Genomic DNA, 57671 nt, shown 5'->3' with positions numbered 1-57671 from the left:
TTATTAATTGCATTTTCATTAATTTTAATATCTTCCTTTTTAGCAACTAAATCTATTAATTCCTGTAATTCGCTATTGTTTAAACGATTAAAGTCATAACGTTGGCAACGGCTAATAATTGTTAAAGGAATTTTTTGATACTCTGTTGTTGCAAAAATAAAAATAACGTGTTGTGGCGGTTCTTCAACAGTTTTTAATAAAGCGTTTCAAGCTGATGTAGATAACATGTGAGCTTCATCAATAATATAAACTTTATATTTAAAAAGTGTTGGTAAATAATTAATGTTATCAGTAATATTACGCATTTGATCAACACCATTATTGCTAGCAGCATCTAATTCGATCAAGTCAACACTTTGTTCATTAATAATGCTTTGGCAAACACTACATTCCCCGCAACAATCGCCATTATTGGGCTTTAAACAATTAATGCTAGCTGCAAAAATTCTAGCAATTGATGTTTTTCCAATTCCACGTGGACCACTAAAAATATATGCATGTGTTGTTTTGTCGTTTAGATTAGCATTAATTAATGCTTGTTTAATTAAATTTTGACCTATAACATCTTTAAACTTGTGCGGTCGATATTTACGATATAATGTTAACTCGCTCATTTGTTGTCCTCTAAAATTTCTAGTTTTAATTATAAATTAGAATTACCACAAAAACTTAATTATTATCTAATATAAATACCATAAAATTAATATTTTTTAATAACAAAAAAAATATTTTTTTAATTTTATTTTTTCGTTTTTTTGCTTGTATAATCTAAAACATGAACTAATAAAAAATATTTATTAAAGGGTTAAATATGTCAGATAAAAAATTGGATTTTTTAACGCCATCTTTTAAGAAAAATAGAATTTCTAACTCTATTGCTATAGGTGGTATGATCGCTTTTGGTAAATCTACTTTAGCACAAGCTTTACATGAGAAATATCAACCATCAAATGTGGTTTATGAAATGGTTGAGGGCGATAAGCTAATGGATTTATTGTTAGCAAAAATGTATGAACGTGAAAATAATGTTCTTTTTGGATCATTATTTCAACTATATTTTGTTTTAAATCGTTTTGCAAACTATAAAAATAATTGCAATCGTGAAAATTTAACAATTTTTGATCGTAGTATTTTCGAAGACTGATTGTTTGCACATGCAAATATTGATAAACCTTCAGTATTTTCATACTATGATGGACTATGACAAGGAGTTTGTAAAGAATTAATCTATGAACATGGAGTTCCAAAACTTTATGTTATCTTAGATGGTGATTGAGAATTATTCAAAGAAAGAATTTTTAAAAGAAACCGTAAAGTTGAAATTGATAACTTCTCAATTAACGAAACATATTTTAAACGTTTACTAGAAATGTATAAAAACTACATGGTTAACGTTTGTAAAGATTTTGGAATCGACTACATTGTTTTAGATGCACGTAATTCCGTTGAACATAATGTCAATGAAGTTACAAAAAGATTACAAGAATTAAAAAATGAACAAAACAAATAATAATAAATCTAAAATTTGATTAATTGTTGGTATCATTTTTGCTATTGGTTTATCATTTGGTATTTGAGGAATTTCAAAAGCAGTGCGTGATAACAAACAAACAGAACAAAAATGTTCAAATAAAAATTCTGATAATACTAAATGTATAAAAGAAGATGATAGAAAAGAAGGGAAGTAAATTTTCTTCTTTTTTTATTGAATTTTTAAGTTATAGCTAAATAAAATTGTATATAAAAAACGGATGATAATTTTAAAATGCTAGTAAAATCAAGCGTTTTCAAATTATTTTATTTTTAATTCAAAAATATATGAAAGATATAATTTACACAAAAATACGTTCCAAATATTGCATTCAAATCAAAAAACGTTCTAAATTGTTTTTATTTTGTGTAAATATAAAATTAAAGTATATCGTTCGATTTATTGATTTTATTGTCTTAAAAATTATGAAATTTAAAAATAAAAATCTTTATTGCGTTGAGCAATTACTTCGCTAACAATGATGCCAACTGCTAGCTTACTTTTTTCGTGTTCACAAAATAAAATAAAGTATAAACTTGAAGTTTTAAAACATTTTTTTAAAACGAAAAATGATGATTATTATGTTTGTTATCAATTTGATGATTTAAGTATTGATGATAAAACAAAATTAGAAAAAGTCCTTTTTTTCAACAAGTATTATTAATGATTTAAATCAAAGAGTTGGCTTTAATGTTAATTTAAAACCAATTATTAAAATAATCATATTTATATTCGTTTACCACGACAACCACAAGTTAATCAAACAATTATCATTAACTCAAATCATGAGTTTGTACCAGTGAAAATTATTAAAACAAACGAAATGTTAATTGAATTTGCACATTTAGAACTCGATGAGCCAAAACCAAATCCAATTCCACCAACTCCTGTGCCAATCCCAAAACCACAGCCTAAACCTCCAGTTAAAAAAGATGAAGCTATTGTAAAAAGTGTTGCTTTTAAAAAAGATCCAACTAAATAAAATGAAGTAAAGGTTTCATTAATTTTTGTCAAAGTAGAATTAGCTTACGTTAATAAAAAAGTCTTTAGTTTAGAAGTGATTAAAAAAGGTGCAACAACACTTATTTTAGTGAGTTAATTAAAATATGATGAAGCATTTAATACATTAAATGGTAAGTTATCTAATCTAGAAGAAGGTAATTATAGCATATCTAAATTAACACTAAATAATAATGAAATTACTTTAAATGATGTAATTAAAATACTGAATTAGAAATTAAAAAACCACGTCAAGATGAAGCAATTAAAATTGTTGAAAAAAGTGTGCAATTTAGTTTGATTAAAAACATGAAGCCCAAGTTGAAATTAAACTTTTAAACGTACCTAATACTAATGCTTTTAATTTAGAAAATGTTGATGTTCAAATTGAACTTACTAATAAAAAAACTAATAAAATTTTCAAATTTCAACCATTAAAAGATCGATTTAATTGATTTGATAGTAATCAAAATAAGAAAACAATTATCAAAATCGTAGGCCAGTTTAAAGCTGGTGCACTTAATCAATTAGATGACGATGAATATTTCATTTCAAAATTAATAATAAATGATAAAAATTTTGAAATTAATGAAAAAGTTTATAAACCGAGTGGTTTGCAATTAGATGTCTCAATTGATAATCAAAAACCAACACACTTATTAATTCCAACAACTTTTTCATTATTAACAAGTGCTAACATTGTAGATGCACAAATTATTAGTGATGATGGTGTACCAAAGCAATTAAAACTTAAATATGATGGTTTTGTTAATGAATATAATTTTAAAGAAAACGAATTAATTGCTAATATTGAACTTATATCAACTAAAACTAAGCAATCAATTTCATTACCATCAGTTAAATTTGATGTTAATAATAAAGAAATTATTTTTGATGTAGTTAATAACAAACAATTACAAGATCTAATTTTATCAGATCCAGTTTTTAAAATTAAATCATTAACTATTAATAATGATTTACAAGTTTTAAAAGAAAATATTAAACAAAAAGAACTAGATTTAGCTAATAAACACATTCTTAAAATTAAAAAATTTACATATGATGATAGCAATATACAAAATCGATTAATGAAGTTTGAATTAGATTCTACTGCACCAATTGTTAAGAATGTTCAATCGACAATAGGAATTCCTATTGATATTAATTATATTTTTGATAAAAATTTCGTTTTTAATTCCCTAAATACAAATCCATTGATGATGTTAATCCTAGTGATGTTGTTCCACAATTATGTTTAAATATTAACCACTTGATAAAAATCAATATATTTAATATTAATAAAGTTAAATTAACTTTATCAGATAATCGATAATTGATTTTTATTTTAATCCTTATGATCAAAAAATTAAATTTGGTAAAAATCGATTACTTTTAGCTATTGATGAAAAGACTTTTCCTAGATTTTTAAGAGAACATAAATATATTATTAAAAAAATTACTATAGTTAGTAATGATCAATCAGCAGTTGAATTATTTTTAAAAGAAGATCATAAAGCTATTTTTAAAATTCCTTCAGGTACTAGAACCATTGAGGATGTTTATGATCCAGTTTATAATAAATTAATAATTAGAGTGGGATTTTATGATTCAAATGTAGCTAAAAATGAAAATCCATTATCATATAAAATAAATTTACACAATGATAATATAAGTGGAATTGATGAAAATATTTTTTCATTAAATCCGACATAAGTTATTTATCCTAATCCAAATATTTCTAATGAAATAGATTTAGTTTTTGATATAGATCAAATTAAAATTAATTATGATAAACAAGGTTTAGATCTTAATGAATATAATAATAAAATTTTATATCCCAAAAATAGTTATTATGTTGACTCATGAATGATTAATAATAAAATAATTAGTCGTGAAACAGTTGATGATTATGATGACATTTATGGATAATCAATAAAAATAGGTGAGCCTACACCTAAAATAACAGGTATTTCGCTAATTTATGATAATCCTAAACAGCCAAAAGTAAATATGACTTTTAGTAATAATTGACCATTTTATAGTTTAAATAAAGGTTTTGGGTTTATATTGTTTTTTAAACCTAATAAAAATTTGAATGCTAATTATTATGTTATCTTAACTTATGTGTTTAATAAGAAAAAAAATGAAGATGATGTACTTAAATTAAATGAGGAAACTAAAACTTATTCTTTTAGACCTCGTATTGAATTTAAATGTATTCCAGATGGTGATAATAACCAAGGGGGCTTGCTGTCCCTTATGGCGAAGAAATTAAACTTATTAAAACAAAAGAAATTCGTGTTGATTTAGTGCATGATGAAATGGAACCTATTGCTGAAAATCCACAAAATCTAATTACTAAATTGCCTTCAGTAGAGTAATTTTTATAAAAATTTAACTGTTTATAAAAATAAAAAAAGAAGCAAGGTTATTTTGCTTCTTTTTGTATTTTCATACTATCCAATAATATTTGTTTCGATTGAAATCCTTTTTTCTTTAATTAAGACAATTTTGATTTTATAGTTTGCTAATAAATCACTTTCTTCAATTGCAGTTTTAATCTCATGACTTAATAAATCTAATTGTTCATCACTTACTAAATTAGAGTCAACAATTACACGTAATTGTCGCCCAGATTTAATAACGTAAGCACTTTTAACACCATCAAAACGCATACATATGGCTTCAAGTTCTTTTACACGATTGTAATATTCATCATAAGAATTAACACGTGCACCTGGTCTAGCCGCTGATAATGTATCAACTATTTTAACCAATGCACCATAAATTGTTGTTGGAATTACTTTATTATGATGTGATTCAATTGCATTATAAATATAGTCATCTAAATTAAATTTTTTAGCAATCAATAAACCTGCTTCTACATGATCTAAATTACTTTCAAAATCAATTGTTTTCCCAATATCATGAAAAAAGGCGGCTTTTTTAGCCTTTATAGGATCAATATTAATTAATTTTGCGATTCGTTCAGCATACTCAGCAGCTTCTAATGAGTGTGATAATATATTTTGACCATATGAATTGCGAAATTTCATTCTTCCTATGTAAGGATAAATTCCTTCTGGTAAATCAAAAAAACCAAGTGTTTGTTCAGCAACATTTTTACCAATTTCAAATGCTTTTTTTTCAAACTTTTCACGTTCTTCTTTAAAAAGCAATTCAATACGATTAATATCAATATTTTTTGAATCAATCAATTTTTGCATAACAATTCGTGCGATTTCTCGTCGAATTGGGTTTGGAGTTGAGATTCCCACAATTGGTTGTTGACGATCAACAATTAAATCTACTCCACCTTCATTTTCAAAAACTGCTTTATTACGGCCGTCACGACCAATGATTTTTCCTTTTAGGTTTTCATCAACAATATCAATGTTAAATAAAGACCTTTCAACAATTAAAGGTTCAGCAATTTGTTCCATTGTTTCAACTAAAATATTTTGGGCATAAATTTCTTGAGCTTCATTAAATTCGTGCTTAATTTTGGCATAGTCTTGTGCGAGTTCTTTTTTAAATTTTATTTTCAACAAATTAAAAAGTTCTTTTTTAGCTTGTTCAGCTGTTAAACTTGTTGCGTTTAATAAAAAATTTTCATTACTTTTTTTAAGTAAATCAATTTGTAAATTTTGATCGCTAATTGTTTTTTTTAATTCATTATTTTTATTATTTAAATCTTCGCACTCTTCTTCTAAATCTTTGCTTTTTTGAATAGCTTTTTTAAAAGAAGTTTGACTTTTAGGAACAAGTGCTAATTTCAGTTGTTTTTTCTTAAGATAAACTACCATTACAACTGGAACAATGGTAATCAACAATACAAATAATATTAGTAATATAATAAATGCTATTAAATAACCCATCTTTATATCACCAATAATAATTATATTACAAGTTATTATTGATTAATTTTTTCATTGTTAACAAATGCTAAAGTTTTTTCTGAAACTTGTGTAAAAAGTTCATTATTTTTTAATAATGTGTTTTTTAATTGTTCACGCCCTTGACCTATTTTATTATCATCAAAATAAAACCAAGAACCATTCTTTTTAAGAATGCCATATTGAATTGCAAAATCAATAATTTCATTATCATAATCAAAACCATGACCAAAAAATACATCAATAAAACATGTTTGTAATGGTGGTGCTAATTTATTTTTAACAGTTGTTACTTTAGTTTTAATTCCAATTTTATTAATACCTTCTTTAATTAAATCGGCTTTTCTTGTTTCAATTCTTAAACTAGCATAAAACTTTAAAGCTTTACCACCTGTTGTCATTTCAGGATTACCAAAAAAAGCATTAATTTTTTCACGTAATTGATTGATAAAAATAATTGCTGTTTGACTTTTATTCATTAATGGTTGAATTTTTCGCAAGCCTTTTGACATTAAACGAGCATGGGCTCCCATTAATGCTTCGCTCATATTTGCTTGATATTCGCTTTCTGGAATCATCGCAGCAACTGAGTCAACAACTATTAAATCAATTGAATTTGTTTTAATTAAAGTTTCAATCATATCAAAAGCTTGTTCGCCTGTTTGTGGTTGCGTAATAATTAATTTTGTTAAATCAACTTTTAAACTCTTAGCATAATTAAGATCAAACGAACCTTCAAGATCTAATAAAACTGCTGTACCACCTTTTTTTTGACACTCAGCAATTGTTTGTAAAGCAATGGTAGTTTTTCCAGATGATTCATTACCATAAATCTCTGTAATTTTTCCAACTGGAATACCATTAATTCCTGTTATTTGGTCAATATGAATTGATCCTGTTGATATTGCGCTAACTTTTTCATTCTTAATTTCATCAGCAATAAAATAAGTTGATTTGGCAAACTTTGCTTCAAGTGTTGCAATTGGATCTAACTTCTCAAGCTTATCGTTTTCTTTCATAAATTTATTCACCTATCCTATTTAAAGAATTAGTAAAAATTTATTTTTTTATTAACTCAATTAAATAACTAATAGCTTCTCAAGCAATTGAAAAACGATTAAAAGTGCGTTCACTTGAATTTAAAATTACTTTTTTTACAATTGCAAAATCCTTAATTGCAATTCCTATATAGAATAAACCAACTTCTTTGTTTTCGCTTCCTTGCGGACCAGCATTACCTGTAATTGAAATCGCAATATCAGTATTAAATTTTTGATTTGTTTGCAAACACATCTCTTTAGCAGTTTGTTCAGAAACAGCACCATACTTTAAAATAGTTTTTTCACTAACACCAACAATTTGGATTTTTACTTCATTACTATAACTAATAAAACCACCTACAAAAACACTTGAAGCTCCTGGAACCTCACCAATTGATGATGATAAAGCACCACAGCTCGCTGATTCACAAACACTTAATTTCAAACGTTTTTCTTTTAACAAATTAATTAATTCTAAAGCCACATTCATTGTTTTTATATCCTTTCAAACAAACAATTAGGATTAACATAGACAATAAAAACCACTTTAACAAAAGCAAAGTATAACTTCATTTTTTAAAAGTAGTTTTTATTGTATTTTATTCTAAATTATGCTCATTTCCATGTGATGTTTGTTGTTCATCATCATTATCATCAATTTCTTCTTTTTTAAAGATAGCAATTGATTTCACTTCTTCTTTATTTTCTAATGAAATTAATTTAACGCCTGATGTGTTTCTTCCAATAACACTAATATCTTGAATTGATAAACGAATAACTTTTCCACTAGTTGTAATAATTAAAGCTTCTTCATCACGATTAACAACTTTAATACTTACTAAATTACCTGTTCTATCATTTACTTTTAAAGTATTAACACCTTTTGCTCCACGTTTAGTTAAACGATAATCATTAATATCTGTTAATTTACCTAAACCTTTAGAGCCAACAGCTAGAACGTATTCACCATGGCTTGATAAACCTGTTCCTACAACATATTCATCATCTTCTAAATTAATTCCTTTAACACCGGTTGCTATTCGTCCCATTTCTCGTGCATCATTTTCATTGAAACGAATTACATTACCATTTGATGCTCCAATAAAGACTTCATCATTACCAAGTGTTTGCATTACTGAGAATAGTTTATCCCCTTCTTTTAAAGTAATTGCAATTTTTCCATTTGCACGAATTGATTCGAAATCACTTAGATTTGCTCGTTTAATAATTCCTTTACTTGTAGTAAAGAATAATGAACCTTGTTCGTAATTATCAATTGGTAAAATAGTTAAAATGCTTTCACTTTTTTCAATTGGTAAGAAATTAATTGCCGGAATTCCTTTTGATTGACGTGAACCTAATGGAACTTCATGACCTCTTAATCGATAAACACGACCTAAATCAGAAAAGAATAGTAAGTCAGTGTGGGTATTAGCAACCAAGATTTTTTCAACATCATCATCTTCGTATGTTTTTAATCCTTGAACACCAACACCGCCACGACGTTGATTTTTGTATGTATCAATTGGTAAACGTTTGAAATAACCACGTTTTGACATTGTTACAACAATATCTTCAACTGGTATTAAATCTTCATCGTCAATATGTGAACTAACACCATACATAATTTCTGTACGGCGTTCATCACCAAATTTTTCAATTAAATAATCTAGGTTTTCACAAATAATATTAACTTGACGATCATAGTTTTCTAAAATATCTTCTAAGTCTTTAATTATTAGCAATAAATCCTCATATTCTTTTTTTAGTTTATCAATATTTAATCCTGTTAATGCACGTAAACGCATCTCTAGAATTGCTTTTGTTTGTAATTCTGTTAAACCAAAACGTGCAATTAAAGCTTTTGAAGCAATATCATCATCACCTGATGCTTTAATAATCTTAATTACTTCATCGATATTATTAACAGCAATTACTAAACCTTCAACAATGTGAATTCGCTCTTTTGCTTTTCGTAAATCAAATTTTGTTCTTCTTACTAAAACTTCAATTTGGTGTTCAAAATAGTATTTAATCATTTCTTTAATGTTTAATACCATTGGCACACCATTCACTAAAGCTAAATTATTTACGCTAAAGTTTGTTTGTAAAGCTGTTGTTTTAAATAATTTATTTAATAATACTTCAGGAATAACATCACGTTTAACTTCAATTACAATTCGAATTCCATCACGACTTGATTCATCACGTAGATCAGAAATTCCTTCAATTTGTTTATTTGTTACTAATTCAACAATTTTTTCAATTAGATTAACCTTATTAACCATATAAGGAATTTCTGTTACAACAATCGCTACACGCCCTTGTCCAATATCTTCAATTTCATATTTTGAACGAATTGTTACTGAACCACGACCTGTGTTAAAGTAGTTAATAATACCACTATCACCATAAATTTCAGCACCTGTTGGGAAATCGGGTCCTTTTAGATGTTCCATAATTTCAGGAATGCTAATATCATGGTTTTTAGCATAAGCTTTAATTGCTTGACAAACTTCAGTTAGATTGTGTGGAGGAATGTTTGTTGCCATCCCAACAGCAATCCCTGTTGTTCCATTTGTTAATAAATTTGGAAAACCTGATGGCAAAACACTTGGTTCTTGTTCTGACGCATCATAGTTAGGTACAAAATCAACTGTTTCTTTATCAATGTATTTTAATAACTCATAAGAAATTTTTGACAATCGCGCTTCTGTATAACGCATCGCAGCTGCACTATCACCATCAATTGACCCAAAGTTACCATGACCATCAACTAGTAAATAACGCATTGAAAATTCTTGCGCCATTCTTACAATCGTTTGATAAACGGCTTGATCCCCATGAGGGTGGTACTTTCCAATTACATCCCCTACTCAACGCGCAGATTTTTTATAGGGTTTATCGTGTGTCATTCCATTTTCGAAAGCAGCAAATAATGCTCTTCGATGCACAGGTTTAAATCCATCACGTACATCAGGTAAAGCACGTGCAACAATTACAGACATCGAGTAATCTAAGAATGATGTTTCAACTTCTTTTGTAATTGATTGTTCTTTAATCGTTGAACCTTCTAATTGTTGCTTAATTTCTTCGGTTGTTAAACGACTTTTTTTTGGTTTTTTTAACGCCATAATTTATCCACCTCAATTTTAAGCATCAATATTCTTTACATATTTTGCATTTTTTTCAATAAATTCTTTTCGTGGTGTTACATCATCACCCATTAATAAAGAAAATGTTTTATCAGCGATTGCCGCATCTTCAATATTAACTTTTAATAAAAGACGATTTTTAGGATCCATTGTTGTTTCTCATAATTGATCAGGATTCATCTCCCCTAACCCTTTATAACGTTGAATGTTATATTTTGTATTCAACAATGTTGATTTAATTTTTTCTAATTCTTGATCAGAATATGCATATTTAATTGTTTTACCATAACTCACTTTATAAAGTGGTGGTTGAGCAATATAAACATTACCATTTTGAATCAATGGTAACATGTATCGATAAAAGAATGTTAATAACAAGATTCGAATATGGCTACCATCGACATCGGCATCGGTCATAATAATAATTTTTGAATATCTTAATTTTTCAATATTAAATTCAGGCCCTATTCCTGCTCCAAAAGCAGTAATCATGTTTTGAATTTCTTCATTAGCGAAAATCTTGTCAATTTTTGCTTTTTCAACATTAATAATTTTTCCACGCAATGGTAAAATTGCTTGGAATTCACGTTCACGACCAGTTTTTGCTGATCCACCAGCTGAATCCCCTTCGACAATATAAATTTCTGTAACACTTGAATCACGATTTGAACAATCAGCTAATTTACCTGGTAATGAATTTGATTCAAATGGTGATTTTCGTCTTGTAGCTTCACGCGCTTCATGAGAACGACGACGTGCCTCAGCGGCTTGCATAACTTTAGCAACAATTTTTTTTGATTCTTCTGGATTTTCATTTAAGAATTTTTCGAAAATTATAGAAGTAATTTCATTAACATAAGGACGAACTTCACTATTTCCTAATTTTTTCTTTGTTTGACCTTCATATTGAGGGTTAGGGTGCTTAATAGAAATAATCGCTGTTAACCCTTCGCTCACGTCTTCTTTAGTGATTTTATCATCAGTGTCTTTTAAATACTTTTTATCGATTGCATATTTGTTTAATAAACGTGTAATCGCTAATTTAAAACCTTCTTCGTGTGTTCCACCTTCTGTAGTATTAATGTTATTACAGAATGAGTGTGTTGAATTGTTGTACGAATTATTGTATTGAAATGCTACTTCACATTTAATGTTATAAGTTTGATCATTGTGACCTGGAACTTTAACTTCTTTTTCTTCTTCACCGTAAACAATAGCATCAAATAATGGTTCTTTTTCAGCGTTTAAATCAGCTATATACTCTTTTAAACCACCTTCGTAATGTCATTTTTCTTTACGATTAGTCATTTCTGATTCAAATTCGATATTAACACCTTTATTAAGGTAAGCTAATTGTTTTAAACGAGCCATTATTTTTAGCTCATCTCATTCATTTTCTTCCATGATTTCAAAGTCAGGAATAAACTCAATTGTTGTTCCTTTTTCTTTGATATCTTTGTCGTTAATTATTTTTAATGGTTCAATAGCATGTCCACCATTAATAAATTCAACGTAATGTTGAACATAATTTTTATTAACTCAAACTTTAAAGTTTTTACTTAAAGCATTAACAACAGATGCACCAACACCATGTAATCCACCAGAGACTTTGTAACTATCATTATCAAATTTACCTCCAGCATGCAACACAGTTAATACAGTTTCAACACCTGATAAACCAGTTTTTTCATGAATTCCAACTGGAATTCCACGTCCATCATCTTCAACTCGTATTACTCCATCTTTTTTTATAATAACTTTAACAACTGTTGCAAAACCACCCATTGCTTCATCGATTGAGTTATCAACAATTTCTCAAATCATATGGTGCAAACCTTCTGATTGAGTTGAACCAATATACATACCAGGACGTTTTCGTACCGCTTCTAATCCTTCAAGTACTTTAATACTTTCAGCGGTGTATTTATTTTCTTTATTAGAATCGTTCATAAAACTCCTATCTACTCTCATCGGTTTTAACTATTTGATACAATTGATTTCCTATTTTAACAATCATTTGATCATATAATTTGCGACCACGACGATCTTCTTTTTTTTTATCAACTATAACTTCATTCTCTAATAATCAAAATTTAGCTTGACCACCATTATTGATTAGCCCAGCCATTTTTAAAAATTGGTTTAAAGTTATATACTCAGTCGATATAAAAATTTTCTTCATAAACCTTTAATATTTTGTAATAATTACATATTTATTATAACATATATAAAATATTAAAAATTGACACAAAAACACTTGTAAATACAAGCATTATTTTAATTTTATTGTTAGTTTAATTTTACAAAAAATTAAATGTTTTTCTAATTTTTTATTCTTGATAAAATTTGCTTAAATCCAAGATCTTTTGCATCGATAAAAATAATAGGACGCAAAATTTCATCTTTAACCTTAAAAGTAACATCATTGTTTTCAAAGTTTTTTAAAACATGAGCTAATAAACTAGGATTAACAATAAATTCAACATTTGCATTGCTTAAATTAATAATTGGCATTTTTTCTTTCATATTGCCAATTTCAAAAGTTGTTAAACTAATTTCTGCTTCGTTATTTTCAATTTTAATGCTAATTTTAGGATTTTGCTCTTGCATAACAATATTCATACCACGTTCAATAATCTCTATTAGTAAACGACGATCAAAAACATAGTTTTTTTCTTCATTTGTTTCATTAAAAATTGAATAAACATTTGGATAAACACCATCAATCATTCGCGTTTGTAAAATTGCATCATTAACTTTAAAAACAAGACTTTTGTTACGAACATAAAAATCAACAATCTGATTATTACTATATTCAACATTTCTTAAAACTTCCATAATTAATTTCATTGTTGAATAAGAAATGATAAATTTAAACTTTTCACCTAAATAAGGTTTAGTTAAACATGAAGCTTTAATCTTATCTGTACCAATGGCAATTAATTGATTATCTAGTGTTTCAGTATCAATTAGCACACCTGAAATTGGTTGGATCTTTTCGATTCCTTGGCTATTTAAAACATTAGGTAAAACCTTTGCATTAATTTCTTGCATGATTTGGTGTGGCAAACTAATTTTTACATAATCTTCTAAACTAAAATTTAAACTTGGAAAACTTTCAATATTCATGGTATTAATTTGTGTTTCAAAGTTTTCAGTTTTAATCAATAAAATATTTGTATCAACTTGTTTTAATAAAACTGATTTATCTTTAAGTTTAGAAATCAATCCTAAAAGGATTTTAGCTGTAACTAAAATTTTTCCACTACTAAAGTATTCAAATCCATCACTAATTTCTTTATAACCACTAACTTGATTGTTTGTTGTTTTAAAAGTAATCTTATTTTCATTAACTTCAATTAAAACACCTAATAATAAAGCATTTGCATTATTTGTATTCGCAATGGTTGTGCTAAATTTCATTGCTTCAATTAACTTTTTTATAGAGACAAAAACTTCCATTGTTGATTTATAACCTTTGTATTTTCATTATTAATATTATAAAAGATATAAAATTAAAAAAAAATCTTGTGCTTTTCAAAAATATATTTTAATTTTTATTTGTTTTATTTTAATTATAAATATTATTATTAGGTGTTTAAATGTGCATAACTTAAAATTTATCTATAATATAATATGCTATTGAAGAAAATTATGAACATTAAGTGTTTATATTGTGGGTATTAAATGTGGAAAAATATTTAATTGTTGGATTAGGCAATCCAGGTTCAAATTATGCAAAAACAAGACATAATGCTGGTTTTATGGTAGTTAATGAAATTTGCAATAAACTTAATCTTTTTTTAGATAATTCAAAATTTAATGGAATGTTCGCTAAAACAATTTATAACAATTGTGTTGTATTTTTTTGTCAACCAACAACTTATATGAATCTAAGTGGTGAATTTGTTAGTAAAATGTTAAAGTTTTATGACATTCCTATTAAGAACTTAATTGTTATTTATGATGATGTTGACACAAAACTAGGTGTAATAAAATTACGAAAAAAAGGTTCATCTGGTGGGCAAAATGGAATTAAAAATATCATAAATCTTTTAAAAACTGAAGAGATTAAACGAATACGTGTAGGAATTGGAAAAGATCCACACGCAAAATTAGATCAATACGTCTTATCAAATTTTAAGATCGATGAATTGGTTATAATTAAACCAGCTATTATAAAAGGCGCTTTAGCTGCATTAGAAGCGATTGGTGAAGATTTTGACAAAGTTATGAACAAATTTAATTAATAAAATTACTAATAAAAAATATTTAGCTGCTGTTTCAGGCGGACCTGATTCTATGGCTATGCTAAATATGTATAAAAGAAATATTAGTGTTGTTTGTCATGTAAATTATCATAAACGTGAATCTGCTGATCGAGATCAAGAAATTGTAGTTGATTTTTGTAAAAAAAATAATTTACCAATTGAAATTTTAGATGTTGATGAAAAAGTTTATGAGAAATATGCTCATATTGATAATTTTCAAGCTAAAGCTCGTTTAATTCGTTATGATTTCTTTAAAGAAATTGGTAAAAAATACAACATACAACACTTATATATAGCTCACAATTTTGATGATTTTTTAGAAACAGCGTATATGCAACGCGCTCGTCAATCAAAAGCTTTATTTTATGGTATTAAAGAAAGTAATGTTGTTAATGGAATGATTGTTAAACGTCCAGTATTATTTATACGTAAACAAACATTACAACGCTATTGTGATGAAAATAAAATTAAATATGGAATTGATGAAACTAATGAATTAGACATATACGAACGTAATCGTGTACGCAAAACCATTAGTAATTGAAGTTTAAACGAAGTTTATGATTTTAAAAAAGCAGTTCTTAAATATAATAAAGAACATAGTTCTTTTGCTAATTTTGTAGAATTATCATATATTGAATTTAAAAAGAACAAATATAGATATGATTATTTTGTTCGTCAAGATGATGGAGTTCAATACTATTTAATCTATTATTTCTTAATTGATCAAAAAATTAGCAATCCAAATGAAAATAAAATTATTTCATTAATTAAGTTCTTTGGTAAACAAATCAATAAAGAAAAAGCTTATCGTGTTCAAGAAAATCTTTATATTCATGTTAATGAAGATGATTTAATTAGTTTAATATCATATGATAAAAATGATGTTATTGATGATCCAAATATTATAGAAAAACAAGCAGGTAATTAATGGAAATTCGTGGTAAATTATTTGTTAGTCAAGTTGTTAGAAAATTTAATTTAAATGTTGTTGCAAACTCTGATTATATTGATCGTGAAATTTCAACAACAGGAATTACACGAGTTGGTTTTGAATTAGCTGGCGAAATTTTATTTAAAGAGATTTGAAACATTGTTTATTTTGGTTCTAAAGAAAGTAATTATTTTAGTAAGTTTTCAGAAACAATTATTTCGAAAAAATTAGGAAAAATCTTAGATCTAAATCCACCTCTAATTATTTTTGGCAAAAATTTTAAACACGCTGGAATTTTGTTAAAATTAGCAGAGCGTTATAAGATACCGATTGTAGAGGTTAAATATAGTTTTTATGAATTAAATTTTACAATCAACACTTATATTAGCCAAAAACTTTCGCACCAATCATTAGTTCATGGAACTTTATTATCTATTTATGGAATTGGTGTTATTTTAATGGGAGAGTCAGGAGTAGGTAAATCTGAGTTAGCGATTGAATTAGTTAAAAAAGGTCATATTTTTGTTGGCGATGATGCTATTTTAGTAAATAGAATTGGTGGTAACCTATACGGAAGAGCTGAAGATTCAACTAAAGACTTTATTGAAATTCGTGGTTTAGGTATTATGAATTTTTCACGTTCTTTTGGAATTGAACGAATGATCGAATCAACAAAAATTGAAATTGTTATAGAACTAATTAAAGCTGCTAAACATGAAAAAATTAAGTTTGAACGTTTTGGACGAGAAATTCAACATAAAGAATTTTTAGAAACAAAAATCGCTTATTACTATATTCCAGTTATTGAAGGTAGAAGTATTTCAGATATTATTGAAACTGCTATCACTGATTATAAATTAAAAACATCAGGTTATAATTCAGCAGAAGAGTTCATTTTACAAATTGACAAAAAGGGGAATTAGATGCAATTAGAAATTATTAATCCAGAAAGCACGCTAATTAATGATGTTGTTGCACATCGAATTGCTTTTAGTATAGGAAGCAACTTTAATATATATTGATATGGAATCATTTTTGTTTGTGGTTTTTTGCTTGCTATATTAACTTATAGTTTACGTCTAAAATTTCACTATAAAGTACCTTATGACCCAGGTTTTTATTACATTTTTTTAGCAATTCCAATGACAATTATTGGTGCTCGTTTATGATCGTTAGCAATTGGTGATGCTAAAGATTTTTTTGATTTTAGAAATGGGGGATTAGCGATTCAAGGTGGGGTTATTGCTGGTGTACTAAGTGCTGCGATTTATTTTCCACTAATATTGCGGATGCCTAAATATCATGTTCGTGATCTTGATGCTGATGGTAATGTTATTATTCGTCAACCTAGCATGTGAATTTATGCTGATGCGATTATTCCTACAATTTTAATTGGTCAAGCCTTAGGTCGTTGGGGTAATTTTATTAATGGTGAAATCTTTGGTGCTGAAAGCACTGTTAATGATTTGCAATGATTAAAAAAAGCAATGCCTGCTGTTTTTGAGGGTATGAAACATTACTTTATTGAAGGTGATAAAACTTTATTTACAATTTATCAACCATTATTCTTATATGAATCATTCTTCAATGTAATTGTTTTTGTCTTTATCTACTTTGGACTATCATACATTAAGCAATTAAAAATTGGTTTTGTTTCAATGTCGTATTTCTTCTTTTATGGTGTAATTCGTTTTAGTACAGAATCAGCACGGGCACCACAATTTAGTTTTGCAGGAACATATGTAATTAACTCATTATTATTAATTTTTGGCGTGCTTGGAGCATTATATGTACAATTTATAGCACCAATTTTAAGAAAAAGATTTTTATTGGATGCAATCATTGAACTATTTTACAAAAAGAAACAACAAGCTCACAAGTTTGGTCAATTAAGAAATCCTGAGGAATTTTTATATTATTGCCACAAATAAAAGAAAGTAGGTGTTAAATGAATCAACAAATTTATGATTTAGTGATTATTGGTGCAGGTCCAGCAGGATTAGCTGCTGCTGTTTATGCTAAACGTTCAGGTTTAAATGTCATTATTGTTGAAAAGCAATTTCCAGGTGGCAAAGTAGCACTAACAGCAAATGTGGAAAACTATTTAGGAATTAATAGTATTTCAGGACCTGAATTAGCTTATAAAATGTACGAACAAGTTTTAAATTTAGATATTCTTGTAATTTATGAATTAGCTGATGAAATCACTTTAAAAGAAAAATATAAAGAAGTTAAATTAGCTACACAAACACTAATTGCTAAAACTGTAATTATTGCAACAGGAACAGAAAATAGACGTTTAAACATTCCTGGTGAATTAACATTTGAAAACAAAGGGATTAGTTATTGTGCAATTTGTGATGGACCACTTTATAAAAATAAAGTTGTTTCTGTTATAGGTTCTGGTAATTCAGCAGTTGAAGAAGCAATTTATTTAGCAACCATTGCTAAAGAAGTTCATTTAATTGCTAATAAACCAGAATTTAAAGCTGAACGACAAATGGTTGAAATTGTTAAGAACACTTCTAATATAAAGATTCATTACAATAAGCAAACATTCGAATTTTTTGGCGAAGAGTTTTTGCAAGGTTTAAGATTTAAAGATTTAGTTACCAATGAAATAACAACATTAAATGTTGAAGCCAATTTCACTTTTATTGGTTTATTACCATCAAGAATTAATGCAAGTAACTTAAATATTTTTAATGAAACAAACGGTTTTATTACAACTAATAAGAATATGGAAACCAATGTTCATGGAATTTTTGCAGCTGGAGATATTGTTGATAAAAGTGTTCGACAAATCGCTACAGCTATAAATGATGGAGTAATTGCTGCACTTTATGCAAAAGAGTACATTACAAGAAATAATTGATAAAGATCTTAACAAATTTACTTTTAGTGAATTTGTTAAAGAAGATATTTATACGAATACTGATTATTCTTCAACAGATTACAAAGTTATTTTATATTCTTTTTTTCGTAATAATTTAACCATTAAAATTGGTCAAAAACTAACTTGAATTCTTAAATCACAAAATCTTCAAATTATTGAATTTATTTTAAATGGACTAGAACATTTTAATAATTTAAATCTTGAATATGAAATTATTGTCGAACCAGATCATTTAAATAAAACACGTACTAATTATTCGTTAGCACTTTGAGGCGATTTAGATAAATTAGATGAAATACTAAAGCTATTTGATAATGAAAATGATGAGAATTTTCATAAAGATCGTTATTGCTCAAATTTTTTAATTGGTGCTATGTTATCGGGCGGATCAATTGCTCACCCACTTGAAAATTACCATCTAGAAATTCGTTGTGATTCAAATAATTATATTCCATTACTAACAAAAGCTTTATCACGTTATGGATTAGAGTATAAAATTGTTTATCGTAATAAAAAAACCATTATTTATTTTAAAAAATCAGAAACAATTAGTGATTTTTTAAAAGCGATTCGTACACAAAATTCTTTATTTGAGTTTGAAAATATTCGTATTCAACGTGATTTTAATAATCAACAACAACGTTTAAATAATTTGGATATTTCTAATCTTTCTAAAAGTTCTAAAGCAGGGGTTTTAGCTAAAGAAATGATTTTAGAAATTAAAAAAAACCATGAAGATTTTAGCAAACAAAGCGATAAATTTTTAAAGTATTGTGAACTACGAATTCAAAATCCAGATTGCTCATTAAATGAATTAGCTTATTTATTAAAACAAACATTTAATATTGAAATTTCTAAAAGTGGTTTAAATCACTTTAACTCACGCATTAAGCAAATGTATGAAGAATTAATATTAAAAAATGAAAGAAAAAACTAGTTTGGTCAAAACTAGTTTTTTAATTCTTATAATTTATTAATTTTCTTCTCAATTAAAAAAGCAAATTGATTAGTTCTTACATCTTTAAAGGTTTCAATATACATATTAGGTGTATTAATTAATTGACGGTTTTTAAAAGCACGATTTTTATTAATTTTAGCAATGTATTTGCCCATATTAATATCATCATCAACTTCAATATTTTTATCAATATATTGATGTAAAAATAATTTAGCATTAGTTTTAGCATTAACACGTCATGTTGTTTCATTAACAACTTGAATTTCTTTAATTTCATTTTCGTTGTCTGTTTCATCATAAACATTACCTGTTAATTCTTCAGTAATGTTTTCTAATGTAATAATTCCTATTGGATTTTTTTCAGTGATATTATCAACAACAATACCTAAATGAATTCTTTGAAATTGCATTGTTCTTAAACCATCATATAAAGTGTCTTTTTGATTCATTAATAAAGGTGTTTCCATAATGTCTTTGATGATTGTATTAGGTTCGTTAAGAAGATATTTAATAATCTTTTTTAAATGAATAATACCAACTACTTCATCATCTTTATTAATGACCACCAAACGTGAAAAACCACTTGAATTAAAAATTTCAAAACTTTCAAGCACTGTTTTATTTTCGCTAATTTTAACAACTTGATTTCAAGGAACCATTTTTTGATTAATTAAAATGTCATCAAATAAAATTGCTTTGTTAATAATTAAAGCTTCTTGACTATCTAATGTTCCTTCGTGACGAATAACTTCAACTAAAGATTTTAATTCTTCTTCAGTGGCTGTAATTACACTTTGTGATTTCTTATTAAACATTCTATTTAAAAGTCATGTTAATGGCCAAAAAAGTACATAAAAACAATTTAGTGGATAAGCAACTAATTTAAGAATTTTAATTGGATTTTTCTTAGCAAAATTTTTTGGTATAAACTCACCAAATAATAAAACAATTAAAGTCATAATTCCAGTTGCAATCCCTGTTCCAATAGCTTCAGCATTACTCGCTGTACTAAAAGATTTAACAATACCTGCAAAAAATAAACCAGCAATTGTTGATGATGCAGTATTTACTAGTGTATTACCAATTAAAATAGTGGCTAATGTAATAGTATAGTTATTAATCATTTTATAAATTACATTAATAATTGTTTTTGACTTAATTTTATTACTTTCAGTTTTTCATTTCACAGTTGTCACACTTGTAACAGCTGTTTCAGTTGCTGAAAAAAATGCTGAAAAGCAAATTAAAATAATAGTAATAATTGCTAATATTATTAAAACACCAACACTAAAAGTTGTTTGATTATCAATAATTTGTTGGGAATCTTCAATCATAAGTTTCCTTTTATATAAAAAATGTTATTGAGCCAATTCTAGGCTACTATCCTTTTATTATATATAAAATTGATTAAAGAAAAAAAGTTTATTAGTCAAAAATTCTCTTATTAATTCCATTTTTTATTACTTAAATTTAATTAAGCATACATTTAAGTAATTTATTTTTATTTATAATAATCCTTTTATTTATAATTGATAAGAATTTAAAAAAAGCGAAAATTAAGGATTAAAAATGCATAAAAAAACAAAAATTTATTTACTAGGAACATTTGGATTGCTTTCTTTTGGAATTAGTGTTGCTACAATTGCTAGTTCATGTACAAAAACATCTTCGACAAATATTCAAGAACAAATTAAATATGACATTATGCCAACTTATACATCACAAGCGGATAATTTATTAGCATTGGGAATTACACCAGATTATTATCCACAACAAATGTATTGAAAGAAAAAAGCTCCATATGATTATTTAAATCCCCAAAAATCTGATTATCAAAAATGATTTTATGAAAAAGATAATTTTGCTAATCAGTTTAAAGAAAAGTTAACTAGTTTAGAAAAAGATATTAAACAATATGGAACAACATGATGAAGTTTTAGTGGTAATACTTATGGTGAAGGTGTAAACGAAGAGTATTGAAATAAAAACAAAGGCAAACTTGTTTATTATGATCGTTATCTAATTGATAATAGCCACTTTGAACGTGCAAAAAAATCATTAGTTGCCCATGATGGTCCAATATCAAATCCTAATACAATAATTCCTGTTGATTTTAAAATGAGCCGCGATTTTTATTTAACTTTAAATAAGGATGACATTCTAAATTTTAAAAATAAGCCTAATTCATTACTGAGAAAAAGTTTATTGTTAGGGTTAGAATATAAAGATAAAGAAAAAGGCGAATTGAACGAATTATATAATTATTCATACATTGCTAATAAATTACAAGAAGACTATTTTAATGGTCAAACTTTTGATGGAATTAATTTTAATAATTCCGCTTTTAAAAAAAGAGTTCTAGAAGGCAATGATATTCCTATTTTTTATACTGAAAAAAATTGAAATAATCCTAAGTCGCTAAATTCAAAAATTTATGAAGCTCTTAAAACAGTTGTATTAACAAAAAAAGTTAGAGAATCTGGCTTAAATCATTTAAATTACAATCCTTTTTCGCCAACAATAAAACAAGATGATTACATTACATCAATTTTACAACATCACCCAATTTATGAACAAAATATGCGATGAGATGGTGGAACTCAAGTTTATTTAGGGACAATGCGCGATTCATTGCTTTATTTATACGATATTGCTTATGCAACAACTAAATATGCATACTCAGAACAAGCACAAATTGATTTTAAAGATAACTTAGCAAAATTAGAACCATTAAAAAAAGCTTTATTCAATGCTAATCAAATTGCTAAAAATTTAATTGAACGTTTAAACAAAATTCGTGCTTATTTTCAAGCAGTAGGTGTTGTTGATAAAAATTATAATCCTGATCTAAAACAATTTGATAACACTAATTCTAAAACTTTAGGATTATTAACGACATCACAAAATAGCGGTTCTTCAACATTACAAACTCAATCTAAATATGGTTTTTTATATTATGATCTAGGGTTTAAAGCGCCAAAGCCAATTTTAAAAAAAGATGAATGAACTGAATTATTAGAAGATGTTAATGGAAAACAATTATTATGTCATAGACATGGTAATGGTCAAATTCATTGTTTTGGTGGTGGTGATAGTCAAGACGGCGTACAAGTTGATAAAAACATTGTTGGATCTCTATTTAATATGGACGATAATGGATGATGATGAAATTTAGGCGAAGGATCATTAAGTGCAAGTAATTTTGCTAAATTTAATTCACAATTTGATTATTTAATTAAAATTAGTTATCAAAATTTAGAAGACTTTCATAGCAACAACTTAACTAGACCACAAAAAGAATTGATCATGTCATTAATTAAACCAAATTATGAAGATCCTGCTAATCGTGTTTTTGATGATAATTATGAATTATGAAATGATGGAATTAAATCGCCTATTGGTTATAATATGATTTTAGATTCTATAATTAGAATTATTAATAAAACAATTGATCCGCAAGTAATTAAACAAAATGAACATTTATTAAGAAAAGCCAATAATTGAGGTTCATATTGAGATACATTTGTTAACTCAAAATAAAAAGAGGACTAATGAAAATTAATTACAAAACAAAACTCAAACAACATCATTTTTATTTAATTAAAAACCTTAATTATAAACAATTTGCAATTATTAAAATGGCAGGGCTAATTGCTATTGCCCTTTGTTTTATTTTTTTGACATTAGCAATTTATTATGATGCTACTAATGGGTTTGATGTATCAATTAATCAATTTAATTTTAATATTCGTGGTCCCAAAACGTTAATGGCATTTTTCTCTGGAGGCGCTATTGCTGTAGCTGGACTATTATTACAAAAAGTTACACGTAATCATTTAGCAGACACTTCTGTTTTAGGAATTGGATCATTAAATATTATTTTAATGACTTTTTATTTTATTCTTATAAAAGATAAAACAAGCAGTTATTTAAATCCTGAAATGCGTATCTTACCATTAATTATGTTTTTATCATCAATTCTTGGAACAAGCATTGTTTATACTCTATCAAAACTAGGAAAGGCAAATAATGAAAAATTTATCATTATAGGAATCGCCTTAAACTTCTTATTTGAAGCAGTTTCTGTAGTTTTGATTAATCCTGCTAACAATTCGTTATTTTCAAATCAAGATAAGAATTTAATGATTGCTTTTGAAAACATTAAAAACTACACTTTAGGAATAATTCCTAATTCTCAATACATTGACTTATCATTAGTAATTTCATGTTCAATTTTAATTACATTAACATTAATTCCAATTTGATTTTTGCGTAAAAAAATTGATTTATATGAAACAAGCGCTGCTTTAGCATCAACAACAGGAATTAATGTTGAACGTTTAAAAATTAGTATTTATTTCCTTGTGGCCTTATTGGCAGGTTTAGAAATTGTTTTAGTTGGCTATGTCGCTTTATTAGGTGTTATTGGAGCAAGTGTTGCTCGCCAATTATTTGGCAACAAAACAGGAATTACAATGTTTGCTGCTTTTTTAATTGGAGCTATTTTAGTTTGTTTCGCCTTATTAATTTCAGTCAATTTTAATACGCAAGTTCCAGTTGGCTTTTTATCAACAACAATTATCACGCCTTATTTTATGTATTTAATTGTGAGAGGTAAATAAAAATATGTTTAAAATTTTCAGTAAATATTTTTGTAATCATCAATTAGATCGAGATCGAATTATTAAAGAAAGCAATGATTATGCTTTAGTTGTTGATAATTTATCTTATAAGTATCATAAAAAATTACCTGATGTTTTAAAAAATTTAACATTAGATATCAAAAAAAATTCTTTTACTACAATTTTAGGTCCCAATGGGTGTGGAAAATCAACAACTGCAAAAGCAATTGTTAAATTATTAAAATTAAAAAAAGGTAATATAAAAGTTTTTGATAAAAATATTAGTGAATTAAGTTTTAAACAACTAGCTCAATTAATTTCTTATATTCCTCAAAGTATTGAAATTCCCCAAGGCACACGTGTTATTGATTTTATTACTTTTGGTCGTAATCCATATTTAGGAATTAGTGGGATTTTAGGAAAAGATGATAAAGCAGTTATTGATTTAGTAATTAACGAAATGCAATTACATGATTTAAAAGAAAAATTTATGCAAGAACTATCTGGTGGTCAAAGACAAAAAGTTGTTTTAGCATTATGTTTAGTACAAGATACACCAATTATTTTGTTAGATGAACCAACAACATATTTAGACATTAAAAACCAATATGAATTGCTTGAATCATTAAAGAAATTACAAATTCTACGTCAAAAAACAATTATTGCAATTTTACATGATATTAATCAAGCAATTCAATATAGTGATGAAGTTTTTGTATTAAAAGATGGTCAAATTTATGCTAATGGCAATCCCAATGAAATCATCACTAAAACTTTATTAAAAGATGTTTATAATATTGATGCTCAAATTGATATTGTTGATGATCAAAAAATTGTTCATAACATTAAAGTTAAAGATTATTTATCAAATAATAAATAATATGTTGTTTTAGTAATTAAAGCAATTAATTTAAAATATTATAATATAAGTGTATTAAACTCATGCATTTAATAACTAAAGGAAATAATATATGAATTTTAAAAGTACTATCATTAATAAAAAACCAATTGATTGAAAACATACAATTGTGTTAGAAGAATTAAGTGTTGATCCTAAAGCATTAGAAATGCACAAAGAAAGAATTAACACTGTTTTTGCAAAACAAACTGAAGAACAACGTGCTCAACAATTACATAACATTATTGTTCGTGAAAATTTATTTAACAAAGCAATGACATATCTTGCTGATTTTTATGAAATTGATGTTAACGAAGAAGACGTTAAAGATTTAGCACCAAGAATCAAACAAGCATTTGGTGTTGAAGATGAAAAACTAGCTTATGAAATTTCACAAAAAATTATTGCTAAAGCATTAATTTTTCAAGATTTACAAAAAGAATTTAATATTGAAATTAAAGATGATGAATTAACTAAAATTCTTGAATCATACTACGAAGAAACAAATTTATCAATTCGTGATTTTAAAGAAAACAAAGCACAATGAGAAGCTGCAAAATCAACATTATTAGAAGAAAAAACAACAGCGTTTATTGTTGATAAATTCGATCGTGATTTATCAATTCTTGAAGCTAATATTCGTAAGAAAATAGCTGAACAAATGGAACTTGATAAAAAAATAAAGGAAGTACAAGACAATAGTAAAGCAAAACAAAACGCTGACAAATAAAACTTATATTGTTCGCTATATTATTTTAAAAATTGCTATGGATCAATACAAAATCAATGAATTGATTCCTAGTGAATATAAATTAGCAAACTATTTTAATTGTGGAAGAATTACAATTCATAATGCTTATGAAGTTTTAAAAGTATTAGGAATTGTAACCACAATTAAAGGAAGTGGTTATTATGTTTATTCAAGTATTGATCACTTTACTAATAAAGCCTTTGCTAATTTATATGAAATTATTGATAATATTAAATACGAACAATTCATAATTGATTTTGAATATCATGGCAATAAATTTAATTCAATTACTAAATTTAGTTTAATTAAAAATAAAAAAACAGTTGCAGTATCATACTATTTAACGCCAAACATAATGGGCTTAGAACAGTTTGATACTAATAATATTAATATTAGTAAACAACTAATATTATCAGGGTTTGATGATTTTTTTAATGTACAAACCCAAATTAATTATGAAAATATTAATTTATTAAAATCAATTTTAGAAAACGAAAATATTAAATTTGATACTCCAATGATTTTAAATAAATTAACTTCTTCATCACTAAAAGTAGAATTATTAGTTTTAACACACATTAGCAAAGAATACTTTAGCTATGAAGAAACTAATAAATTAATAGTTAATTAAACAAAACCACTAAAAGATTTATTTCGTCTTTAGTGGTTTTTAATATCTTTATTAAAATAAATCAACTAAGAAGGCAACACATAACAAATAAGTTGTTGCAACAATTTCATCAACACTTGCTGAACGACTAATAACACTAACTTTTGTTAAGATATTGCTAATATATGAACCTATTGTTAAATAATGTAATTTAGTTTGATAAATTTTAAAAATTGTATTAGCAATGCTTATATTATCAAAAACATAATGATTAATATGATTTTGATGTGAATTAATTATTTTTTTATTTCTTACTCTTAAATCAACTACAGCGTCAAATTGCATTGGTCCAATAAAATCAAAATCATTATTTTGATATAAGACATCATTTTGACTTAAATAACTAATATATGCTGCATGATTATTTAAAACTTCAAAATATTTTTTAGCAATTGTGTATGAATGTTTTGCTACATCAATCATTTGATCTTTATTCAAAGTTAAATTTAAAGCACAATCACTCATAAAAATTAATTCTTGTTCACTAGCCATCGCCATTGTGCTACATGCTATTGAGCCATTAGGATTTTTTAAGATTTTTAAAATACTACTAAAACAAGTTTTTGAAGATAGATTAGCACCAACAATTAAAATATCAATTTTCTTTAAATAACTCAAACAAACAGCAAAATTTAAATCATTACTAATTGCTAGTTGGGCATCTTTTTGACTTTCTCCCTTAGATTTTCGTAATTCGTACCAAATGTTTTCGCATTCGTTAATAATTTCTGGTGTTTTAAAAGATGCTAAATCAACGATATTAATCAAAGAATTTTGACTTAATATTTGTTTTGCTTTATCAATTTCTAAACTTTGTTCAATAAATAAAACTTTTAAAGGCTTTTTTGTTAGATTTTCTAATTTAATTTTTAACTTATTTACAACATTTAACATAGGTTTTTCTTTCTTATTTTTAGCAATTAACTTAGTATATTGCTATTAATAAATATTATAATTATAAAACTAGAAATATTATATTCGTTATAAGGAGATTGTAATGGAAAATAAAAAATACGAATGAGATCTTGATGATTTATTAAATAACAAATCATTAGACGATTTATACGCTGAATTTGAAGCAAAAAAAGCTGAACGTATTAAAGCTTTTGCAACTTTTTTAGATTCAAAAGAAAATTTTGCTCAATGACAAGTTTTAGAAGAAGAATTTACAATTATTGCTAACCGTTTTTATAATTATGTTTCAAATAATTTAAATACTAACGTTGTTGATCCAAAATGAAATTCTTGATCACAAAAACTATCAGCTTCTTTTTATGAATTAGAAACAGCATTAAGTAATTATGATAGCGTAATTTTAGCAAATGAAGCTAAAATTAAAGAATACTTAAAAGATCCTCAATTAAGTGTATATACACGTAAATATGACGAAATTTTTCGTTATCAACCACATACATTAAATGATGAACAAAGCAAATTGTATTCAAAATTAGCACGTGCTGATGAAGGTTTTTCAACAATTTATTCAACATATACAAACAATGATATGAAATTTGCTGATGCTATTGATTCAAAAGGTAAAAAGCACCCAATTAATAACGAAGCAGAAGCTTTTGTTCATTTAAAAGCTAAAGATCGTGCTTTACGTAAGAGTGCATATTTATCAATGTACAAAGCATACTATGATTCACGTGAATCAATTACAAAAATGTTGTATTACAACTATTTATCATTAAATCAACAAGCAAAAGCAAAAAACTTTGAAGATTATATTGCTAAAGCAGCTTTTGATGATGTTGTAGATAAATCATTAATTACTTTAATTTATGATCAAGTAAAACTTTATAAAGAAGCAAACGAAGATTATAAAAAAGCAAGAAATGCATATTTAAAGAAATTAATTAAAGTTTCAAAAATTGAACCATGAGATAATGCATTACCATTAATTTCTAAAAAAATTGATATTTCAATTGAAGAAGCAAAACAAATGTCAATCGATTCATTATCAATTTTAGGTGATGAATATGTAAGTAATATTAAACGTGCATTTGATGAAAAATGAGTTTCATGATTACCACAAAAAGGTAAACGTGGTGGTGCTTATTCAATTGGTGGTACAAAAGGAATTAGTAAATACTATATTTTAATGAACTATACTAATTCATTACGTGATGTACAAACTATTGTTCATGAATTAGGACACTCAATGCATTCACTATATTCTAATCGTACACAAAAAATTTATAGTGATTACAAGATCTTCTATGCAGAAATTGCATCAATTTCAAATGAAGTATATTTAAACTACTACTTATTAGAGAAATACAAAGATGATCTTGAAATGAAACTAATGATTTTAGATGAAATGATTAGTGGTTTCTTTGCAACTACAACACGTCAAGTAATTTTCTCAAATTTTGAATGAATTGCTAATGAATTAATTAATAGTGGTGCACCATTTACAGCTGATGTTGTTATGAAAGAATATCAAAAATTAGAATTTGAATATACAAACAAACCAATTGTAGAAGATTTAACTTCAATTTATTCATTATCAAGTGTTACACCACTTCGTATTCCACATTTCTATGTAGGTAACTTCTATGTTTATAAATATGCAGTAGGTCAAGTTGCAGCGATTATTTCAGGACATCGTGTTTTCACTAAAGTAGAAGGCGCAAAACAAAAAGTATTTGACTTCTTATCAAGTGGTGGTTCAAAAGATCCATTAGACACAATTAAATTATTAGGTGTTGATTTAACTCAACCACAATCATGACAAGAAGCGTTAGAAATTGTTAAGTTATGAATTAAAGATTACAAACAAACAATTGTTTTATTAAATAAGAAAAAAAGTAAAAAATAAAATTCCATTTTTTAAAGGTTAAATATGATTAACGAACAAAAGGCTAAATTAATAGAGTTAAAACAAAAAGTTAATGATTTTGAGTTTGAATTAGATAAATATAAAGAGGAATTTATGAGGAGAATAGCTATTTTTGTTTATTCCACCAATAGGTTTAGTTTATTTATTAATAGATTTTATCAAAAATTAAAAAATTAAATCAAAAAAGAAAATCATTAGAATCAAAAATTAGAGAATTCAATTACGAAATTAATAAAATAGAAATTTCACTATTGTAATTAAATTGATTAAAATTTAATTTTACTATTTATAAAACAAAAGATTGAGCAATTAGTGTGCTCAATCTTTTTTATTACTCTATTTTGCTTTATCTTTCATGTGTGGGAATAATAAAACGTTACGAATACTATCATTACTTGTTAACAACATTACTAAACGATCAACACCAATTCCCAATCCACCTGTTGGAGGCATACCATATTCTAATGCTTCGATAAATTCCATATCTAATTCATTAGCTTCATCATTTCCTAATTTAGCTTCTTCTAATTGTGCTACAAAACGTTCATATTGATCGATTGGATCATTAATTTCGCTATAAGCATTAGCAAATTCTTTTTGGCAAATAAACAATTCGAAACGATCAACAAAACGTGGATCTTCTTGATTTTTTTTAGTAAGAGGGGATACTTGTACTGGATGACCGTAAACAAATGTTGGTTCAATTAATTTTTCTTCAACAAAAGTTTCAAAGAAAGCATTAACAATATGACCAAAGTTTTTTTGATGATCTAATAATTTAACATGATGTTTTTTTGCTAATTCAAGTGCTTGTTCATCACTTTTAACTTCAAAGAAATTAACACCAACATGCTCATTAATTAAATCAACCATATGTGCTTTTTTAAAAGGTTTATTTAAATCAACACTAAATCCTCTAAAAGTAGGATTTAATAATTTTAATTTAGTAGCAATATGGCGAATTAAATCTTCAGTTAATTGCATAATATATCATAAATCAACATAGGCAACATATAATTCGACTGAAGTAAACTCTGGATTATGAGTACTATCCATTCCTTCGTTTCTAAAAATTCTACCTATTTCATAAACTTTTTCAAATCCACCAACAATACATTTTTTTAAAGCAATTTCAGTAGCAATTCTTAAATAATATTGTTTATCTAAAGTATTGTGATGTGTAATAAAAGGACGTGCTGCAGCACCACTTAAAATATCTTGTAAAACAGGTGTTTCTACTTCAAAAAACCCTTGACTATCTAATCAATTACGCATTTCACGAATAATTAATGATCGCTTTATAAAAGTGTTTTTTGATTCATCATTTACAATTAAATCTAAATAACGCTGACGTGCTTTAATTTCTTCATCAACTAGTCCATGATATTTTTCTGGAAGAACTTTTAAACTTTTAGCAACTAACTTAATGTTTGTAACATTTAAAGTAATTTCATCGCTATTTGTTTTCATTGCTACACCTTGTAGTTCGACAATATCACCAATGTCTAATGATTTAAAAGTTGAAAAAACTTCTGGATCAACATTTTTTTTATCAATATAGATTTGCAATTTTGTTGAAAAATCTTGAATAATTCCAAAAGTTTGACGCACACCAATTAAACGACCAGCAAGCGTTACTTTTTTTAAATCCATATTATGTAATTCTTCTTTACTAAAGTTTTTATATTCTTCAGCAAAGTCTTTTAAAGACATACTTCTTTCAACTTTTGTTGCTAAGAATGGATTTTTGTTTTGGTCTTTTAATTCTTGCAAATGATTTCGACGAATTAATTCTTGATCACTAAATTTTCTTTCCATAAATAATTATCACCCAGTACTAAATACACTATCTCTTATTATCGCATAAATTCAATAATCATAATTAAACTAAAGTATTAGTTCAATTGAAAATAAAGTTTATATAAGACTTTTAAATATAAATCTTCAACATAAACAACTTCGCAATCAAAATGCTTAAATTCACTATTGATACGATGATCATTAATCATTGAACGACACAATTCATTTAAAATTAAATCAAGTAAATAAAGTTTGTAAGTTGCATGTTTTTTACGATCAAAAACTTCTTTTAGATTATTTTGTTCAATAAAATAATCAATTGGCGCAAGCATATTACTTTCTTTGCTACGATGCGTATATTCATTTAAATATTCATGGAATGATAAATTTTTACCACCAAATTGATCTTGTTTTAATTCTTCAAGAATCTCATCATATTTTTGATCTCTAAACATCGAATAAGCAAGATTGAAATGTTCATAAAATTTATAATCATCTCAATTACCTAATTGATAGTCGTTAACAATTTCTTTTAACGTATTAAACTTTTTGTTGATTCATTCATTATCTTTAAAATCAACAATATTTGTAATCTCTAATTGTTTAAAGACCTCTTTTTGAACAGGTTCATTTAGTAATACAAATTCACGATGAATTTTTCTTGTGTGCTTATCATGTTTGTATAGTTTATAAATAAATTGACATAAAGCAATATAATCTTTTTCATCTAAGTTATGAATAATAAATTGTTTTGCTTCTTGTTGTAAACGTTCAATTTTACGTTCACGTTGTTTTCTTAATTCAATAAAATAAATATTAAAAGAAATCGACAATGTAGCAATTAATGAAAGAAGACTAATTACCAATGTCGTTATTTCTAATGATGTCATAAATTCTCCTAATTATTAAAAAAATATTATAAATGTGTGTTTTTTAACCACCTTTATAATATTACACTATTATTACTACTCAGCAAAATTTGTATAGTAAAGATCTTGGTAGAAAGAAGAATTTTTAATTAAATAATCATGATTACCTTGGGCAATAATTTCGCCATCTTTAACTACAAGAATTAAATCAGAATTAATAATTGTTGATAATCTATGAGCAACAACAAATGAGGTTCGACCTTTTAATAAGTTATTAATTGCTAATTGTAATTTATGTTCAGTTTGAGTATCAACTGAACTTGTAGCTTCATCTAAAATAATGATTTTAGCATCAGAAACAATTGCACGTGCAATTGTTATTAATTGTTTTTGACCTTGTGATAAACTTTGTTTTTCACTAATAACTGTGCCATAATCTTTTTCAAATGAAAGAATTAATTCATGGGCTTGCGCTTTTTTAGCAGCTTCTACAATCTCTTCTTTTGTAGCATTCATTTTACCTTTTTTAATGTTTTCATAAATACTTTCACTAAATAAGAAAGGATCTTGTAAAACAATCGAAATATGCTCACGAACACTTGCTCGTGATTTATTTGTAATATCTACATCATTAAAATAGATATGACCACTATTAATATCATAGAATTTGTTGATTAAGTTTGTAATTGTTGTTTTTCCAGCACCTGTTGGTCCGATAATAGCAATTTTTTGGTTTTTCTTAGCAACAAAGTTAATATTTTTTAAAGTAGGTTTATTTTTTGAATAATTAAAGTTAACATTTTCAAAACGCACCTCAATACCTTGTGAATCATCAATTACTAATTTTTCATCTCAATCAATTTCGTTTGGTGTTTTAACAATTTCATCAATTTTAGCAAGTGATGTTCTTGCAATAATGAAGATAGGAATAGCGTTTGACAATTGACTAAAGTTATCACAGAAGAAATTACCAAATAATGAAATACTTACTAATCCTCCAAAAGAAATCATGTTTGTTACTGGATCAATATTACTTACAATTCCTGGTAAATGAATTCCTTTAATAGAAATTAATAAATAAGATACGATTAAAACAGCGTTCATTAATCGCATTGAAAAAATACTTCATGGAAAAATAATTTGTGAACTATATTGAGCTTTAACTCAATTTTTATATAAATTTTTAATCATGTTATCTAATTTTTTAACAAAGTAAGCTTGTTCATCAAAATTAGCAACAACATTTTGACCATGAATCATTTCTTCAATATAACCATTCATTTCACCAAAGTCTTGACGTTTTTTACGCATTAATTGACGTGATTTTTTAAAGATTAAAATATTAAATAACATTACTAAAGTGTAAATAGCAATACCAATTAAAGCGATATAAGGACTTGTTACTAATAAAGCAATTCCAAAGCCAAGAGCACCAAAAAAAGTTTTATTTAATTCAATATAAAAATTAACAATTCCATCTTGAACACTTGTTGGATCGCTTAATGTTTTAGTAAAAATTTCACCACTTTTATTAACATCAAAATATTTCATTGGCAAGTAACGAATGCGATTAATTACCATCATTGATAAATGTGATTCAATTTTAAAAGATATACGAATGGCAAATTCATTCATAATTAATAAGAAAATAAATGACAAGAAATAAATTCCTATTAATCCACCACACATTTTAACTACTGTATCAACAACACCATTAGCAACAGCGTACTTATCAACAGTTTCTTGTAATAAAAAGGTTGCAGCAATAGTTGCTGCTAATCAAAGAACAATAGCAATTGATAAACCAATAAATGATTTTTTAAAATCTTTGAAATAATAATAAATTAAATGAAGTTTACTTACAGGCTTAATTGTTTGAGACTGTTGATTCATGTTTTGAACCTCCATTTATTTGTTGTTGATAAATATCTTTATAAATTGCACAAGTTTTAAGTAATGTGTCATTATCGCCAATACCAACAATTTTTCCTTTATCCATTACAATAATCTTGTCACAATCTAAAATATTACTAATTCTTTGGGCAATAATAATTGAGTTTTTAAACTTAGTTTGTTGTTTTAAAGCTGTTAAGAATTTTTTCTCAGTAATCATATCTAATGCACTAGTTGAATCATCTAAAATTAAAGTTCTAGCATCACGTAGCAATGCTCTTGACATTGCTAAACGTTGTTTTTGACCACCTGATAGGTTTTGAGCTCTTTGTGCTACCATAGATTCTAATTTATCTTCTTTAGTTTCAATAAAATCTTTAGCTTGAGCAATTGTAATTGCTTGATCAATTTGATCATCACTAATATTTTTTAAACCAAATAATATGTTTTCACGAATCGTACCATAGAAAAGGGAAGGAACTTGTTCGTTTACACTAAAAGCATGTTGTAAGCTAGTTTTTTTAATTTCTTTTAAAGCAATATTATCAACAAAAATTCCGCCACTAGTTGGTTCTAATTGGTGCATTAATAATTTAAGCAATGTTGATTTACCAGCTCCTGTAGTTCCAATAATCCCTACACGATCAGTATCTTTAATTGAAAAAGAAACATTTTTTAAAACTCATTTTTTAGAATTTTCATATCTAAAACTTACATTTCTAAATTCAATATTATTATTAACAATTTCTTTAGTACCTTTGTAAGTAATTTTGTTTTTGTAATAGATTAAATCATTAATTCTTTTAATACTTACTGTAGCTCTAAAATATTGTTCACTACCAAACCCAATCATAGCAATTCCTAAAACTAACAAGTTAGTTGATTGCATAATTGATAAAATGTTTGTTGCTTTCATAGAATTAGTACAAATTCCAATAATTAAAACAACAGGGGTAATAATATAAATAATAAAGATAACAATAGCAATACTTACCTTGCTAACTCGATTGGCAATAATTGATTTAGAAACATTATCTTTTCATTTAAAATCTAATTTTGTTAAAAAAAATGCATCTAATAAAAATGAACGAATGACTTTTACACCATTAACATTTTCTAATGATGTTTTTGCTAATTCATCGTTAGCATTACGCATTTTATTTCAGTTTTTAGCATTAAATTTTGAAACAACTATAAAAACAACAATTGTTGATAATGCCATTAGAACAACAGTCAGTGGTACTTGTCATAAATTACCACTAATAACAAATAATAATGCGATCGCACCAATGAAATAAAAAATTCCCATAATCACTGGTCTTGTTAAAAAAATAATTGTTTTTGAAAGTTCTTCAACGTCTTTTACAGAAGTTGTTAATAAAATAGATTGGCTAAATTTTTGTTTGTCAGCATAAGTTAAAAACATTGTTTTTTCAAAAATTTTCATTTGCAAACGACTCTCAACAATTGTTTGAAAAATTGTTGAAACATAGTTTGTAAAAATCGAAAATATCGCTCAACCAATCGCCATAGCAATTAAAATACCACCATAAATGAAAGCGTCAGCAGTTGTTGATGCATAAGTTCCATTATTAAGAATTGATAATAAAAGGGGTGAACCAATTACTAATAAAACTTGGATTAAATTTAATAACAAAATAAAAGAAAACAATAATTTATGTTTTCCAAGTAAAACTTTTCAAGCACTTTTCATTTAAATCCTCCCTTTAATATTAAAATAAGCGCGATTCTCGCGCTAAGTCTCTTTTTTTTAAATCTTCACGTTTATCATGAAGTTGTTTTCCTTTTGCCAAGGCAATTTCAACTTTTAATTTATTATTTTTTCAATAAATTTTAGTTGGTACAATTGTCATTCGTTGTGTTTGTACTAAATGTTGAAGCTTAATAATTTCTTTTTTATGCAATAATAATTTACGATTTCGATAAGGGTCTTGATTAAAGTTATTACCTTCAAAAAAACTAGCAACGTGCATATTTAAAATTAAAGCTTCATTTTTAACTATTTGCACATAGGCTTCATTAATTGAACAATTAGCACGTGAAATTGATTTAACTTCAGTTCCTTTTAAAACAATTCCACACTCAAAAAATTCTAGCAACTCATAATTTCGACGCGCATGTTTATTTGATACTATCATTATTAAAATATTAGTAAAAAGCCTTTCTTCTTTTGATAAATTGTAAAGTTTATTAGTTTAAAAAAATTTAAATCACAAAAAAAGTAATATTTTTTGTAAAAATGTAACATTTTTTACATAAATTAAACTAAAATTCAAAACTATATTTCAATTTAATTTGCTTTCAAAAATCACAAAAAGCATCAAATTTATTTATAAATTCATTATATAAAGATAAGTCAAAATGTTGATTACGAATCCTTTGACGTTGTTTAAAAGCTTGTTTTTGTAATAATCCAAATTTTATAAATTCATGGATATTAAAAACACCATAACCAAAGTCTAATCAACTAGTTTCAAAATGATTTAATACACTAATTCCATCAATTAGTAATTGATTTAAATCAACTTGGTTAGTTTTTTGATACATTTCTTCAAATTTTAAAACTGCATAACTTTGTGAAATAAAAGGTAATTGGTTAAAACCATAAACATAAGCTTTGCTTTGTTCAATAAAATAACGTTCTTTTTCAACTAATAATGCTTGTTCACCATGCCATAAGCAAATAACTTTTAAATCATTAATTGATAATTGGTTTTCTTTTAAGTAATAAAAGAGTTTTGAATACAAGTGTTTACCACTTTGTTTTGCTTGGTGATAATGTAAATAAAAACTACGATGATCATAATCAGCGTTGTACAAATTGATTAATTTATTTAATGCATTCTTATGTTGAATAAAACGTTGATAAATATCATTTGATTTGCCAACATAAAAAGGAATAATACGATTATTTAAATTTTTATGGTTAATATAGAGTAGATAAACACCACTAACTTTTAAATTAGTTTGTGAGTTAGTAGTATTAATGTTTTTAAAAAATCAATCTTTAGTTGAGTTTCAACTCATATTTTTTAATTTTATTGAGCAACTAATTCAAAATCAATTTTTCTTGTTGTTTTATTAGCTTCAATAACACGAACACGCACTTTATTACCAACAGTAATGACTTTATTTCTTTTTTGACCAACTAATGTCATATTTTCAGGAATAAAATCATAAAAATCATCTTTTAAATTTTTAATTCTAATTAAACCTTCAATTGTATTTTCAAGTTCAACAAAAAGCCCAAAACTAGAAACAGTAGTAACTACACCTACAAATTCTTTACCAATATGTAAATTCATGTATTCTGCAAACTTAGCAGCGTTAACATCACGTTCTGTTTTAACAGCAATGACTTCATTTTTATTTGATTCTTCAGTAATTAATTTTAATTTATTAACTAATTCAGTTCGTTGTTTATCTGTATAACTTTGAGGATCAAAAACAAACATTCATAATAAACGATGCACAATTAAATCAGGGTAACGCCGGATTGGTGAAGTAAAGTGTGTGTAATTTTCTGATGCTAAACCAAAGTGACCAGTATTAATAATTTCATATGAAGCTTTAGCCATTGAACGTAATAATAGTTTACTAATTAGTGGTAAATTAGCATGATTATCATTCATTTTTAATCAATTAGAAATAGTGTTAGGTTGAATATTTTCAAAATCATGTGAAATATTAAAACTTAATTTTTTAGCTTCAACTTCAAATTTTTGTAAATTAATAATTGAAGGTTTGTCATGTACACGATAAATAAAAGGCATTTCTAAATTAAATTCTTTTAGTGTTTGACTCATTTGTTGTTCAGCGAACATTGTCACAGCTTCATTAGCAGCAATCATAAAATCTTCAATCATCATCTGAGCAGTTTTACGTTCATAGATTTTAATATCAACTGGAACACCTTGCTCATTTAAGATTATTTTTGGTTCTTTAATATCAAAATCAACATAACCATCTTTAATTTTTTTATTTCTTAAAATATGGTGTAGTTCTTTTGCTTCTAGCAACATTTCTTTCATTGTTAACGTTGCTGATTCAAAACGTGATTTTTCTTCAAAAAAATCATTAACTTCATCATATGACATTTGACGATAGTTTTTCATGATTGCAGGATAAACATCTTGTCAACAAATTTTGCCATTTTTATCAATTATCATATCGCATGTTACACACATTCGAAATTGACCTTCATTTAATGAACAAATATTATTAGATATATTGTGAGGCAACATTGGAATAACACGATCAACTAAATAAGTTGATGTACCTCTTTTAAAAGCGTCTTCATCTAAAATAGTATTTGGCTGAACATAAAAACTAACATCAGCAATTGAAACACCTAAAAAATAACGATTATCATTTAGTTTTTTAACATAAACTGCATCATCAATATCTTTTGAACCAACTGGATCAATTGAAACAATTTCACGATCAATTATAGAACGTCGAATTTTACTTTGATGTTCATCAACATGAAATTCTAATTTAGAAGCTAAATCAACAACATCTGGATTAAAAATAGGATCAATTCCATTATCATAAACGATTGATAAAATATCAGAACCAACGTCGTTTTTATGACCGATTATATGTACTAGTTCAGCAACTGCGTCTTTTGTTGTTTGTGAAATGATTTTAAAAAGAATTTTATGGCCATTAACTAAGCCAGTTGTGTCTTTTAAACTTATATTTAAATAAAATAAAGGATCATCAACGACAATGTAATAACCACCATTTGGTAGAGTAACGAATTGACCAACATAATGATCTTTAGCATGTTCAACAACTTCAATTACAGCAGCATCTTCAAGATTGTTTTTTGGTTCTTTTTTTAGTTTTACAAATTTAACTAAATCTTTTTTTAAAGCACCATTTAAATATTTTTTGTTAACATAATATTCAATTTCAGTGCCATCTTCTTTAATGAAGCCATCACCCTTTGAATTGATTGTAATTGTACCTTGTTTTATTTCATGATCAAATTCATAATCTAAATAACCAAGAACTAAACGGTTATTTTCTAATCTTTTAATAGTGTTTTCTTCAATTAATAAATCAATTAGTTTATAAATATTTGTTTTATTTAATGTTGGTGTTTTTTCTAACACTTTTTTAGCAAGAATCGCAGCTGGAATAGGTCGCTCTTCTTTAGAAATTATTTCGATAATAGTTTGTTTCGTTAAATCACTCATCTAGCTCACTCTATAAAAAATTATTATTAAAATCATGACAATTGTTAATAAGAACATTAAAACTTGTAGCCCTTTAATTCAGCCACGGTCTTTTGTTTTCTTAAAAATTTCTAAATCTTGCCCATTTAAACTTGATAAACCACCAGATGGTGATGTTCTTGATAATAATAATCCTATTACTAAAGCTAAAACGCTAAACAAGATTAAAACAATTGTTAATGCCATATTTTTATTCCTTGATAATCAATACGTATTATTATAACATTTAGTAAAAAAATAACCCCTAGTTTGTTAAACTAGTGGTCATTAATTTTATTTAGAATCGTCTTTATTTAAACCTAAATCAAAATATGTAGGCGCATGATCTGAAATATCGTTTCGAATATAAAATAGTTTATCATGGAATTCATGCGGGTTTAGTGCACGTACTTTTTTTAATCATACTTGATCAACAATTTGATCTTCATATGCATTTCATAAATCATAAATACTTGGATTAGAAATTGTTAATCCATTAACTTGCGAAAAGATTTTATCGTATGAATTAGCAAATTCTCCAGGATTTCCACTCAATGATGATTTAAATAAATCGTTGTCTGCAAAAACACTACTATAACCATTTTGAATGAATGTTCTAAATACTCATTGTTGATTATGTAAACGAATATTAGTATCACCCATGAAGAAATAATCATCATCTTTATTGTTATCGATTTTTTTAATTTCTTCCATAACTTTAACTAATCGTTCAGCATCATCAACTTCACGACTTCCTTGTTCGTATTTATTAATCATTTGGTTTGATGAGATTGCTTTTTCTTTAACTAATTCTGTACGTTTTAGTAAATGTTCCTTCTTTTGATATTTTGTTTCTGATGGATAAGTTCCAGGACTATCAAGGTGTGCAAACACTAGTGTAAAATCATTTTTAATTTCCCCAACTGAAGCAAATTTAATTGCATACGGTGGACGTGAATAATTAGTTTGTTGTTTTTCGTATTTACCATCTTCTAATGGATTTGAGTAAACATGACCAATTTTATTGTCTGCAAACGCTATTGGATTAGCTTTCTTTTTGTTGTAAATAATACCTATTCGTTCAGTACTTGTATGATTATTAGTTGCTAATTTATCGTTTTCATCACCCTTAAGATTATCACTAATTACAAAATCATAATCATTTGATCCACTTAGTTGATTCATATATTTAACAATTGACGCTACTGGTAAATTATTTTGTTCTTGATTATCGCCTTGAGCTGGTCAAATTTCAGTTAAACCAATGATGTCATATTTATTAAATAAAATTGTTTTTGCTAAAGCATAATTTTTAGCATCGTTTAAACCAGTTTGATGTAAAACGTTTCAATGACCAATTCTTAAATGATTTGCTTGTTTATTATTAATACTTTCATTAATGTGATTATAAACTGGTGTACTTGTTGGATTTGCTTGATTTTTATTAATAAAACGTTGATCGTTTTTAAAGAAAGTTTTTTGATTGTATTTTTCATCAATTTGCGTTTCTTTTTGTAAATAAGCTCTTAGTAAATCACGAATATTAGTTTGATCAGCGTATGTTTTATTTAAGATTGCTTCTTTAAATCCTTTGTTATATTTTAGAATTGAATCCATTACTGAAATTGTAATTTTTTGATTATCGTTTAATTCTGTATATGTACCATCAGCATTTTTTAAAGATATTTTAATAATTGTTTTTGGATTACTTAAAACAACATCATCTAATTTTTGATCACTTGTTTGCTTTTGTTTTTTTGTTGTTTTCTTTTTTGGTTTATTAGTTTTTACTTGTTCTTCGTATTCAACTTTTAAAGTATCACTAAATTGATATGGCTCATTATAATGTTGGGTTCTATGACTATTAATTAAGAATTTTTTAAGATCTTTAACACTTATTTCTCCTGATACTAATGTGTCATTAAAAGGTAGAATTTGGTTTAAGTTTTCTAATTTAATAGGTTTTGCAGAGATTAATGAACGAATAGCATTAGGTGCTAAAATAACAGCTTGTGTTTGTTTGAATTCAAAAGCATGTGTTTGCTTGTTATAAAAAGGCGCTTGATAGTATTTTGCTAATATATCACTTATAAATCCACCTAAAGAACTTAATGTATATGTTGATGAATATAATTCCACATTTTTATCATTTTTAATTAATATTTTTTGTGCTAATTGTTCATATTCATGATCTTTATAGTTATTAATAAAATTATTTAATGCAACTAAGTTATCGTTAAAATCAGGATTTTTTTGAGGATCTAATAAATCTTGATGTGTTGTGTAGTTATAACCTTTTTCATCCCCACTCGTTGATAGTTTATCAACTAGTTTAGTTTCAGTTTTTAAAATACGATTATAAGGATTTAAGCTAATCATATAACGTACAAAACCACTAGTTGGTTTTGATTGAACAACAGTTAGAGGTTGATTGTCTTTGTTGTTAGTAATAATATTAAATGATTTATAAGGATTAGATGCTGTCATTAAATTAATATTGCTATCTAATAATTTACTCATACGAGCTGCTTCTTTATAAAATGATTTTTGATCACTGACTAAACTATTATTTTCTTTTGATTTATCAGCTAAAAAACTTGATAATAAAACAATATTTTGTACCCCTTGATTTTTAAGGTTTTTAGCTTCAGCATTAATTAAATTAGCAGTTTGTTCATTGCTAAATCATTTAATGTCTTTTGTTAAATTAATATTAGAGCCAAAGTTAACTAAATTACTCATAGCTCCAACTAAACCTAATTTAAAACCATTAAAATTAATGATTTTTGAATTATTTGCCATTGCAATAGTTTGTTCGCCACTTTTTAAATAAGAGTTAACAGATAAAATTCCATCGTTGTTATATAAAGTTTTAATATATTCTTTAAAGTGTTTAGTTTTTTCATCAACTAAATCATAACCTCAATTTAAATCAGTATTTGCAATACTAGTAGCAATAGGATTTAAGAATTTTAAAGCTGCTGCTGTATATTGTGCTCTCGTTAGTGATGATTTATTATTTTCATAATAGTTATTACCACCCATAACAACAGCAACATTGTTAGCACCACGTTCTTTTTTAATTTTATTAATTTCATTTAATATTCTAATTAAGCCTGGTGCTTTTAAGTATGAAGTTCGTTTGCTATAATCTGGTATAACTTGTTCATCTACAAAACCATTTAATCCATTAATAATGATTAATTCTACTGTTCTTGCAACACTATCATCGATTTTTGTTTCAAAATTAAATGCTAGATCATTTTTTGTATAAATAACTTTATTAAGATCTTTTGGATCATAAAAATCAATTTGTTTTAATTGATATTTAACATTTTCATCTAAGTTATCAAAAACAAATTTTTTACTCACTAAATTAACCTTATTTGATTTAATAGTTTTTAATAATTTATTATTTTTATCAAAAACATCAAATGTGGCTACGACCTGTAAATTACTCTCTTTATTAGTATTAAAATTTAATACAAATTTTGATATATCCTTATCAAAAACATTATTTTTTAAATCAAAATTAACACTTTTAGCTTCAAGATCTGTATTAGTTTTTTGTTTTTGAGAATTAATCTTTGTTTTTTGATCATTTTGTTTTGAACATGTTATTAAAAAAGGAATCAATGCACTAGTTAAAATAACACCAAAAACACTAAAACCTATAATTTTAAATTTACTTTTTTTCATAAACTACCCCACTTTTAAATTCCATAACTTGTATATACAAATATCATGTAAAAATATTAGCAATCTATGATAAAAAAAGAGCAAAAATCTTTATAAATATTTATAATATTTTTAGTTAATTAAAATTAGTTTTGAACAACTTTTTTAACTAAAAGATATTTTAGTTTGTAAACAAATTTAATAAAAAAATACTTAGTTAAGCCCTAGAAGCATTAATTAAGCATTTTTGTTTAAGCTATTAATTATTAAATAATTTTGCAAAATTTACATCTTGTTGTTTTACATGATTAATTAATTTGATTAAGTATTGATTATTTAATAAACTAAAATTTATTGCTAAATTTAAATTATTAATTTGATCGTTTTGATTAGTTGAATTACCTTCTAGTATTCCAATTAAAATTGGGGTTAGTACATAAGTTGGTTGGTTATTAACTAAATTAGTTTCATAAAATAATGCATATAAACCAACACCTTTATTGTTTATAGTATTAACTGAAGAAGGTGTTAAAACAAAATCATTATTTTTAGGTGCATTAGCAAATGAAATTGTTGAATTAGATAATTCATTAACATACATAATAACATCTTGATTTTGCATTGCTTTTAAATCAATTTTAGTATTAACATGATTAATTAATCCTAATTTATTAACATAAGGTAACATACTAGTATTAAATGGATTTGTATTTGCATGTTCATTCATTGGTTTTAAGGTTTTAGTATTAAGACTAAAAGCTAAAATACTAAAACCATTAAGGATTTGCTTTTGTTGTTTTGCTAATTCATAAACCTTAACCTTACCAACACCGCTATATATTTGATCTTGATTCATAAATTTAAATAAGTAATCTTGATTTTCTAAAAAAGGATGATTAACAATATTTTTATTACTTGTTAAAACATAAAATATTGGGTTAGTATCATCATTGTTTACAATACCTAATAATGCTCCACCACCTGTTTGAAAATCAACACTAAAAGGTGTATAGTTTTTATAATTGATCTTATCAGTACTAAAAACAAAATTTGATAGAGCTTCATTTTTAGCAATATTGAAATTGCTTAATGTTTTTGAAGTTGTAGCGTTAAATCAATTTGGATATTGATTTAAATTTTGAATTTCTTGATCAATTTTTTGACGTTGAGAATCATTTTGCTTTGCATAATTAGTTCAATCGTGAATTTGTTTTGTTAGTTGGGGTTTTGATTGTTGATGATTAATTTTTAGATTAGTTCATTTGTATTTATTAAGTAATGAATTATCTAATGTATTCATACCATAAGTATCAATAAAATAAAAATCACTTAAATAATGTTGGTCAATATTACCATTACTTGCTAATAATGGTTTTAATTTTGTATTAGATTCAATATTTGTTTGTCTTGAACAACTAGTGACGATTGGAATAATTACACTAATTGTAGCTAATGCTAAAAACAAAGATTTTAGAATTAATTTTTTATTTTTTCTCATATTTTAAACTTCCTTAATTAAGAATAATAAACGTTTTAAATTGTGTCAAAAATAGTTTGATAACAATTGATATATTTTAATATAAAAAACAAAAGCCCTTAGCTCAATAATTAAAAACTAAGGACTTTTATAATTGTTTAAGTATAAATAATTACATTAATTATCTTGTGGAATGTCTTTATTAGATCCAATGTAAGCAAAGCTTTCTGGATTTTGTTTTAGATATTTACCTTCTAAGATACGAATAACACTTTCAACAGTTTCTTTTAATGGCACAAATTGACCAGGCGCTTTGGTAAAGTGTTCTGTCATAAAGAAGTTTTGCGTAAAGAACATTTCTAATTGTAAAGCTTTTTTAACGATGATTTTGCTTTCAGCATCTAATTCATCAAAACCTAAAATTAAGATTACATCTTCTAAATCTTTATATGCTTTTAAAACTTTTTTTGTTTCAATAATTGCATCATAATGACGTTGACCAATAATTTTAGGATCAATAGCGTTTGTTGAACTAGCAAGTGGATCAAATGCTGGGAAAATGTTTTTAGCAGCTTGAGTACGTGATAGTACTAATTTACCATCTAAGTGATTAAATACAGCAACAGCTGATGGATCACTTAAATCATCCATTGGTAAGAAAATAGTTTGGAATGAAGTGATTGAACCATTTTTATTTTTAAATAAACGATTTTGAACGTGAGTAACATCACTTTCTAATGTTGATTGATAACCCCCAACTGATGGTTTTTTACCTAACGCTGTTGAAACTTCATTTTCAGCTTGAATAAAACGATAAATATTATCAATGAATAATAAAACGTTTTCTTTATTTTGATCACGTAAATATTCAGCAGCTGTAATTCCAATTGGCACAATTGAACTACGTGCTCCAGGAGCTTCGTTCATTTTTGAAATGAACATCACTGAGTTAGGCATTAGATTAGAAGCATTTAATTCATCATATAATTCGATTGCTTCACGTGAACGTTCACCAGAACCAATAAAAATATTTGAATTAGCTTGTTTGTGTCTGTTTAAGTTAAAAATAATTTCTTTCATTAAAACAGTTTTACCAACCCCAGCACCACCAAAGATTCCTAATTTATATCCTTTTAGAATTGGCATAAAGAAATCGATTGCTTTAATTCCTGTTTCAACAATTTCAACACTTTTATCAACATAACGTTCGTTTAAAATTGTTGAATTCATTTCTACATATTGTGGTTTTTTATCAGTTTTTAGTAAAGGATTACCTCAAAAGTTGTAAATGTTATTTTTAGCATCATTTCCAACTGGGACCATAAAACTTTTGTTTGTATTAACAATAACATCATTAATTGCTAATTCTTTTGATGCATAAACAACAATCGCTCTTGCATGTGTTGCATCAACCAATCGTTTTACTAATAAGAAAGTATTGCCATCATGTGTTGTTAATAAATGATTTAAAGCAGGTAATTCATTTTTAAATTCTACTTCAACAATATCTGATCAGATTTTTATAACTCGGCCGTTATTCATTATTTATCTCCTAAAAATTTTGCTACATTCATTAAAAACTCATTTTGTAAAGGAATAAAACTATGTTCTAATTCAACTTCTCAATTTAAATTTAAGTAATCAGAGTATTGTTTTAGGATGAAAGCAAAGTAGTTTTTCATAATTTTATCATCATAATTTTGAGTTGTTGAAATAGTATTGAATGCTTTTTGAGCATCTTCATAATTATTAATCGCATAATCTAACAACATAAATGCTTTTTGTTCATCTTTAACACCTTTTAAAATGCCTCAAGCAATTAGCTTAGTACTTAAAACAATAAAACGGTATGAAAATAAAGAGAAACCTTTTTGTAAAAACATTTTATCTATTAATTTACCTTTATGTAATAAAAGGCTAGTTTCTTTATTAAATTCATAATCTAACATTGCTAATTTTAAATGACGTTTGTATTGTCTAAAAATTTTATTAATTTCACCTGCTACTTTAGTAATCATTCTTGATTGTACACTTGAACCTGTTCTTGAAACAGACAAATCAATATTAATAGCAGGAACTTTACCAGCAGCAAATAAATCAGTTGAAGTCACAATTTGCCCATCAGTAATAGAAATGATATTTGAAGAGATTAATGAAGTAATATCTCCATCAACTGTCTGCAAAATTGGTAAAGCAGTAATTGTTTTACGATTTTTGAATGAACCAGCACGTTCAAGTAATGATGAATGTGAGAAGAATACATCTGAAGGCATTGCTTCTTTACCAACTGGTTTATTTGTTAATAAAGCCATTTCACGAATAATATTAGCGTGTTTTGTTAGATCATCAAATACAATTAACACATCGTGCTGATAAGATAAGTTTTCAGCATGAGCCATTCCAATATATGGCGCTAAATATTGTTCATATGCTGTTAAAGGAGCATCGATAATAATTGTGTTTTTTAATGCGTCATGAGCCTTTAAAGTTTCATAAACGGTAGTCAATGATTCACGTTTTTGACCAATTGCTACATAAATACATTTTGTGCCAGCACGGCTTTGATTAATAATAGTATTTAAAGCAATATGCGTTTTTCCAGTTTGACGATCACCAATAATCAATTCCCTTTGTCCTTTGCCAATCGGAATTAATAAATCAATTGCTACAATTCCAGTATTTAATTGTTCATTTAAAGTTTTCACTGTCATTAAATTATGAGCTAAACCAAATGCAGGATTAGTTTGAGCAATTTTTGCTGATGGAAGATTATTAAGTGGTTTTGGTCAAATAAAATTATTATTAATATCTATAATCTTCCCAAAATAATTTAAATCAGTAACAACATTTTCTTCACGATTTGTTTCAATGATTTCATCGCCGATATTAATATTAGCATGTTCATTACTAATTAATAAATAAGCAACATCTTCTTTTGCTGAAATAACAAATAATTTTACTGTTGGATCATTTTTTAAAACAAATATTTGATGATGTTGATAATCATAGATTCCACTAACAGTTACAATATAGTTAAAAATCGATTTAATACGAGGGTTTGCCTTAGTGTTTTGCATTTTTCTATTTCCTTTCTAAATTATTAGAATAATTCCCATTATTAAAACAATGATTGTCAACACCATTATCACGCTATTAATAATTAGAATAACTTTTTTATTTTTTAGTTTTTTAATCAATCCATAAATAATTAAATTAATTATTAAAACTAGTAAGCTAATTACTATAAACGCAATTCCAATCTTACGACGAATTTGTTTATTTACTTGTTTTTGTCTTTCAAGAGATTTTAAAGCACTATCATATGCATTTTTAAAATCCTTAGCTTTGTCCTTATTTGTTTTAATATCGGTTTGATTTGTTAATATAGACATTAAATCAAAATTTTCTTTAATCGGTTGTAAAACATTTAAATATGACTGATATCATTGTTGAGAATTAAAACTACGTTGTGCAACAATCGCAGATAATTGATAAATTAATTGGTTATTTAATTTATACAAATTTGCAATAGTGTTTTCATCACCTTTAATACTTGCAATATTAGCTTTAATTTTATCTTTATTTAATCGAAGAACTTCACTAAACTGTAAGCTAACTTGTTTATAAGCACCAACTAGTTGATATCAGTAATAATCATTATTAATTAAAGTGTTGTTTAAATAACGAAAGAAATTTTCTTTTGTTAAATTACTAAACTCATTTAATAATCTTTCATTATCAGCATTGTTTACAAATTTTTGTTTATATTTTTCTAAATACTCATTTTGTAATGTTGTAAAAGTTTTTTGTCCAATAACTTTATTATCTTTATCAATTTGATTGAATCGCAAAATAAGTTTTTGAGCAGCCTCAATCATTGTAAATAAAGCATTTCTAATATAAAAGTTACGTAATTTCTTATAATCAATTTTCTCATCTAATCCTAAATGTTTATACAAGTTAACAAAAATTTGTTTAATAGCATTAACTTCATTTAATTTCAGACTATTAAGACTAAGATCTAAAATTGGATCATATTTATTAATAATATATGTACGTTGTAGTTTAGGATTAACTTGATCAATAATTTTAACTTTAATATTAATCATACTACTACCATTAACGCCAAAGTCTAATACACTATAAAGATAACGTGTGTTAATTGGGTTATTAAAGTAAAATAATGTTTGTTTAAGTTCTGGTTTTAAACTATCAAATTTTGATTTTAATTCACTTAATGATTCATTTGAATATATAGGACTAATATAAGGTAATAATAGCGGTAAAGAAGAAACAATAGCGTTGGCTTGTGCTGGGGGAAGATCTATTTCGTTGTGATCACCTTCTACTAATGGTGGTGGTAATGGTGGTGGTGTATCGGGATCTTTTTGCTCATTTGGCTGTTCTTCTTGTTTATCTTCGTTTGTTTGTTGATTTTGTTTTAAATCAAATGCTGTAACACGATCTTTTATTTTAGAAATAAAATAAGCATTTCAATCATTATAACCCTTAGGTAAAGTTGTATTAAATTGTCCTTTTTCATCACGTGTTAACTCAACATCTTTATTAATTTGTGGAACATCATTTTCATCATAAATTAATTTATTAATTTCTTTTAAAAATTCAGATTCATATTTTTTTAAAGTATCTTTGTATTTTGTTTCTTCAACATCATTAATTTGATCACTTTGTACATCACTAATTTTTCCTTTTGGAGCAATGGCTTTTTGATAATTTAAAGGATCAGTTTTACCAACTTTAATTTGTTTATATATTTCTCCATTAAACTCAATATCTTTAATATCATAATTTTTAAGAGTTCCTAAAATTTGAGGAGTATTTAAATAAAAACCATAATCATTAGAATTTTTTAAGATGTTTTCTTTATTTTTCTCAAGATATGACTGCAGATTTTTTAAATAAATTAGTTGTTGAATTTTTTTCTTAAACTCAATTTCTTTATTTTCTAAAATTTCTTCTTGACGTGATTTTACATAAACAATAGCAGCATTAATTCCTTTTTCTAAACTATCTTTAACAGTTTTATCAGCAACAGTTTTAAAAATATTAAAATTAGGATCGTTTTTAGGAATTTTTGGTTTTTTTTGTTGATTAGGATCTTGATTATTACCATTATTGTTTTCTTGTTTACCATCCTCATTAGCTGCAACAGAAAAAATTAATGGTGAAGCTACAATTGGTATTGTTGCTAGTGAAGCTAAAAATTTTAATTTTATTTTCAATTTATTTCTCATCTTTTTTATACTCCACTAAATTTAATCTAATTTGCATATTAGTTATATATTGTTCTTGTTTTAGATTATCAAGATCTAAAAATTCACTTAGAGTTAATCCTAATTGTTGTTTAGCTTCAAGTTCTAAAATATTATTAGTAATATTTTTATATTTATCTACCAACTCTTTTTTATGATTATTTTTTTTGTTTAATCCATCTTTAATAAAAAAATGTAAATCATTTAATGCTTGAATTTTAACGATGTTATTTAAAACAGAAATATGTGTGTTTTTTAAAAATAAATAAAAAGTTTTTTTATAATCATCATCAACTATTTTTAATAAGATTGTTTCATAGGCTAAAACGGTGTTGTTTTCAATTTTTTGTCATGTATTTTCTTCATTAACATTTACATATAATAAACCATTATCAATATTAAACTTTTTGTTTTCAAGTAATGTAATTTGAATATTATAATTATGATTCATAAACACCACCATCGTTATCATTATCATCTTCATTCATATTTTGTCTTGCTAATAAATTTATTTCTTCAATTTGCAACTCTGTCTTTACACGTGTAATTTTACGTTGAATTTTTGAAAGGTTATCATCTAGTTCTTTTAGGATATTATTAGTAGCTACTAGTCCATTTTTTGTTTTATAAAAAGATGATTCAGTAATTAAAGTATTAATAATATTAACTAAGAAAACATTAATTTGGACATTAATAAATTCATTTAAATTTGGATAAATTTTTACTTTTTGAAAATCAATAATATTAGAATCACATTTTTCTAAATTAATAAATTTATCAAAACTAAATTCATTCATTGGCAATATAGTAAAGTGTCCATCATAGTTTTTATTAGAATTAATAACAAAATTAACTTTTTTATAATTATCAAAAGTATATAAAATCATAATCATTTTAGTTAATTGTGTAGTTAAATTTTTAATATTAGAGTCATTAAATGTTTGGAGAATATTTAAATTATGATTCTTACCAAATTCAATTGCTCCTTGACCGATCAAAATAAAATCATCACGATTTGATTTAATCGTTTCTAAGATTTTTTGTTCATAACGCGAATATGAATCAGTGCTATATTTTTGCTCTTCAGTTAAATAAATCCATAAAACACGATCATTAATTTTATTTAAAAACTTAAAAACCTTTCGTTCCTCATGTCTTAACATATCATGTTTAATATTATAAATACGCTTTAAACTTAGAATTGATTCTTTTATTTCAAAAGCATTTTTACTAAAAAAAGTTAATCGCTGATTTAGTTTCATAATATTAATTAAAAAAATATTACGTTCGTTACTCACTTTTAAATTAATATTATTTAAATTCTTTTTTTTATTAATTAAATCTTTTAATTGCATACTTAATTTCCTGATTTTTGTTCAATTGAAGCGATAATTTTTTCACTAAATACGAGCACTAAACTACCATTAAGATTTGATTTAAATAAAATTAAATGAGGGAGAATTTGAACAGGATGATTTTGAAGTAATAATTTTTTAATTTTTTGGTTATATGAAATTAAAAAATTATTATAAACAGGATTTTGATCATTTCTAAAATTAATTGCATCAGTTGTAGAATTAGCTTTAGTTACTAATATTGGAATCATAATAGTTGTTGAAAATTTTAAATTTAAATTGAAATTAATAATAAAATTTTCAAATCAAATATCTAGTTTTTTTTCAAAAGCTAATGTAAATTTTTTAACAAAATCTAAATAAACCTCTGATTCAAAACCTAATTTATTATCAAATAAAACTGATGCCATTAATTCTTCATATGTAATTAAATCAACACTTGCTTTTTTTTCTTTATAAGTATTAAATACATCAAAATAATTTGTTGTAGGTGTCAGATTAGATCTATTTTTTTTCATTGTTTAACTCCTTATTTAGCTTATTGATTTTAAAAATTACCATTGTAAATTTAATTGTTAAATAACTAATTAAAGTAAAACTCAAACTAAAATTTAATAACAACATGATTTGTACTAAATTCATTTTCGGTTGAATGTTTGAGAATAAATAGTTATTATGATGATCAGATGTTAATAAATAATCAAAACCTACAATTGCTGCGGTTAAAATAATTAAAATCATAATAACCTTTAATAGCACCAATAATTTAGTTGAAATGTTTTTATTTTGAAATATGTAGATTCCAAATACACTCATTTGTACAGTAATTGTAATAAAAACATTAATTAAAGAAACCACACTCTTAGAATTAAATAATGTTACTAAAAACAAGCTTAAACTTAGAATTGTTTGAGTGACTACTAAATTTAATAAAGTATTTAAACTACTCTTTGCGCTTAAGCGTTTTTTTAAAGTGAATACCATATATAGTATTAATATGATTATTGCAAAAAAACTTTGTAAAATATAAACTCATAATAAATGGTTGTTACCAATCGGTAGATTTTCATTTTCGTGCTTATATGCAAAAACTCTTAATAATCAAATAAATATAGCACTAAATAAAAGTAAAATAAATCATAAATTATTCTTAACATAATTACGATCGTAACGTTTATTAATTACTAAAGCGAAAAAATTAGTATTTGCTAAAACAATAAATGTAATTAAAAAGAAGAAGAAAGCAATTAAAATAATAAAATTTTTACCTGATTGAACAGTGAAGATATCAACTATGCGTGTGTAGAAACGATTATCAACAAATAAAAAGTTAGGACTTTTACCTGTATTAATTCATACAAAGGGGGTAATTATTACAAATAATAGTAATAACGCTTGAAAAACCATGGTAATAATTAAATTTTTATAATTACCGTATAATAAAGGGTTAGTTTTTTTAGAAATAAAATAATTAAATATTTCATAACTTAAATTTAATAAAAATAACACTAATAGTAAAAATACTAAATTAAAAACTTCTTTTGGTCAAACACTAAAAAAAGTAAAAAATAGTAAGAAACTAATTGTTGCAATTACTAAATATAAAACGAATCATGGTAAGTATTTTTTAATGGTTACTCGATGCCAATAAAGATTTGTGAAATTTTTGATTAAGGCATAAAACAGTGTAAAACTTAAAATAAAAAAGCGAAATACAATTAAAAAGTTAAGTTGTAAATATTTAGGGCTGTGTAAATCAAAAAAAGCATTTAGCGATTTTGAAATCATCATTGATTTATTCTCATCACCAAAACCTAAACCAAACAACGTGTTTTCAGCAAAGATTAAAAGTAAAATAAAGAATAATAAAGTAATAGCAGATAACAATCCTTTTAAAAATTGATTGATAAAGCTACTTTTTTGTTGTTGCTTTAGCGAATAGTTATCATCATAAATTACTCTATTAACGGAAGTAAATGTTTTTGTATTCATCATATAATTTTCTAATTCAATATAAAAGTTAATTAATTTTTAAATTTAAAAGCACTAGGGATTTGATCTTCACCAAAACCATTAGGGAATAAAGCGGTTGCAATATTTTTATTTTTATATAACGCCATCATTGCTTGGCGATAGGAAGTTTTTTGATCTTTTCCACCACCATAAATCAAATCATATTGTGGTAAGTTATAACTACCATATAATCCATGATAATCATAGCCTTCAGATCGAAAAGCAACAGCCAAACCTGTTTGGGCAAAGCCATTACCAACATGCCAAATTCCCACTAATTCATTTTTTTGATTACGTAGACTTGTCCCTGATGAACCCCCAATTGGAGAATAATGCATCGGTAAATAATTTAAACCAAACCCAATATAATTTTGATTATCAGTTGATTTATGTATGGTTTTACCAGTAATAGGACTAGCAATAAAAGCATCAAGCAATCCAGGTTTATTAGTAAAACTACGATAACCAATATTATATGACAAGAAATCACCACGATTTATTTGTGTAAGAGGAAACAAAGGAGGATTATGATTTAATTTATTATAAAATTGATAATTAGAATTAATTCATAAACTATAACTTTCACGTCTTGATTCAAATTGTTTCTGATCTTTAATTGGGTCTAAGAAATAATCAGAAGCAGAGCTTGGCCAACCTACAGCATATAATTCATCATATTTATTTGTGTCAAAAGCCTGATTGTATTTTGAATCCAAAGGTACATTAATACGTGCATAATCATTTAAATAAGATTTTGATAAAAATTTTATTTGTTCATTTGGTTTTTGTGCATAATCGTTTGTGATTAATTTAGCTAATTCACTTGGATCTAAATTATTATATTTATCAACACTTCAATCTGATCCACTATAAAAATTTTTCGTTACAGAGCCGAGTTTTATTTTTTCAAAATCAATTTCAAAAACAGCAAAATCAACAAATTCTTGTAGGTTATGGTATTTATTTTTCAATTTTGATGTTAATAAGTCACTAGGATTTAATTTTAAGAAGTCACGACCATCATAGATTGTTTTAATACCATTACTAATAGGTTTATCCATATTTGGTTGATTATCTTTACTAACTAAACTAAAACGATAAATATTATCATCAGCGTTCGCTAAACCCAAAGTAGTTTTAGTCTTAACTGTTGGCATTATCTTATTAATACCAAAAACTGTTGTTGTTGATTTTAATGCTTCTGCAACATGTAAATTTGTGCCAAAATACCATTTAGTAGGATACTTATTATCATTTCTTTTTTGATAATCCATAATTCACATTGTTCCAGCTACTATATCAGATTCGCGTGGTTTACCATTTGGTGTTTGAATTTGAATGCCAAATGTTTGTAAAGCAATTTGCTTATACATATCATTAGGCAAAGTTCTAGCCAAACCATTTATTTTCCATTGATCTTTTCCAATTGCATCAACTCACGAAACACTTTTTCCAATTTCAGTTTCGTTAAATGATAAACCTTGGTATTTACCATCTTCATCATATACTGGTAAAGTAAAACCTTTACGAGCAGCAGATTCATAACTATCTTGAAAAACTTGTGGTGCTTTTTGATCAAATTCATTAATTTTTTGTTTATTATTAATTAAATCTTGGCGTATTTGGTATCAATTTACATTTCTTTGATATGCTTTTAATGATTTTAAATAATTTTCATTATCATATAAATAACGTGTTTGTTGATCAGCATTATTGTATTGATTAATTTGAGCTAAGCTAGTTGGTGCAAATCCGTTATTAACTTGCGTTGGCAATAAATCATATTCATCAGCACCATAAGGATTAGTTTTAAATTTATCAACAGGAATAAGAATTTGGAAAGTTTTTTTACTTTTAAGATCCAAAACCTCTAATAATAAAGAAAAAGCTCCCAACTTATTAGCGTTAATTTGTCCGCCTTCGTTAATGAACAAAACATCAAGTACACTTAGTTTAATTTTGTCTGTATACTCCTTTTGAATAACTTTTAAACCCATTAATAATTGATTTTTGATTTGTGAAGGTAAAACATTTTCATAATTTAATACTTGTTGATTATTAATTGCGAGATCAAAAGTTTTTTTGAATTGAATAGTATCAATAATTTTTTTTAGCTCAGGCGTTAATTGATTTGAAAAAATGGTGTTATCTGGTTTTTTAAAACCATTTAATTCAAAATAATAACCTTTAATCTCCTTTGTTTTTTGGTTAGTTAACTTATAATAAATAATTAAATCCTGCAAGGAATTTTGTTTAGGATATAAACCTATAATTTCTAGTTTAAAATCCTGATTTTGAATAGGTGAATGTTTTAATTGATTAATAAGTATATTTTTTAAATAAGTATTAGCTTTATTTTCATAAGTAAAATTAATTAATTTGGCTATATTATCTAATTGGGAAGTACTTATTAAATTTGATTTAAATTCGTGGGTTGTTAAATTTTGATTTAAATCATTAGTAAAATTATTTTTTTTATTATTACCATGGTCACTACTATTATGCACAATATTTTTATCTTCATGTTTATTATTAACACAAGACGCTGCTAAAGCTGAAACAAACACAATTGGTGTGATTATACTAACGCTTGCAATAAGTTTTTTAATTTTCATAATAATTCCTTCTATTAAATATCAATATAGTTAGCGTCAGAAGCATCACTTACTTTATATCCTAAACCTTCTAATTGTGACTTTAATTCTGAATTATTAGAATCAACAACAACAGATTTAGAATCTAAACTTTCTGCTAGATTAAATAATGTAGCTAAATTTTGAATACCACTTGCAGTTAGACTACCATTACCTTTAATGTAAATACGTTTTGTAGCATTACCATTACTAAAAGTAATTTTACTTTTAGGAGGCATTGGTTCATTAGTCACAATATGTTCACTAAAACCAGCTTCATTTAAATCATTAATTGACATTTCATAATTTTCTTTATCATTAAAGAAATTAACTCTTCTTAATTTACGTTCACGATTGTTTGAAGCTTTTTGTTCGTCTTTAAATATTAAGCCCCGTAATGAGCGAATTTGAGGGACACGACTAAAATCTAAGCCTTGTGGATAACTATTTCCCACCTCTTTATGATCAGGATCTAATCCTGGACCAAATCCACCTTGAAAGAATGGTTCATTATTTCTTGTTCAATAAACCATTCGTAATCCATCATTAATACGCTTTAATTTTGTTCGAAGATCATTTGCATTATCATTGAAATCATTTTTATCAAAAGAAAGAGTATCAAAAGTAATTCGTGTAGCAATATCTGATCCTTGTTTATATTCTGACGAAACATTATAATCATTAGAATTAATTCATTCTACTTTTCGAAGCGCATTTGGATTAATTGATCATTCATCTAATAATGAATTACCTAATGTATACAACCCAAGTTCTTTAATATGTTTAGTTTCAAGAGCAGAAAGTGCTGACGTATTATGTGAACCAGCAGAAAAGAACAATTCAAGCAATGGCAATTCATTTGGTAAGGCTTTTAGAATATCAGAGAACTTTTGTCCTGAATCTGATTTCCCCATGTTACGAATTCGATATCCTGTAATTTTTTTGTTTTGATTATTTAATTTTTGAATTAATTCTTTTGTTTTTTGGTATCCATCAGGATTATCAGCATCAATATCAACAATATATCCAGTATTTAATTTACCTTCTTGTGGTTTTTGGCGCTCTAGTTTATAAACTTTAATACCATCACCATCTTTAATGCCATACTGTTTGAACTCAGCTGTTGCATCTGATTTATTTCAACCAGGATAATCACCATTAGCTAAACCATTTGGGCTACGATTGTATCATTCGTTATACCCAAATACCCTTCGATTAGCATTATCATTTGCTAAACGGCTTGTTACTGTATTATATTCTTTAGCAGGTGAATAAGCATATGAATCTAATTCGCCGTTTTCATTAACATATGAATTATCTGGATCAGGCGTTAAGCCTTCTTGTAAATACTTTTCAGAATTAGCTGAAAGTTTAGTGAATTTTGAAAAATCTAAATGAGCATATAACCAAGCATACTTATGCGCATTAGAAACAAACTTTGTTTTCATATTAGGATATTCTTTTTTACCTTGTTCATTTAGAAAATTAACAACATTGTCTGTATCAAATAGTTTTTTAAATTTACTTCATAATTTAGCGTGATATCCACTTTTATCAACCATTGCGATATAACTATCAATTTCCTCTGGTTTTATATTTGGATCTAATAAATCTTTAACTAAACTTTGATAATCGCCACGCTTTAAATTCCCGCGCACTAAATCTGCTGATTTGTGCCGCAACTCATCTGTTACAAAAACTTTTTTAATTTTCCCAACACTTATATTTGTATAGGGATTAAGATTTGATAATCCATTATCCTGATCATATTTAAAAGTTTGACGAGGGGGTGGAACTTCAACTTCAGCGTCCACTAAAACACCATTCAATTCAATTTTTCTAACAGTACTTTGGTTAGGAATTTGTTGTGGTTGTGGTTGTGGATCTGGTTCTGGTTTTGGTTCTTCTTTTGGAGGTGGTGGGCTTGGTGGTAATAATTCTTCTTTTGGTTTAGTTTCAACAGGAGGTGTT

Annotated in this window: 49 protein-coding genes (2 of these 49 cut by a window edge); 19 read left to right on the top strand and 30 right to left on the bottom strand. The window is 25.9% G+C overall.

Annotation, left to right across the window (positions count from 1 at the left end; translation table 4 throughout):
* On the bottom strand, nucleotides 1-614 hold the beginning of the coding sequence (dnaX, locus tag UUR8_RS00515; RefSeq protein WP_004025922.1) for a DNA polymerase III subunit gamma/tau. The gene continues 1198 nt to the left of window position 1, outside the view; the window shows 614 of its 1812 coding nt (coding positions 1-614); the start codon lies at nucleotides 612-614; its stop codon lies beyond the left edge, outside the window.
* 197 nt (nucleotides 615-811) lie between these two features.
* On the opposite strand from dnaX, the gene UUR8_RS00510 reads away from it, so the two are divergent.
* From UUR8_RS00510 to UUR8_RS03765, 4 genes are all read left to right on the top strand, one after another.
* A complete protein-coding gene (locus UUR8_RS00510; RefSeq protein ID WP_004025841.1) occupies nucleotides 812-1510 on the top strand; it encodes a deoxynucleoside kinase in 699 nt (232 codons plus the stop codon).
* Nucleotides 1494-1688 carry a hypothetical protein gene (locus tag UUR8_RS00505; RefSeq protein ID WP_004026124.1) on the top strand — a complete coding sequence of 65 codons (195 nt, stop codon included), beginning with the start codon at nucleotides 1494-1496 and terminating at the stop codon, nucleotides 1686-1688. Before UUR8_RS00510 ends, UUR8_RS00505 begins: the two co-directional genes overlap by 17 nt.
* Nucleotides 1689-2009: 321 nt before the next feature.
* Nucleotides 2010-2195, top strand: a complete 186-nt coding sequence (locus tag UUR8_RS00500; protein ID WP_004025682.1) for a hypothetical protein — start codon at nucleotides 2010-2012, stop codon at nucleotides 2193-2195.
* A gap of 135 nt (nucleotides 2196-2330) precedes the next feature.
* Nucleotides 2331-2513, top strand: coding sequence for a hypothetical protein (locus UUR8_RS03765; RefSeq protein ID WP_004025863.1), 183 nt, complete (start codon nucleotides 2331-2333; stop codon nucleotides 2511-2513).
* A 318-nt stretch (nucleotides 2514-2831) separates the two neighbouring features.
* Here the strand turns inward: UUR8_RS03765 and UUR8_RS00490 are convergent, their stop codons facing one another.
* Nucleotides 2832-3080, bottom strand: coding sequence for a hypothetical protein (locus tag UUR8_RS00490; RefSeq protein ID WP_230440328.1), 249 nt, complete (start codon nucleotides 3078-3080; stop codon nucleotides 2832-2834).
* A 64-nt stretch (nucleotides 3081-3144) separates the two neighbouring features.
* On the opposite strand from UUR8_RS00490, the gene UUR8_RS00485 reads away from it, so the two are divergent.
* Together UUR8_RS00485 and UUR8_RS00480 are read left to right on the top strand one after the other, a co-directional pair.
* Nucleotides 3145-3789 carry a hypothetical protein gene (locus UUR8_RS00485; RefSeq protein WP_004026161.1) on the top strand — a complete coding sequence of 215 codons (645 nt, stop codon included), beginning with the start codon at nucleotides 3145-3147 and terminating at the stop codon, nucleotides 3787-3789.
* A 751-nt stretch (nucleotides 3790-4540) separates the two neighbouring features.
* Entirely contained in the window at nucleotides 4541-4840 is a 300-nt protein-coding gene (locus UUR8_RS00480) for a hypothetical protein (protein ID WP_004026316.1), read from the top strand.
* A gap of 146 nt (nucleotides 4841-4986) precedes the next feature.
* On the opposite strand, the gene UUR8_RS00475 is transcribed toward UUR8_RS00480, so the two are convergent.
* The 7 genes from UUR8_RS00475 to UUR8_RS00445 all read right to left on the bottom strand — a co-directional run bounded on the left by UUR8_RS00475 (nucleotide 4987) and on the right by UUR8_RS00445 (nucleotide 14083).
* Nucleotides 4987-6408, bottom strand: a complete 1422-nt coding sequence (locus UUR8_RS00475; protein ID WP_004025809.1) for a ribonuclease Y — start codon at nucleotides 6406-6408, stop codon at nucleotides 4987-4989.
* Nucleotides 6409-6443: 35 nt separating this feature from the next.
* A complete protein-coding gene (gene recA, locus UUR8_RS00470; protein ID WP_004025667.1) occupies nucleotides 6444-7445 on the bottom strand; it encodes a recombinase RecA in 1002 nt (333 codons plus the stop codon).
* Between the two features lie 40 nt (nucleotides 7446-7485).
* A complete protein-coding gene (locus UUR8_RS00465; protein WP_004025817.1) occupies nucleotides 7486-7956 on the bottom strand; it encodes a CinA family protein in 471 nt (156 codons plus the stop codon).
* Nucleotides 7957-8065: 109 nt separating this feature from the next.
* Nucleotides 8066-10600, bottom strand: coding sequence for a DNA topoisomerase (ATP-hydrolyzing) subunit A (gyrA, locus tag UUR8_RS00460; RefSeq protein WP_004025553.1), 2535 nt, complete (start codon nucleotides 10598-10600; stop codon nucleotides 8066-8068).
* A gap of 18 nt (nucleotides 10601-10618) precedes the next feature.
* Nucleotides 10619-12571: a DNA topoisomerase (ATP-hydrolyzing) subunit B gene (gene gyrB, locus UUR8_RS00455; RefSeq protein ID WP_004025678.1), complete on the bottom strand. Its 1953-nt coding sequence runs from the start codon at nucleotides 12569-12571 to the stop codon at nucleotides 10619-10621.
* 7 nt (nucleotides 12572-12578) lie between these two features.
* The gene (gene yaaA, locus UUR8_RS00450) at nucleotides 12579-12803 is read right to left on the bottom strand and encodes a S4 domain-containing protein YaaA (RefSeq protein ID WP_016828978.1); all 225 of its coding nucleotides are present in this window, start codon (nucleotides 12801-12803) and stop codon (nucleotides 12579-12581) included.
* A gap of 140 nt (nucleotides 12804-12943) precedes the next feature.
* Complete coding sequence (locus UUR8_RS00445) at nucleotides 12944-14083, bottom strand: DNA polymerase III subunit beta (protein WP_004026132.1); 1140 nt, start codon at nucleotides 14081-14083, stop codon at nucleotides 12944-12946.
* Between the two features lie 227 nt (nucleotides 14084-14310).
* On the opposite strand from UUR8_RS00445, the gene pth reads away from it, so the two are divergent.
* From pth to whiA, 6 genes are read left to right on the top strand one after another with little or no spacing between them, the layout of a single operon-like run.
* A complete protein-coding gene (gene pth, locus UUR8_RS00440) occupies nucleotides 14311-14871 on the top strand; it encodes an aminoacyl-tRNA hydrolase (protein WP_004026167.1) in 561 nt (186 codons plus the stop codon).
* On the top strand, nucleotides 14843-15823 hold the full coding sequence (gene tilS / locus UUR8_RS00435; RefSeq protein WP_004026004.1) for a tRNA lysidine(34) synthetase TilS: 981 nt from the start codon (nucleotides 14843-14845) through the stop codon (nucleotides 15821-15823). Before pth ends, tilS begins: the two co-directional genes overlap by 29 nt.
* Nucleotides 15823-16749: an HPr(Ser) kinase/phosphatase gene (gene hprK / locus UUR8_RS00430; RefSeq protein WP_004025850.1), complete on the top strand. Its 927-nt coding sequence runs from the start codon at nucleotides 15823-15825 to the stop codon at nucleotides 16747-16749. The genes tilS and hprK overlap by 1 nt, the downstream gene beginning before the upstream one ends.
* A complete protein-coding gene (gene lgt / locus UUR8_RS00425; protein WP_004025579.1) occupies nucleotides 16750-17757 on the top strand; it encodes a prolipoprotein diacylglyceryl transferase in 1008 nt (335 codons plus the stop codon).
* Between the two features lie 17 nt (nucleotides 17758-17774).
* A complete protein-coding gene (locus UUR8_RS00420) occupies nucleotides 17775-18704 on the top strand; it encodes an NAD(P)/FAD-dependent oxidoreductase (protein WP_004025629.1) in 930 nt (309 codons plus the stop codon).
* Entirely contained in the window at nucleotides 18670-19659 is a 990-nt protein-coding gene (gene whiA, locus UUR8_RS00415) for a DNA-binding protein WhiA (protein WP_004025645.1), read from the top strand. The genes UUR8_RS00420 and whiA overlap by 35 nt, the downstream gene beginning before the upstream one ends.
* A 26-nt stretch (nucleotides 19660-19685) precedes the next feature.
* Here the strand turns inward: whiA and UUR8_RS00410 are convergent, their stop codons facing one another.
* Nucleotides 19686-21014 (bottom strand): hemolysin family protein, encoded by a 1329-nt coding sequence (locus tag UUR8_RS00410; RefSeq protein WP_004025554.1) that lies wholly within the window; start codon nucleotides 21012-21014, stop codon nucleotides 19686-19688.
* Between the two features lie 235 nt (nucleotides 21015-21249).
* Between UUR8_RS00410 and UUR8_RS00405 the strand changes: the two genes are divergently transcribed.
* From UUR8_RS00405 to UUR8_RS00385, 5 genes are all read left to right on the top strand, one after another.
* Nucleotides 21250-23220, top strand: coding sequence for a Vmc-like lipoprotein signal peptide domain-containing protein (locus UUR8_RS00405; protein ID WP_004025829.1), 1971 nt, complete (start codon nucleotides 21250-21252; stop codon nucleotides 23218-23220).
* Nucleotides 23221-23231: 11 nt separating this feature from the next.
* A complete protein-coding gene (locus tag UUR8_RS00400; RefSeq protein WP_004025735.1) occupies nucleotides 23232-24302 on the top strand; it encodes an iron ABC transporter permease in 1071 nt (356 codons plus the stop codon).
* A gap of 4 nt (nucleotides 24303-24306) precedes the next feature.
* Entirely contained in the window at nucleotides 24307-25182 is an 876-nt protein-coding gene (locus tag UUR8_RS00395) for an ABC transporter ATP-binding protein (protein ID WP_004025581.1), read from the top strand.
* 91 nt (nucleotides 25183-25273) lie between these two features.
* Complete coding sequence (locus UUR8_RS00390) at nucleotides 25274-25930, top strand: MPN555 family protein chaperone (RefSeq protein ID WP_004025832.1); 657 nt, start codon at nucleotides 25274-25276, stop codon at nucleotides 25928-25930.
* Between the two features lie 19 nt (nucleotides 25931-25949).
* Nucleotides 25950-26582, top strand: a complete 633-nt coding sequence (locus UUR8_RS00385) for a winged helix-turn-helix domain-containing protein (RefSeq protein WP_255296226.1) — start codon at nucleotides 25950-25952, stop codon at nucleotides 26580-26582.
* A 51-nt stretch (nucleotides 26583-26633) separates the two neighbouring features.
* On the opposite strand, the gene UUR8_RS00380 is transcribed toward UUR8_RS00385, so the two are convergent.
* A complete protein-coding gene (locus UUR8_RS00380) occupies nucleotides 26634-27515 on the bottom strand; it encodes a phosphate acyltransferase (RefSeq protein ID WP_004026099.1) in 882 nt (293 codons plus the stop codon).
* Between the two features lie 103 nt (nucleotides 27516-27618).
* Between UUR8_RS00380 and pepF the strand changes: the two genes are divergently transcribed.
* The gene (gene pepF / locus UUR8_RS00375) at nucleotides 27619-29445 is read left to right on the top strand and encodes an oligoendopeptidase F (protein ID WP_004026177.1); all 1827 of its coding nucleotides are present in this window, start codon (nucleotides 27619-27621) and stop codon (nucleotides 29443-29445) included.
* A gap of 24 nt (nucleotides 29446-29469) precedes the next feature.
* Nucleotides 29470-29643, top strand: coding sequence for a hypothetical protein (locus tag UUR8_RS03555; RefSeq protein ID WP_004025920.1), 174 nt, complete (start codon nucleotides 29470-29472; stop codon nucleotides 29641-29643).
* Between the two features lie 159 nt (nucleotides 29644-29802).
* Here the strand turns inward: UUR8_RS03555 and lysS are convergent, their stop codons facing one another.
* From lysS to UUR8_RS00280, 19 genes are all read right to left on the bottom strand, one after another.
* Nucleotides 29803-31284: a lysine--tRNA ligase gene (lysS, locus tag UUR8_RS00370; protein ID WP_004025894.1), complete on the bottom strand. Its 1482-nt coding sequence runs from the start codon at nucleotides 31282-31284 to the stop codon at nucleotides 29803-29805.
* Between the two features lie 77 nt (nucleotides 31285-31361).
* Nucleotides 31362-32156, bottom strand: coding sequence for a hypothetical protein (locus tag UUR8_RS00365; RefSeq protein ID WP_004026218.1), 795 nt, complete (start codon nucleotides 32154-32156; stop codon nucleotides 31362-31364).
* 75 nt (nucleotides 32157-32231) lie between these two features.
* The gene (locus tag UUR8_RS00360) at nucleotides 32232-34028 is read right to left on the bottom strand and encodes an ABC transporter ATP-binding protein (protein WP_004025715.1); all 1797 of its coding nucleotides are present in this window, start codon (nucleotides 34026-34028) and stop codon (nucleotides 32232-32234) included.
* Nucleotides 34003-35742, bottom strand: coding sequence for an ABC transporter ATP-binding protein (locus UUR8_RS00355; protein ID WP_004025981.1), 1740 nt, complete (start codon nucleotides 35740-35742; stop codon nucleotides 34003-34005). The genes UUR8_RS00360 and UUR8_RS00355 overlap by 26 nt, the downstream gene beginning before the upstream one ends.
* 19 nt (nucleotides 35743-35761) lie before the next feature.
* Nucleotides 35762-36187: an SsrA-binding protein SmpB gene (gene smpB / locus UUR8_RS00350; protein ID WP_004025890.1), complete on the bottom strand. Its 426-nt coding sequence runs from the start codon at nucleotides 36185-36187 to the stop codon at nucleotides 35762-35764.
* Nucleotides 36188-36314: 127 nt separating this feature from the next.
* On the bottom strand, nucleotides 36315-37076 hold the full coding sequence (locus tag UUR8_RS00345; protein ID WP_004026149.1) for a hypothetical protein: 762 nt from the start codon (nucleotides 37074-37076) through the stop codon (nucleotides 36315-36317).
* Between the two features lie 11 nt (nucleotides 37077-37087).
* Nucleotides 37088-39253, bottom strand: coding sequence for a ribonuclease R (gene rnr / locus UUR8_RS00340; protein WP_004026190.1), 2166 nt, complete (start codon nucleotides 39251-39253; stop codon nucleotides 37088-37090).
* The gene (gene secG, locus UUR8_RS00335; protein WP_004025636.1) at nucleotides 39254-39478 is read right to left on the bottom strand and encodes a preprotein translocase subunit SecG; all 225 of its coding nucleotides are present in this window, start codon (nucleotides 39476-39478) and stop codon (nucleotides 39254-39256) included. It lies immediately after the preceding gene.
* A gap of 87 nt (nucleotides 39479-39565) precedes the next feature.
* The gene (locus tag UUR8_RS00330; RefSeq protein ID WP_004025578.1) at nucleotides 39566-42970 is read right to left on the bottom strand and encodes an MnuA family membrane nuclease; all 3405 of its coding nucleotides are present in this window, start codon (nucleotides 42968-42970) and stop codon (nucleotides 39566-39568) included.
* Between the two features lie 238 nt (nucleotides 42971-43208).
* A complete protein-coding gene (locus tag UUR8_RS00325) occupies nucleotides 43209-44447 on the bottom strand; it encodes a hypothetical protein (RefSeq protein ID WP_004025518.1) in 1239 nt (412 codons plus the stop codon).
* Nucleotides 44448-44603: 156 nt separating this feature from the next.
* Entirely contained in the window at nucleotides 44604-45968 is a 1365-nt protein-coding gene (locus UUR8_RS00320) for an MSC_0618 family F1-like ATPase beta subunit (RefSeq protein WP_004025717.1), read from the bottom strand.
* Nucleotides 45968-47503, bottom strand: a complete 1536-nt coding sequence (locus tag UUR8_RS00315) for an MSC_0619 family F1-like ATPase alpha subunit (RefSeq protein ID WP_004026142.1) — start codon at nucleotides 47501-47503, stop codon at nucleotides 45968-45970. The genes UUR8_RS00320 and UUR8_RS00315 overlap by 1 nt, the downstream gene beginning before the upstream one ends.
* A 15-nt stretch (nucleotides 47504-47518) precedes the next feature.
* A complete protein-coding gene (locus UUR8_RS00310; RefSeq protein ID WP_004026227.1) occupies nucleotides 47519-49681 on the bottom strand; it encodes an MSC_0620 family F1-like ATPase-associated subunit in 2163 nt (720 codons plus the stop codon).
* The gene (locus UUR8_RS00305) at nucleotides 49671-50150 is read right to left on the bottom strand and encodes an MSC_0621 family F1-like ATPase epsilon subunit (protein ID WP_004025998.1); all 480 of its coding nucleotides are present in this window, start codon (nucleotides 50148-50150) and stop codon (nucleotides 49671-49673) included. The genes UUR8_RS00310 and UUR8_RS00305 overlap by 11 nt, the downstream gene beginning before the upstream one ends.
* Nucleotides 50140-51054, bottom strand: a complete 915-nt coding sequence (locus tag UUR8_RS00300; RefSeq protein WP_004026096.1) for an MSC_0622 family F1-like ATPase gamma subunit — start codon at nucleotides 51052-51054, stop codon at nucleotides 50140-50142. Before UUR8_RS00300 ends, UUR8_RS00305 begins: the two co-directional genes overlap by 11 nt.
* A 2-nt stretch (nucleotides 51055-51056) precedes the next feature.
* Nucleotides 51057-51572: a DUF2714 domain-containing protein gene (locus UUR8_RS00295; RefSeq protein WP_004025766.1), complete on the bottom strand. Its 516-nt coding sequence runs from the start codon at nucleotides 51570-51572 to the stop codon at nucleotides 51057-51059.
* A complete protein-coding gene (locus UUR8_RS00290; RefSeq protein WP_004026027.1) occupies nucleotides 51559-53049 on the bottom strand; it encodes an MSC_0624 family F1-like ATPase-associated membrane protein in 1491 nt (496 codons plus the stop codon). Before UUR8_RS00290 ends, UUR8_RS00295 begins: the two co-directional genes overlap by 14 nt.
* 29 nt (nucleotides 53050-53078) lie before the next feature.
* Entirely contained in the window at nucleotides 53079-55682 is a 2604-nt protein-coding gene (gene mip / locus UUR8_RS00285; RefSeq protein ID WP_004025575.1) for an Ig-specific serine endopeptidase MIP, read from the bottom strand.
* A gap of 14 nt (nucleotides 55683-55696) precedes the next feature.
* Nucleotides 55697-57671, bottom strand: the 3' portion of a protein-coding gene (locus UUR8_RS00280) for a putative immunoglobulin-blocking virulence protein (RefSeq protein WP_004025851.1). It continues 401 nt past the right edge of the window; the window shows 1975 of its 2376 coding nt (coding positions 402-2376); the start codon falls outside the window, past its right edge; its stop codon occupies nucleotides 55697-55699.

Source organism: Ureaplasma urealyticum serovar 8 str. ATCC 27618, assembly GCF_000169535.1.
GTDB lineage: Bacteria > Bacillota_I > Bacilli_A > Mycoplasmatales > Mycoplasmoidaceae > Ureaplasma > Ureaplasma urealyticum.
Note: the sequence above shows the minus strand (reverse complement) of the source record. Positions and strands in the feature narration are given on the sequence as shown.